The 57,671-nt window shown below is 50.1% G+C and carries 52 protein-coding genes (2 of these 52 only partly in view); 20 read left to right on the top strand and 32 right to left on the bottom strand.

Annotated elements, in window-relative coordinates; genetic code table 11:
• Positions 1-2,303, top strand: partial view of an outer membrane beta-barrel family protein gene (locus GWG06_RS19035; RefSeq protein ID WP_160715177.1) — the 3' portion only. Its footprint begins 139 nt before the window's first position; 2,303 of the gene's 2,442 nt are visible here — the last part of the coding sequence; its start codon lies beyond the left edge, outside the window; it ends in the stop codon at positions 2,301-2,303.
• 57 nt (positions 2,304-2,360) lie between these two features.
• On the opposite strand, the gene GWG06_RS19030 is transcribed toward GWG06_RS19035, so the two are convergent.
• The 6 genes from GWG06_RS19030 to GWG06_RS19005 form a co-directional block, all read right to left on the bottom strand.
• Positions 2,361-3,083, bottom strand: a complete 723-nt coding sequence (locus tag GWG06_RS19030) for an NAD(P)-dependent oxidoreductase (RefSeq protein WP_160715175.1) — start codon at positions 3,081-3,083, stop codon at positions 2,361-2,363.
• Positions 3,084-3,252: 169 nt separating this feature from the next.
• Entirely contained in the window at positions 3,253-4,062 is an 810-nt protein-coding gene (locus GWG06_RS19025; protein ID WP_160715173.1) for a class I SAM-dependent methyltransferase, read from the bottom strand.
• A 156-nt stretch (positions 4,063-4,218) separates the two neighbouring features.
• Entirely contained in the window at positions 4,219-5,538 is a 1,320-nt protein-coding gene (gene argH / locus GWG06_RS19020; protein ID WP_160715171.1) for an argininosuccinate lyase, read from the bottom strand.
• Positions 5,420-5,818, bottom strand: coding sequence for a hypothetical protein (locus tag GWG06_RS19015; RefSeq protein ID WP_160715169.1), 399 nt, complete (start codon positions 5,816-5,818; stop codon positions 5,420-5,422). The genes argH and GWG06_RS19015 overlap by 119 nt, the downstream gene beginning before the upstream one ends.
• Before the next feature lie 178 nt (positions 5,819-5,996).
• Positions 5,997-6,464: a hypothetical protein gene (locus GWG06_RS19010; protein WP_160715167.1), complete on the bottom strand. Its 468-nt coding sequence runs from the start codon at positions 6,462-6,464 to the stop codon at positions 5,997-5,999.
• A gap of 274 nt (positions 6,465-6,738) precedes the next feature.
• Positions 6,739-9,264, bottom strand: a complete 2,526-nt coding sequence (locus GWG06_RS19005) for an Ig-like domain-containing protein (RefSeq protein WP_160715165.1) — start codon at positions 9,262-9,264, stop codon at positions 6,739-6,741.
• 691 nt (positions 9,265-9,955) lie between these two features.
• Between GWG06_RS19005 and GWG06_RS19000 the strand changes: the two genes are divergently transcribed.
• On the top strand, positions 9,956-10,408 hold the full coding sequence (locus GWG06_RS19000; protein WP_160715163.1) for a hypothetical protein: 453 nt from the start codon (positions 9,956-9,958) through the stop codon (positions 10,406-10,408).
• A 36-nt stretch (positions 10,409-10,444) separates the two neighbouring features.
• Here GWG06_RS19000 and GWG06_RS18995 read toward each other — a convergent pair whose 3' ends face one another.
• Together GWG06_RS18995 and GWG06_RS18990 are read right to left on the bottom strand one after the other, a co-directional pair.
• A complete protein-coding gene (locus GWG06_RS18995; RefSeq protein WP_127035493.1) occupies positions 10,445-10,780 on the bottom strand; it encodes a hypothetical protein in 336 nt (111 codons plus the stop codon).
• A gap of 158 nt (positions 10,781-10,938) precedes the next feature.
• Positions 10,939-12,213 (bottom strand): BSAP5b family pore-forming toxin, encoded by a 1,275-nt coding sequence (locus GWG06_RS18990; RefSeq protein ID WP_160715161.1) that lies wholly within the window; start codon positions 12,211-12,213, stop codon positions 10,939-10,941.
• A gap of 620 nt (positions 12,214-12,833) precedes the next feature.
• Between GWG06_RS18990 and GWG06_RS18985 the strand changes: the two genes are divergently transcribed.
• From GWG06_RS18985 to GWG06_RS18965, 5 genes are all read left to right on the top strand, one after another.
• Positions 12,834-13,187, top strand: a complete 354-nt coding sequence (locus GWG06_RS18985; RefSeq protein ID WP_127035497.1) for a helix-turn-helix domain-containing protein — start codon at positions 12,834-12,836, stop codon at positions 13,185-13,187.
• A gap of 90 nt (positions 13,188-13,277) precedes the next feature.
• Positions 13,278-14,033, top strand: coding sequence for an SDR family oxidoreductase (locus GWG06_RS18980; RefSeq protein ID WP_127035499.1), 756 nt, complete (start codon positions 13,278-13,280; stop codon positions 14,031-14,033).
• Positions 14,034-14,297: 264 nt separating this feature from the next.
• The gene (locus GWG06_RS18975) at positions 14,298-15,134 is read left to right on the top strand and encodes a hypothetical protein (RefSeq protein ID WP_160715159.1); all 837 of its coding nucleotides are present in this window, start codon (positions 14,298-14,300) and stop codon (positions 15,132-15,134) included.
• A 73-nt stretch (positions 15,135-15,207) separates the two neighbouring features.
• The gene (locus GWG06_RS18970; protein ID WP_160715157.1) at positions 15,208-16,800 is read left to right on the top strand and encodes a hypothetical protein; all 1,593 of its coding nucleotides are present in this window, start codon (positions 15,208-15,210) and stop codon (positions 16,798-16,800) included.
• Positions 16,801-16,978: 178 nt separating this feature from the next.
• The gene (locus GWG06_RS18965) at positions 16,979-17,938 is read left to right on the top strand and encodes a quinone oxidoreductase family protein (protein WP_160715155.1); all 960 of its coding nucleotides are present in this window, start codon (positions 16,979-16,981) and stop codon (positions 17,936-17,938) included.
• Between the two features lie 86 nt (positions 17,939-18,024).
• On the opposite strand, the gene GWG06_RS18960 is transcribed toward GWG06_RS18965, so the two are convergent.
• From GWG06_RS18960 to GWG06_RS18925, 8 genes are all read right to left on the bottom strand, one after another.
• Positions 18,025-18,528, bottom strand: a complete 504-nt coding sequence (locus GWG06_RS18960) for a sigma factor-like helix-turn-helix DNA-binding protein (RefSeq protein WP_235938418.1) — start codon at positions 18,526-18,528, stop codon at positions 18,025-18,027.
• A gap of 1,041 nt (positions 18,529-19,569) precedes the next feature.
• Complete coding sequence (locus GWG06_RS18955; protein ID WP_160715151.1) at positions 19,570-21,207, bottom strand: FAD-dependent oxidoreductase; 1,638 nt, start codon at positions 21,205-21,207, stop codon at positions 19,570-19,572.
• Complete coding sequence (locus tag GWG06_RS18950; protein ID WP_160715149.1) at positions 21,182-22,687, bottom strand: polyamine aminopropyltransferase; 1,506 nt, start codon at positions 22,685-22,687, stop codon at positions 21,182-21,184. The genes GWG06_RS18955 and GWG06_RS18950 overlap by 26 nt, the downstream gene beginning before the upstream one ends.
• 13 nt (positions 22,688-22,700) lie before the next feature.
• Positions 22,701-22,916 (bottom strand): DUF350 domain-containing protein, encoded by a 216-nt coding sequence (locus GWG06_RS18945; RefSeq protein ID WP_127035511.1) that lies wholly within the window; start codon positions 22,914-22,916, stop codon positions 22,701-22,703.
• A gap of 12 nt (positions 22,917-22,928) precedes the next feature.
• The gene (locus tag GWG06_RS18940; RefSeq protein WP_127035513.1) at positions 22,929-23,135 is read right to left on the bottom strand and encodes a hypothetical protein; all 207 of its coding nucleotides are present in this window, start codon (positions 23,133-23,135) and stop codon (positions 22,929-22,931) included.
• Positions 23,132-24,412: a DUF4178 domain-containing protein gene (locus tag GWG06_RS18935; RefSeq protein WP_160715147.1), complete on the bottom strand. Its 1,281-nt coding sequence runs from the start codon at positions 24,410-24,412 to the stop codon at positions 23,132-23,134. Before GWG06_RS18935 ends, GWG06_RS18940 begins: the two co-directional genes overlap by 4 nt.
• A gap of 11 nt (positions 24,413-24,423) precedes the next feature.
• A complete protein-coding gene (locus GWG06_RS18930; RefSeq protein WP_160715145.1) occupies positions 24,424-24,777 on the bottom strand; it encodes an S-adenosylmethionine decarboxylase family protein in 354 nt (117 codons plus the stop codon).
• Positions 24,778-24,984: 207 nt separating this feature from the next.
• Positions 24,985-25,770, bottom strand: coding sequence for a hypothetical protein (locus GWG06_RS18925; protein WP_160715143.1), 786 nt, complete (start codon positions 25,768-25,770; stop codon positions 24,985-24,987).
• 151 nt (positions 25,771-25,921) lie between these two features.
• On the opposite strand from GWG06_RS18925, the gene GWG06_RS18920 reads away from it, so the two are divergent.
• The 3 genes from GWG06_RS18920 to GWG06_RS18910 all read left to right on the top strand — a co-directional run bounded on the left by GWG06_RS18920 (position 25,922) and on the right by GWG06_RS18910 (position 28,620).
• On the top strand, positions 25,922-26,497 hold the full coding sequence (locus GWG06_RS18920) for a Crp/Fnr family transcriptional regulator (RefSeq protein WP_127035520.1): 576 nt from the start codon (positions 25,922-25,924) through the stop codon (positions 26,495-26,497).
• 79 nt (positions 26,498-26,576) lie between these two features.
• Entirely contained in the window at positions 26,577-27,425 is an 849-nt protein-coding gene (locus GWG06_RS18915) for an ABC transporter six-transmembrane domain-containing protein (protein WP_160715141.1), read from the top strand.
• 19 nt (positions 27,426-27,444) lie between these two features.
• The gene (locus GWG06_RS18910) at positions 27,445-28,620 is read left to right on the top strand and encodes a DUF418 domain-containing protein (protein WP_160715139.1); all 1,176 of its coding nucleotides are present in this window, start codon (positions 27,445-27,447) and stop codon (positions 28,618-28,620) included.
• A 47-nt stretch (positions 28,621-28,667) separates the two neighbouring features.
• On the opposite strand, the gene GWG06_RS18905 is transcribed toward GWG06_RS18910, so the two are convergent.
• The 3 genes from GWG06_RS18905 to GWG06_RS18895 form a co-directional block, all read right to left on the bottom strand.
• Positions 28,668-28,979: a DUF3817 domain-containing protein gene (locus GWG06_RS18905; protein WP_160715137.1), complete on the bottom strand. Its 312-nt coding sequence runs from the start codon at positions 28,977-28,979 to the stop codon at positions 28,668-28,670.
• A 3-nt stretch (positions 28,980-28,982) separates the two neighbouring features.
• The gene (locus tag GWG06_RS18900) at positions 28,983-29,447 is read right to left on the bottom strand and encodes a hypothetical protein (protein WP_127035528.1); all 465 of its coding nucleotides are present in this window, start codon (positions 29,445-29,447) and stop codon (positions 28,983-28,985) included.
• Positions 29,448-29,629: 182 nt separating this feature from the next.
• On the bottom strand, positions 29,630-30,220 hold the full coding sequence (locus GWG06_RS18895; protein WP_160715135.1) for a TetR/AcrR family transcriptional regulator: 591 nt from the start codon (positions 30,218-30,220) through the stop codon (positions 29,630-29,632).
• 159 nt (positions 30,221-30,379) lie between these two features.
• On the opposite strand from GWG06_RS18895, the gene GWG06_RS18890 reads away from it, so the two are divergent.
• A complete protein-coding gene (locus GWG06_RS18890) occupies positions 30,380-31,345 on the top strand; it encodes an esterase-like activity of phytase family protein (protein WP_160715133.1) in 966 nt (321 codons plus the stop codon).
• Here GWG06_RS18890 and GWG06_RS18885 read toward each other — a convergent pair.
• The gene (locus GWG06_RS18885) at positions 31,332-31,613 is read right to left on the bottom strand and encodes a hypothetical protein (protein ID WP_160715132.1); all 282 of its coding nucleotides are present in this window, start codon (positions 31,611-31,613) and stop codon (positions 31,332-31,334) included. The genes GWG06_RS18890 and GWG06_RS18885 overlap by 14 nt on opposite strands.
• 38 nt (positions 31,614-31,651) lie before the next feature.
• Here GWG06_RS18885 and GWG06_RS18880 point away from each other — a divergent pair, with 38 nt between their 5' ends.
• Entirely contained in the window at positions 31,652-32,251 is a 600-nt protein-coding gene (locus GWG06_RS18880) for a TetR/AcrR family transcriptional regulator (RefSeq protein WP_160715131.1), read from the top strand.
• Positions 32,248-32,613 (top strand): GIY-YIG nuclease family protein, encoded by a 366-nt coding sequence (locus GWG06_RS18875; protein ID WP_127035538.1) that lies wholly within the window; start codon positions 32,248-32,250, stop codon positions 32,611-32,613. The genes GWG06_RS18880 and GWG06_RS18875 overlap by 4 nt, the downstream gene beginning before the upstream one ends.
• A gap of 133 nt (positions 32,614-32,746) precedes the next feature.
• On the opposite strand, the gene GWG06_RS18870 is transcribed toward GWG06_RS18875, so the two are convergent.
• Complete coding sequence (locus GWG06_RS18870) at positions 32,747-33,988, bottom strand: amidohydrolase family protein (protein WP_160715130.1); 1,242 nt, start codon at positions 33,986-33,988, stop codon at positions 32,747-32,749.
• A 304-nt stretch (positions 33,989-34,292) separates the two neighbouring features.
• On the opposite strand from GWG06_RS18870, the gene GWG06_RS18865 reads away from it, so the two are divergent.
• The 4 genes from GWG06_RS18865 to GWG06_RS18850 all read left to right on the top strand — a co-directional run bounded on the left by GWG06_RS18865 (position 34,293) and on the right by GWG06_RS18850 (position 37,006).
• A complete protein-coding gene (locus tag GWG06_RS18865; protein WP_127035542.1) occupies positions 34,293-34,613 on the top strand; it encodes an ArsR/SmtB family transcription factor in 321 nt (106 codons plus the stop codon).
• On the top strand, positions 34,610-35,113 hold the full coding sequence (locus GWG06_RS18860; protein WP_160715129.1) for an SRPBCC family protein: 504 nt from the start codon (positions 34,610-34,612) through the stop codon (positions 35,111-35,113). The genes GWG06_RS18865 and GWG06_RS18860 overlap by 4 nt, the downstream gene beginning before the upstream one ends.
• A 94-nt stretch (positions 35,114-35,207) precedes the next feature.
• Positions 35,208-35,588 carry a DoxX family protein gene (locus GWG06_RS18855; protein ID WP_127035546.1) on the top strand — a complete coding sequence of 127 codons (381 nt, stop codon included), beginning with the start codon at positions 35,208-35,210 and terminating at the stop codon, positions 35,586-35,588.
• A 272-nt stretch (positions 35,589-35,860) separates the two neighbouring features.
• Positions 35,861-37,006 carry an epoxide hydrolase family protein gene (locus GWG06_RS18850; RefSeq protein ID WP_160715128.1) on the top strand — a complete coding sequence of 382 codons (1,146 nt, stop codon included), beginning with the start codon at positions 35,861-35,863 and terminating at the stop codon, positions 37,004-37,006.
• 148 nt (positions 37,007-37,154) lie between these two features.
• On the opposite strand, the gene GWG06_RS18845 is transcribed toward GWG06_RS18850, so the two are convergent.
• From GWG06_RS18845 to GWG06_RS18800, 10 genes are all read right to left on the bottom strand, one after another.
• Complete coding sequence (locus tag GWG06_RS18845; RefSeq protein WP_160715127.1) at positions 37,155-37,331, bottom strand: class I lanthipeptide; 177 nt, start codon at positions 37,329-37,331, stop codon at positions 37,155-37,157.
• A 241-nt stretch (positions 37,332-37,572) separates the two neighbouring features.
• Entirely contained in the window at positions 37,573-38,652 is a 1,080-nt protein-coding gene (locus GWG06_RS18840; protein ID WP_160715126.1) for a DUF2652 domain-containing protein, read from the bottom strand.
• A gap of 83 nt (positions 38,653-38,735) precedes the next feature.
• Positions 38,736-39,293 (bottom strand): DUF417 family protein, encoded by a 558-nt coding sequence (locus tag GWG06_RS18835; RefSeq protein WP_160715125.1) that lies wholly within the window; start codon positions 39,291-39,293, stop codon positions 38,736-38,738.
• Between the two features lie 43 nt (positions 39,294-39,336).
• Entirely contained in the window at positions 39,337-40,203 is an 867-nt protein-coding gene (locus GWG06_RS18830) for a helix-turn-helix domain-containing protein (protein ID WP_160715124.1), read from the bottom strand.
• Positions 40,204-40,313: 110 nt separating this feature from the next.
• Positions 40,314-40,745 carry an ester cyclase gene (locus GWG06_RS18825; RefSeq protein ID WP_160715123.1) on the bottom strand — a complete coding sequence of 144 codons (432 nt, stop codon included), beginning with the start codon at positions 40,743-40,745 and terminating at the stop codon, positions 40,314-40,316.
• A 74-nt stretch (positions 40,746-40,819) separates the two neighbouring features.
• A complete protein-coding gene (locus tag GWG06_RS18820; protein ID WP_127035558.1) occupies positions 40,820-41,398 on the bottom strand; it encodes a Crp/Fnr family transcriptional regulator in 579 nt (192 codons plus the stop codon).
• Positions 41,399-41,407: 9 nt separating this feature from the next.
• The gene (locus GWG06_RS18815) at positions 41,408-43,297 is read right to left on the bottom strand and encodes a sensor histidine kinase (protein ID WP_160715122.1); all 1,890 of its coding nucleotides are present in this window, start codon (positions 43,295-43,297) and stop codon (positions 41,408-41,410) included.
• A gap of 1 nt (position 43,298) precedes the next feature.
• On the bottom strand, positions 43,299-45,197 hold the full coding sequence (locus tag GWG06_RS18810; protein ID WP_160715121.1) for a sensor histidine kinase: 1,899 nt from the start codon (positions 45,195-45,197) through the stop codon (positions 43,299-43,301).
• A 269-nt stretch (positions 45,198-45,466) separates the two neighbouring features.
• On the bottom strand, positions 45,467-46,351 hold the full coding sequence (locus tag GWG06_RS18805; RefSeq protein ID WP_160715120.1) for a dihydrodipicolinate synthase family protein: 885 nt from the start codon (positions 46,349-46,351) through the stop codon (positions 45,467-45,469).
• Positions 46,352-46,412: 61 nt separating this feature from the next.
• Entirely contained in the window at positions 46,413-46,868 is a 456-nt protein-coding gene (locus GWG06_RS18800; RefSeq protein WP_127041510.1) for a cupin domain-containing protein, read from the bottom strand.
• Positions 46,869-46,975: 107 nt separating this feature from the next.
• Here GWG06_RS18800 and pdxR point away from each other — a divergent pair, with 107 nt between their 5' ends.
• The 3 genes from pdxR to GWG06_RS18785 all read left to right on the top strand — a co-directional run bounded on the left by pdxR (position 46,976) and on the right by GWG06_RS18785 (position 51,591).
• Complete coding sequence (pdxR, locus tag GWG06_RS18795; protein ID WP_160715119.1) at positions 46,976-48,424, top strand: MocR-like pyridoxine biosynthesis transcription factor PdxR; 1,449 nt, start codon at positions 46,976-46,978, stop codon at positions 48,422-48,424.
• Between the two features lie 58 nt (positions 48,425-48,482).
• Positions 48,483-50,591, top strand: a complete 2,109-nt coding sequence (locus tag GWG06_RS18790; RefSeq protein ID WP_160715118.1) for a CHAT domain-containing protein — start codon at positions 48,483-48,485, stop codon at positions 50,589-50,591.
• A gap of 139 nt (positions 50,592-50,730) precedes the next feature.
• Entirely contained in the window at positions 50,731-51,591 is an 861-nt protein-coding gene (locus tag GWG06_RS18785) for an ester cyclase (RefSeq protein ID WP_160715116.1), read from the top strand.
• 152 nt (positions 51,592-51,743) lie between these two features.
• Here the strand turns inward: GWG06_RS18785 and GWG06_RS18780 are convergent, their stop codons facing one another.
• On the bottom strand, positions 51,744-57,671 hold the 3' portion of the coding sequence (locus GWG06_RS18780) for a T9SS type B sorting domain-containing protein (RefSeq protein ID WP_160715114.1). The gene runs 5,010 nt beyond the window's last position; the window shows 5,928 of its 10,938 coding nt (coding positions 5,011-10,938); its start codon lies beyond the right edge, outside the window; the stop codon is at positions 51,744-51,746.

The following is a 57,671-nucleotide window of genomic DNA, read 5'->3' as shown; positions in this document are numbered from 1 at the left end:
GTGCTACCGTGCTGCTGAAGAAACAACAGGATTCCTCCCTCTATAAAAGCTACATCAGCGACGGTGACGGCATATTCGTTTTCGAGGCAGCCAGCGCCGGCCAATACCAGGTAGAAATAAAAATGATCGGATATGAAACGTTCACCCGGAAAGAGATTACCACTACCGCCCAGGCAGTGACGGAAGTGAAGGACGTACGCCTGCTGCTATCCTCCAGAACGCTGGGCCCCGTTACAGTGAAAGGACAGCTGCCGTTTATCGACAGGCAGATAGACAAGGTAGTGGTGAACCTGGAATCCAGCAATCTCGCCCAGGGCAACTCCGCCATGGAACTGCTGCCCAAACTGCCCGGTATACAGGTAACGCCGGACGATCAGCTGAAACTGAACGGCCGCCCCAACGTAACCATCTACATCGACGGTAAACCTACCTACCTTTCCGGAGATGCGCTGGCGGCACAACTGAAAGGAATGAACGCTGCCAATATCCAGAAGATAGAACTGATAGCACAGCCTGGCGCCAAATACGACGCGGCCGGCAGTGGCGGGATTATCAACATCGTGCGTAAAAAGAACAGGGGAGAAGGCCTCAACGGTACCATCACCGCCGGCGCCGGCATGGGCAACTACGGTAAGTATAACGGAGGCATCGGGCTGAACTACAGGAATCAGAAAGTGAACATCGTCTTCAACAATGATTACATGTTCAACAAATTCTTCAACGATTCCCGCGTCATCTCAGAATTTGGTACCGCCGATAATAAACTGCTGAAACTCTTTAACTCCGATAACCGCACCATCAGCACCAATAAAACCAATACTCCCTCGCTGGCGGTGGACTTCTATCTGTCTAAACGTACTACGCTCTCCGTTTCCGGCGTGGCAGCCACCCGTAACTTCCACCGGGACGGCACCTCCTTTACCACCGAATCAGATAATAAAGGCAGCATTGCAAGCCTGCGGGATTTTGATATCAGCTATTCACAGAAGTACAACAACTACTCCACGAATATGCACCTGGTTCATCAGTTTGACAGCACCGGGAAGGAACTGGTGGTGGACCTGGATTATTTCAACTATGGCAGTACATTTAACCAGTTGTATGCCGATACCATCCTGTCGAAGGAACAACTCTTCCTCAGAAGCGGGCGTACCTGGCTGGATCAGGACAGAAACCTGAAAATCTATTCCGGGAAGGCAGACTATTCCCATGTGTTCAGAAACAAACTGAATATGGACCTGGGATGGAAATCAAGTTACATTGTTTCAGATAACTATGATATGGTTCGCGAAGATTCTGTTCCGGCTCCGGTAAATAATCATTTCCGCTACACCGAAAATATCAACGCCGGATATGTGAACCTGAACAGGAAATTCAGCCAGCTGACCCTGCAGATGGGGCTGCGTGTGGAGCAGACCTATGCGAAAGGAGAACAGCTGCTGCGTAATGTTTCGGTTACACGCAATTATACCAACCTGTTCCCATCCCTGTATGTGGATTATAGCATCAGCAAGGACCACAGCCTGAACCTGCAGCTGAACAGGAAGATAGACCGGCCACCTTATCTGAATATGAACCCGCTGTCATTCAGGATCAATCCTACTACCAACTTCAAAGGAAACCCTGACCTGCTGCCGGTACTGTCATATAATGCCGAGCTGGGATATTCCTTCAGGAATGAATTTTCAGCCGCCTTCCGTTATAGCCGCAATACCCATGATTTTATGACACAGGCTTCTCCTGACAGCAGTCAGGAAGTATCCACCATCATTACTATCAATAACGACTATACGGAGTACCTGAACCTGAGTTTTTCCTACAGCAAGGAGTGGAATTCCTGGTGGCGCACCAACAGTTCCCTGGAGTTTTACAGGCAGTCTTTCAAAGGATTCGTCAACGGTCTGCCGCTGGATATACAAGGATTATATGCCTATAACTTTTATTTATTCAACAGTTTCCGCCTGACATCGAAACTGTCTGCTGAATGCATGTATTATTACAATCACCGCAACCAGGAGAATATCCGGATCACGGAACCCAAGCATGCGCTGAGTTTTGCGGTAAAGCAGCAGCTGTTTGCATCCCGCGGATCACTGACCCTGAACATCCAGGACCCGTTTTTCTTTTACCGGGAACGTTATACAGAAAATTCCATCACGGTAAAACAGCGTTTCGATACGAGGTTTGAAACCAGGGTGGTGAAGCTGAACTTTATGTACCGCTTTGGCCGCAGCAAGATGAAGAAAGCGAATGTGGGTAACAGCGCGGCAGAAGAACAGAAACGTTCCAGGCCGGTGAACTGACCGCTGTGAGATACGTATGAACTATTAAAACCTGCGCTGGCCGCAGGTTTTTTGTTGTCAGGAATTGTAGATGACCGGCATCTGTCCTTTCCATTGATGCCAGAGGGTATCATCTGTTATCAGCCTGCACATACAATGCGCTACGTTTATGCGGCTGGTCTGCCCTGCATTAAACAAGGCACTCCTGACAGGAGAGGCATGTAATGAAAAGGGGGTAACCGCTTCCTGGTTAATTAAGGTATCCGGGCGCAATGCCACCCACTCAATAAACGGATGCTGCTTCCCTGTTTTCACTCTCAGGTAATCTGCAGCCTGCTCGTTATCCGCATGTGGCGGCAGCAGTAAGCGTAACAGCCCGATCACCAGTTTATGTGTGAATGAAACCGGTTCGTTCAGATCCCTGTTACTGTTACCTGCAGTGTTCATAAGCACAACCCTGACCGGCTTCTCCGGAGCATTTTGCGTAATGGCCGCGCAAAGTAGCTGTACTACATGCGTCACCAGCCTGGTAGGTTTTCCGTAAATACCTTTAAAGCTCATTGTATGCCCAAGACACAACGCCACCGCCTGGCATCCGCGGAGATATTCCGCCATCTCCTGCACCGGTATGGCTGTAATATCAGCAGTACGGATAATATTCACCTGTGAATGCTGCTGCCATTCACCAGGGATATTACTTGTCATCCTGACAATTATTTTCACCTGATGACCGGCATTGAGCAACTGTGTTACGAGCAGCCTGCCGGTTGCGCCGGATGCTCCTGCTACAAGAACATTCATGAAATGGGATTTAATTACGAATTACGAATTACGAATTACGAATGTAGAAGCGAAGAACTAAACGAAGATTAAAAGAGAATGTTTAATCGTTATCACCTTTCCGCTTCGTTTAGTTCTTCGCTTCTACATTCGTAATTCGCAATTCGTAATTCGTAATTTAAAATATAATTTATTTCTGTCCAATCCCTGCCCATGCACTCAACTCAAATTCAAATGCGCCTGGGCCGAATTGCTGAATAAGTCTTTGTTCCAGTTGCCGGGCAATGGTGTCAAAAGAAGCGGGGGCTTTTTCTTTTACCTGTCTGCCCAGCGGATGTTGCAGGAAATAGCTGGTCACGAGTTGCTGTGGTGAGGTGGCTTGTCCTTTATATTTCAGGGGTATGATGTGGGTGGTGGTAAACCCGGCCTGCTGCAGATAATGGCCGAGTTGTCCGGGTTCGTGCAGGGCAAAAGGGGTATGAAAGCGGCTGGTATCTTCTCCGGAGAATACTGGGATGATTATTTCATCGATCAGCAGTTTAAACAGGGGCATTGCTGCGGTCTGATCCCAGGTGGTGAATGCAAAATGTCCGCCTGGTTTTAACACACGGAAAGCCTCGTTTACTCCGCCTTGCTTATCCGGCAGGAACATGAGTCCGAACTGGTTTACCACCAGGTCGAAAGAGGCGTCGCTGAAGGGTAATTGCTGTGCGTCGGCCAGCTGAAATATGATGGCGTCATTGTCCGGCAGCTGTTGTGCCAGCTCCAGCATATCCGGATTAATATCGGTAGCGGTCAGCGTGGCCGGCGGAGGGAATGCTTCACGCAGGTGTCTGGTAAGTCTGCCGGAGCCGCAGGCAAGTTCCAGCACAGCGGAGGCCGGAAGCCCTGCAATATGCGGCAGCAGTGCCCTGGCAGAAGGTTCAAATATGAGCGGTCCCAGGTGTTCTTCATAGTTGGCTGCATCGTTGCCGGAAATTTTATAAACTTCTTTTTCCATCGTATTTTAATTTACCGGTGAAATACTGAAATTACATTTAATTATTTTTTTATTTTATTATTTGAGATTTAAAATGCAGCGGAGATCTGAACGCAAATAATAATCGCTCAGGTCTCCGCTGCATTTTAAATCTCAAATAATAAAATAAAAAAATAATTAAATAGTAAGGGGGGCCAGTCGGGCGGCAGCTCCTGACAGCGTGGCTTCGTGAGTGGTGAGCCATTTAAGCTGGGTGGCGAGGGTGGCTTGTCCGTTGCGGAGCATTTGTTGTACGGCGGATGGTGCGGGCATGCCGGTGCCGGTTTTGCGCCGGATGCTTTGCTGTGGGTCCAGTGCTGCTGCCAGTGCGGAGGCAGGGATGATGAGCTGCCGGCCCAGCTTCTTTTCTGTGGCGGCATTAATCATGGCGGGTGTAATGCGGTCGGCGGTGAGCTGATCTGCCAGTGCCTGGTTGATAACAGCCGCGATAATTTCATGTGCCTCCCGGAAGTCCAGTTTACCATATTGCACCAGCAGATCGGCGAGGTCGGTCATGGTGGAATAGTTTTCCTTTGCATACTTTAACATGACTGCTTTACGGATCTGCAGGGTTTTAATCACGCCGGTCATAGTATGGGTGGCTGCCAGTACAGCATCCAGGCTTTTGGGTTCCATCATTAGTCTGACGCCGCTGTGCTGGTATTCGATGCCGTTGAGGGAGGTGAGGATGGCGGAGAGCTGGCCGGTGACCAGTGCCGCCGCTTTTCTTGTTCTTTCAAGGGCATCCGGATTTTTTTTCTGTGGCATCATGCTGCTGATGCCGGCAAAGGAGTTATCCAGCTCCGCCACATTGTATTCGTCGGTACTCCACAGCTGTACTTCGGATGCCAGCCTGCTCAGGTCACTCATATAGATACTGTTGTCTGCCGCAAATTCAGCGATATGATCCCAGCCAGCCACGCCTTCGATGGTATTGGTGACGAGGCCGCTGAATCCCAGCAGGGTAGCCAGCCGCTCACGGTTCAGTGGCCATGCGGTGCCACCGCTGGCGCCTGATCCGAGCGGACATTGGTCTATGCGTGCGTATAATTCGATGTAGCGGTCCAGGCATTTGGACAAACTTTCGTCTATGCCTGTCAGGTAGTGCGCCAGCGTAACGGGCTGTGCTTCTTTCCGGTGTGTATATACTACCATGACGGTTTCCAGGTGTTCGCCGGCTTTTTCCATCAGGGCTGCACGCAGGCCGGTAACCGCCCTGATGATCTGTAGCAGCTGATCGCGGAGGTACATGCGGTGTGTGGTATTGTCCATATCGTTGCGGCTTCTGCCGGTATGCATTTTCCCGCCTACGCTGCCGGCAGCTTTAATAACAGCTGCCTCATAAGGGAGATACAGGCGCAGGGAGGGATCTGCTGCCGCCTGCCGGTCGGCTATTGCCAGCCCGCCGAAAATAGCTTTCGCTTCCTGCTGCGTGATGATGTGCTGTTCTGCGAGCATCAGCACAATATGCTTTATGTAACAGGCGCTGATAGGGGAATATTTCATCAGTAAGATTTTTATGGCTGGTTTCATAATCATACAGCTCCTGGAAGGCGGCTGCCTTGGCGCCGGAGGTGCGGCCCATACGGCTGGCATCCTGCAGCCGGCTGCTGTCCGCTGTTTTCAGCGTGCCCGTATTCTCATTACCTGCGCTGATGAATTGCGCTTTCACCTCTCCGGTGATGGTCATTGCAGCGGCCAATGCCACCAGACCCACATAGTTTCCGATTGATCTCATAGTCTGCTATTATACAACAAAGATAATAATAAATGCAACGTAGTTGCATTTGTAAAATCTATCGCTCAGCATGCTGTTATCGGGATCATTGATAGCGAAAGGGGGAGGGGACACTTTTTTTCAGCATATATTTTACAGCTATCCGGTTTACCCGCATAGCTGTAAAAGAGGAAACATGCTATTCTTCAAGTATGAAACAGGCAATCGCCAATGCCGGTGAGGTGGTGGTAACGGTGTTATGTGACCAGTCTATTTCATAATACCTGCTGTAGGTATAAACAGCAGTGCCGGTAGGATGTACGCGCTTATTCAGGAATTCCGTTCTGCAGGCATCAGAGGTAAAAACCAGCCATCCGCGGTAGGTAGCCGGATTGGTGAGGGCTGTCAGCGTATAGTTGGCATAGGAAACAGGTATCTGATCGGTTAACCAGTTGTGTTCTGTTACAATCATAAACGGAGGATTAGATGGCTTCCATCTGAGCAGGTGATAGGTGTTATTCAACGGTGGCTTTCCGGCAGACACACGGCGCTCACTTTTCCGCAAGCCGTTATCATTTCCGGCAAATCCGGTAAAACTTACTGCGGTAACAGCTACTACAGCCATGCCCATGCAAAGGTTTTTCAGGGGGAAGATTTTCTTTTTCATGTAAAAAGGGTTTTTGTGAAGATGTAGAACCGGGTTATCCGATCTTGCCTGAAACCTATATGAATTGCGGAGGGTATACAAAAAAAGTTGAGGAAAGGTGGGGTTTTGTTTAGAAGCGGAAGGTAGATAATTACGAATTACGAATTACGAATTGCGAATGTAGAAGCGAAGAACTAAACGTAGATTAAAGAGGATAACCATTAAAGGTCCCTTTTAATCTACGTTTAGTTCTTCGCTTCTACATTCGTAATTCGCAATTCGTAATTCGCAATTCTTACAACTTAATGATCTTCAAACTTCCCTTCTTCCCGCTCTGCTGATTGCTGGTTCTGATAATCCAGCTGCCGGCGGGTACTTTGCTGACATCCAGTTTTACGCCCTGGCTGCCTTTGGCGCCCAGTACCTGTGTCTGGCGGGAGAGCGGCTGGCTGCCGTTCAGGCTCCAGATTTCAATGAGTACGTTGTCGCCGGGTTTGCCGGAAATCTGTACCTGTACTGCGTCTCCGGTTACCGGGTTCGGATATACGGAGATTTTTTCCTGGTGCGCGTCAGCATCTCTGCTGATGGTTTGTGCTGCGCTGCTGCCGGAGCATGGGCCTATCAGCGTCCACCACCACCATGCGCTGCCGGGGGTAATGTTATAGATACCGTCTGACTGGCATTCGTACAGGTTATTGTTGTAAACGGCGCGTTCTCCTTTTGAATAGATCTTCGGATAAGGCTGATAAGCCGGTACGCCTGCACAGTTGCCGCCGCCGGAAGTCACTTTGATATTGACAGCTGCGGAGGTGGCGGTAGCGCCCAGGTTATCGGTGGCTTTGGCGGTAATCACGTAATCGCCGGCGGTAACGTTAGACCAGGTGTAGGAGAAAGGAGGTGTGTTTACTACAGCCAGGCTGCTGCCGCCATTGAAGAATTCCACGCTGGCGATGCTGCCGTCGCTGTCTGTTGCGGTAGCCTGAATGGCAACGCTGGCAGGCGCGGTGAAGGAAGCATTGTTAGCCGGGGAGGTAATACTTACTGACGGCGGCTGATTGCCGGTGGTGTTAACGCTGATGCTTACCGGGGAAGAAGTGGTGCTGGCGCCTTTATCATCGGTGGCTACTGCTGTAATGGTGTAGCTGCCGGTGCCTACGTTGTTCCAGGTGTAGGTATACGGCGCTGCATTGATGACAGCCAGACTGGTGCTGCCATTGAAGAATTCAACGCGGGACACGGTGCCGTCTGCATCGCTGGCGGTAGCCTGGATGTTAACAGTGGCGGGCGCTGTATAGGAAGTGCCGGAAGCGGGAGCGGTAATGCTGACAGATGGCGGCTGATTCACTGAACCTCTCGGTATGGTGCCGGAGATGGTATATACGCCCAGGGAGCCATAGTTGCTGTATCCGTCTGTGGAAGGATTGCCTGCGCCGGTACCGGTAACGGATACAAAGTAACTGCCTGCAGCCAGGTTGGTGCTGATGCTGGCCGGCAGCCCTGCGGGGTTGGCGGTTGTTACCACGCCGCCGGTGCTGTTGTAAAGCGTTGCCAGGATGTCCAGGTCCGGATGTCTGGCAGCAGGGTTGAAGTTAAGTGAAATATTTCCGCCGGAGGTGGTGAAGGAAAATACGTCTATATCAGCCGTACGTTCTATCAGGCCGGAGGTTTTTACGTTGCCGGCAGCGTCAAATGCCAGCGGGCTGGCTGTAGCCGTGGTGTTGCCGTAATCGTCTGTACGGTAGCCGAAGCCATAGGTGGCGCTGCTAATGATGGCCAGGTCATTTTCAGTATTATTGGCATTGGCATATTCGCCCTTGCTCCAATGTCCGATGGGTTTGGTATACGCTACGCCCATAATGGGAGCCCAGCTGCCATGTCCGGCAAAGTAGGCTTCAGACGGACTGGTTCTGCCATCATGGTTCAGCCCAACGGTATGGCCTGCTTCGTGGGTACCTGCTTCACCGGCTCCTTTCACGCCGTTGTTGAAAACCCAGCAGGGGGTATCATCATTCCAGCTGAAAGATCCGAGGTAGGCTACGCCGCCCGCGCCTGGCGCAGCGGTATTGGTAGGCGTAAATATCACGCGCATACGCCTGTTTTTGGCGTAGGTATTAAAAACAGTTTCGTTGGTGGTAATATTTACGTGAAACGGCTGATAGTCTTCGCTGATCAGCTCCCATACTTCCTGTATCTGTGCATCGGTCAGTGTGGACGGCTGCGCATTGATAGGATTACCATTGTTCCACTGGGTGCCGGAAACGTATTGTCCGTCAAAGTCCAGCAGAATACATCCTTTGGCGCCGGGATAGCTTTCCAGTTTCAGCAGGTTGGGGTCAATGGCCAGCGGAGTCTGCGCGCGGGCGCTGACCGGGGCGGATGCTCCCTCCGGGCCGGTGGTGTAGTCTATGCAGACAATCTTATTGATATCGGTTTCCTTCACATAGGCATTACCGTTATCATCAGAATAGTACTGATAGGCTTTTTTGGTATTATACAGGATGATATTACCTGTCAGCGTTTTGCCGGAAACATTGATGAAGAAAGAAGAGCGCGGCGTGCCGGCTATTTCGCCGATGATACGCTCACCGCCATTTTCCGCTTTCCGGAAATTTACTCTTCCCAGAAATGTTTCTGCAGCAGATACTTTTAACGGTACGCCTGTAACAGGCTGCTGCCTTACCATTTTGGATACAGGTTGCTGTAAGCTCTGTAACAGCTGCTGCGTGGTGCCAAGTGATAAGGGCTTTTGCTGCCCGTACATGTTTATACCCGCCAGCAGCAGAAGCGCCAGCATTACTAAACGGATTAACCGTGTTTTCATATTTGAAAGGTTTATAAAATTGTCATGAAATATTTGGTTGTTGCTGTTGATTCGACCAGGTATTGAGCGCTTTGGTGACATCCGGGTTTACTTTCGGGAAATGGCATGCCCAGGAAAGCACAGGATACCGGCTTTCAGTTCACAGGTTACTGAATAGTGGATAATTATCTCGTAAGGGACGCCTGCATGGCAACATGCAGGTACGGTAAGTAAGGGTCTAATTTCTCATAGTACCAGATTATTTTGATGAGTGAAATGATTCCGCTGGAAGGCATGCGCTGGCATTCAGGACAGCTGACTGATTTTGTTGCTTTGCTATTAGTACAGTTCTTCAAACGTTGGTATTCCCCCCGGGATACCGGTTAACAATACATTTCCATGAGCTGATGGTTGATGCAAGCCTTTAGCGTAAATATATGTGCTAGAATAAATAACCACTATAATGCTTCTCTGAGATAATGCTCTCTTTCCCGTAAGATATTTTCAAAAATAATAGTAATGGGTGCAAAGTGAACGCGGCGGGCAGCAGAACACTATAAATTCCTACTTAAATTATAGACTTTCTGATTTTTGCGTCGGAATAGTACCGGGAAGGGGTTTGTTTGGTTGTCTGCGGTAGATTTATCTGCCGGATCACAGCAATACCTGCCTCCGTGGTCTGATGTTTGTTGCCACTATAAAAACAGGTTTTATGAAAAATAGACAACAACAGATACAGCAATTCTTCGCGGACTATGAACAGCGTTTCCGCGAGGTACTGGAGGGTAAACCTGCTGATGTGGACGCTACTGCGGCAGCCTTCGCTGACTACTTTGTACAGTCTGTGCCAGGCGGCGTGACGGGAGGGAAGAACGATGAGAAATTTAAGGAACAGATACCGGCGGGAAACGATTTCTATAAAAGCATCGGCACCCAATCCATGAAAATCGGCAGCCTCCATGTTACACCGCTGGATGAGCTGCATGCTATCGCAAAGGTACACTGGCTATCTACCTATAAAGGAGATATCAACATCGGGTTTGATGTGTTCTATATTCTGACCTTTGCCAGCGGGCAACCTAAGATTTTTGCATTCATCACCGGCGATGAACAGAAGGTGCTGCGGGAAAAAGGATTGCTGCCGCAAGAACCGGCAGCCTCCTGACAAAGGCAGTAGCGCCGACAAATACCTGCGCTGCTGTTATTTTTTGATAATCACCTCATCCTGGTACAACATTTTTTCCTCTCCCTGCTCCAGGGAAACAAATCGTGCATTCACAAAATTCAGGATGTTATTGATTTCATACCACCTGCTGTTGAAATGAGTTTCCTTATAGTAGAGCTTCTCGTGCAATACTTTTTGTTCGTCATAAAAAAAACTCTCCTTGTAGGGCTTTCCGAATTTTCGAACCACTTCTTCTTTAGTGATGCCGGGTTTCAGGCTTTCAGCGGTAAACTTGCTGGTCCGCCGGGCAGCAGCGCAACTCAGGAGGAACAGAAAGGCTGTCAGGAAAAACATCATCCTGTACGCAGACATAACAAACCGGTTATTTTTCATAAGCTGGCAAAAAAATTAATTATGCTGTTATTTTTTATTTGAGATTTTCTTTCTCCTCAAGGTATCTTCAAATCACTAAGAATGAGATAAGGATGAGAAAAAAAATCTCAAATAAAAAAATAACAAAATAAACAAGATTAGTCAAATTTAAACGGAGTGGTAGGTATTTTTTTCAGGATAACTGTTTTCACAGGGCCTCTGCCGGTCAGCGGGCGTTCTGTTACAGTTACCTTTACGTCAATACAGTCTACACCAGACCATACACCGCGGACTTTAATCATCTTGTTGGTTCTTACACCTCTCATGGTAGCGATGTATTTAACATCCATATTGTACCTGCCTACAGTAGCAGTGGCCGTTACAGCGGTTTTAGGCGCAATCCTGATCGGGAAGTTGTAGCTCTGCTGATCTTCCTGTGATTCGGATTTGCCGTAGGCAAAGGAAGTACTGGTTTGTAAAGTGGTGTTGATCTTGCCTTCTGCCAGGAACGGCACCTTCACCTTGACTTCCGTGGAAATGGACAGGGAGATGTTGGTAGTTCTGTTAAAGGTGGATGTTTTGGTAGCCTTCTGGCTGAAAGCGGTAGTCATACTCTGTTCCAGCGAGGTGCCGTTGCTGTAGTTCCAGTTTACCACGAAGTCAGGCATCTGTGTTAACCTCGCTGTCTCATCATTGATGTATTCAATGCTTTCCAGCCGGAAATCATCTACAGGTCTAACCTCAAATTCCTGTTTACCCTGATTCCGGTATTTGTCAAAGTAAATATCGCTGGCATTTTCACTGCCGATTACTTTACGATAAACGCTCCACGGATTGTTGGGATCGTCGGTACCCAGCACATCTTCATTCTGCAGGATATGTGCATCGCCGTTGATACCGCCTTTCAGAAAGGTCCATGCAGCGCCGGTCAGACTGGTACCGTCTTTCACATACAATACGGTTTTGTTGGGATTGTTGGTGTAGGCGCCGGCAGATACGAGTTTCTTCTGACCGTTGACATTACTCTGGATGTACAGCAGGCCTGTTAAGGGCATACGGTAGAGATAAAATTTCTGGCTTTCTGCATCATTCTGTTTCTGTGTGAGCAGCAGAACTTTGTTAAGCCCCTGCGATGTCAGATAGGTGTTGCCGTTCTGGTTCTCCTTTACCACAATGTTCACCGGAAAATCCAGGATGTCGTAGAATGATTCATTGTCATCCGTAGGGGCATCAAACAACTGCGTGTTTAAGAAACGTTTGAGCGGGGACTCGGCCAGCTCGGAGATGTCTCCGCTTCCTGTGGAGTCCGCCAGTACATTGATACTGGTTTTACTGTCAGTGGCTGTTGTCGCTGCCGGCATGTCGTTAATAAGATCTTTGCGGCAGGAAAACAAAGCCAGGGTTAATGCAAAAGCAATAAGGCTTTTTTTCATAGTGTTTATTTTATGTGATGGGTTAAGATGCTCATAGATACAGACAGGGATAGCTGCAGATGCGGGTGCTGCATCCGGGATATCATGCTGTGACGGCATGGTAAACAGATATATACGGGTAATTACCTCATTACCGGGTAGGGAGCGCTGCTCCTGTTTAACGTGGATATAACATTGTTACGCTGATTTACTTGCTGCGGGCTGGAATCTTATTGCTTCCCGATATAGGCGCATGTGCATGTACAGGGAACTCAGGATCCGGTAGCTGCGGTGGTGTCAGGATAATGGGTTAATGAGAAATTATCTGACCCCGGTAGCAATCCTCACAGTTTATTTTGAGTTAAAAAAATTGAATTATTACAAAGATAGAGATAATGGTGTTTGGTGTGTGAAAAAAAGAAAGCTAGACAAATTGAGGTCAATTACGAATTACGAATTACGAATGTTGAGCGAAGACATAAGCGGATTTTTCGTGGCACCCTTCTTGTTGCTATGCAAAATTACGAATCACAGGTTACAGATTTTGAGCGAAGACATAAGCGGATGATAGATTTATCCGCTTATGTCTTCGCTCAACATTCGTAATTCGCCATTCGTAATTCGTAATTAAAAAGAAAATTATGTCTGCAACATCCGATAACATTACCCAGGCTTATTTCGCTTTTCTCGATAAACATATCAGGGATGTGATTAATGGAGATGCCCCACAGTTTATGGAGCTGAACCAGATTGCTTCCGCATTGTTTGTATCTCACGCGCATCTCACCGCTACCATCCGGCAAACGATGGGAAATCACCCCTGTCATTTTTATGACCTGAAAATAATTGATGCCGCCAAAAAAATGCTGGCCACCACCGATAAGCCTGTTGCGGAAATTGCCAATATACTTACCTACGATCCTTCCAATTTTTCAAAGTTCTTTAAGAAACTGACCGGACAAACACCTGGTCACTACAGAGAGACGAACAGGTAACCCGTACTAAAAATCCTTAAAGTTCACCATAGCAGCAACAGTAATTTCAGGAGCTTTAACCCATTGTTAAACGAAATAAAACTGTTCTATATGGCACGTAATGATTTAAAGGGAAAAGTAGTGCTTATCGCCGGCGGCGCCAAAAATCTGGGCGGCCTGCTCAGCCGCAGCCTGGCCGGAAAAGGAGCAAAAGTAGCCATTCATTATAACAGCGCAGCTACCAGGGCAGACGCAGAAAAAACACTGGCAGATATCAGCAGTACCGGTGGCGAAGCATTCCTTTACCAGGCGGATCTTACAAAGGTGGACAATATCAAAAAACTCTTTGAAGCCACGAAAGAAAAATGGGGACAGGTGGATATCGCCATCAACACTGTAGGGAAAGTGCTGAAGAAACCATTCTCCGATACCACGGAAGCAGAGTACGATTCCATGTTCGACATCAATTCAAAGGTAGCTTACTTCTTTATACAGGAAGCCGGCCGCCAGCTGAATGATAATGGTAAAATATGTACCATCGTGACCTCGCTGCTGGCGGCATATACCGGACTGTACTCCACTTATGCCGGAGGAAAGGCCCCCGTAGAACACTACACACGCGCAGCCTCCAAGGAATTAGGCAGCCGCGGTATTTCAGTGACAGCTGTAGCGCCAGGCCCTATGGACACACCATTCTTTTACGGACAGGAAACTGCAGATGCCGTAGCATATCATACATCCGCTTCCGCACTCGGCGGCCTGACCAACATCCGTGATATTGCGCCACTGGTGGAATTCCTGGTTACCGACGGCTGGTGGATCACCGGGCAGACCATCTTCGCCAATGGCGGATATACTACCCGCTGATATCGGCTTAGAATAACTTTAAACGCATGCAGCACAGGTTACCGCGCTGCATGCGTTTATGCATGCACGTATTTTTCAGACACAGAAAGCCTGCGCTTACTTTTTTATTTTCAATGATTTACCCTTAGTTTTGCGGGATGTTTTACCATAGAAGGTGAATACAGCATATGATAAAACAGCTTACAGGAAATCATCTTATCTGCTGTATCATCTGGTATCGGAGGATACCACCGGATTTACATATTTCAAAAACATCTTGCGCAAATGCCGTTGACAAAAGTTTTGATCACTGTTAAAAGTTACCCTACCATATCTTCCCATTATGATGAACAGGTCAGCATCGCTGGCTTCAGAGAAGATGGCGTGTTTATCAGGATATACCCTATTCCTTTTTCAAAAAAAACTTACGACGAACAATACCAGTTGTATGACTGGGTGGAAATGGATCTGGCGCGGAATACCCGCGATTTCAGACTGGAGAGCTTCCGGCCTGTAACACCGGACGCGCCGGTAAAGAAAACAGGACATCTCGCTGCCGGCGACGACTGGAGCGAACGTAAGTCCATCGTGCTGCGTACGGTATACCGAGATCTGTCTACCCTTATCGTAGAAGCTAAACACGAAGCGTTTTACACATCGCTCGCCGTATTTAAACCCACCCGCATACTGGATTTTATAGCAGAAGAAACCACGCGGGAATGGGACAGCGCGCGGCTGGAAAAACTGCAGGAAGAAAAGAACAGCGGCCGCGTATTCGAACAGCCGGAAGATCCGTTTGCTGTGATGAAGAAACTGCCCTATCAGTTTTCTTTCCGTTTTACAGATAAGGATAATAAGGAAATCACCCTGCCGGTGGAAGACTGGCAGCTGGCATCCTTTTACTGGAAATGTCTGAAGAAGCACAGCGGGCCCGAAAAGGAACAGAAGGCCATCAGGGATGTACGGAAGAAGTACCTGATGGAATATGCCAGGAGTACGGACCTGCATTTCTTCCTCGGCACCGCACAGGCGGTACATGCCACTTCCCGGCAACCGTTCACCATCGTCGGGTTGTTTCATCCTCCCGTACTCCCGTCAGCCATCCAGGGCAGCCTTTTTTAATCGTCATGCTAAAGTATTGTACGCCTGTCTTATCTTACGGGCCCGTTATCTTTTGAATTAATTGCAGATACCTATGAAGAACATATTCCGGAAAGGCAGGTTATGGCTGCCGCTGTGTGTCATCCCTGCCATCATGCTGGCCTGCCACGGAGATGGTAAAAAAAACGGTAACAACAAAAATGGTAAGGATTCAGGTCAGGTTACAACCACAGTTGATGTACCGGCTTTATCCACCGAAGCCTATGTAGCCGGCATTATCAGCAGAAGAGCCGACATTGCCAGGCAGCTGCCTGGCATCAAAGCTGCTGCTGCGGCAGATCTGTACCATGCACTGGCACTGTATACAGATACTGCGCTGGCAGCCATTTCCGGCAATGAAACTAGCTGGCTGGATGAATATGCCAACTATTACTCGGACGAGCAAAAGGCAGTAGTGCCGCCGGCTAAAGCTGCACTGCGTATCAAGCTGCTGGCTACCGCAGGTATTGAACCCTGGAATATCGGGGAAGGTTATACGGAGTTACGCACGGAGCCTGCCTTCTATACTGGTTTATTCAAATCTTCCCTGCCAGCCGATTATAACAGCTTCCTGCAACTGCAGGCAGATGAAGATACCGTATTGTACAGCGCAGATGCGGGACTGGTCATATCTTTCAACCAGGTAGGCAAGAGAGTGCTTAACTGGGAAAAGTTTCTGGATACCTATCCCGGCAGCATTTTTACGGCAGCCGCCAGGGAGCTGTATGCAGGCTACACGCTCGATTATCTGTTCGGAGAAGATAATACCCCTGCCTTTGACCGCCACGAGGACCTGAGTTCTTTATATCCGGAGAATAAACAGGAATACCTCTCCTTTGTACAGCAACACGGAGATACCAGAACAGGGACGGTAGTAAAAAGATTTCTGCAGCAGGTCTCCACCGGAATTACTTACGGCGAACTGCGTCATGATATACAGAATACCATAGGGATACTCTGTGCCGGAGAAGTGAGTCTGGCGCCGGTACAGCCGGATTTCCATGCAGCAGCAATTGAAAAGCTGACGGCGCCCGTATATGACACGGTGCCATCCACGATAGATATAGCCGAAGGCGCCTCAGAGAAAATCAACCGTAAGCTGGATTCCATCATGTACTTTCAGCAGGATGGCCAGCTATACTGCGTAGCGATATTTACCAACAGCGGGAGCAGCGGCGGCGCACCTGTTTCAGGCTGGGTGGATGTATGGGCTTTCAGAAAAACAGCAGACCGCTGGCAGACCGCCAGCTATCTGCTCAACGCCGGCGGCGGAGGTATGTATGGCAATTCCGGTTACTTTCATAAGCTGGTGAACATGGGGGCGCATACTACCGGTATAGTGATCTCCGGCGGTATCACCCACATGGGCAGCAGTGTTTCCTGGGATGATATGATTGCCTTTACGGGTGAAGAACTCCGGCCGGTGATGAATATCGTTACGGATGATAGCTATGATGGCGGCACCGGTAATTCGAAATGCCGCAACTGTAAATGGCTGTTGCAGCCGGCCGCCGGCCGTGAAAACTATGACCTGGTGATAATTTCAGGTAGCTGTCTGCGTGGAAATACGCCATTGAAAAGGATACTCGTGCCTTATAGCAAGAGCGGGTATCAGGTACCGGAAGAATTCATGGACAAGGGTATCTGAGTAGCAGTCATAAAAAATTATAAGCCATCAGTTCCGCGCTGATGGCTTTTTTTATTCCTGTCAGCATATTTGTGCGGATTTGTACAATTATCGCATCCTGCGCTACCCTAAATTTGTCTGAAGATTTTCCGGAATACCCTTCCGGTAGCTGGTAATGTCAACCATAAAAATACCCATCATGAAAGCATTAACCTTATCTGCATTCGGCAGCTCTGATGTACTGGAATACAAAGAAGTCAACGCTCCGCAACTGAAAGCCGGAGAGGTCCTGGTAGAAATGAAAGCGATAGGACTGAATTTCGCGGACCTGATGCGCAGGAGCGGAACCTATCCGATGAGAGGCAGTGCGCCTTATATCAATGGCTTTGAAGGCGCAGGCATAGTAAAAGACAGTAATCACCATCCCCGCCTGAAAGCGGGCGACCGCATTGCTTTTGCAGATGTGCCCTTCGCCAATGCAGAACTGGTGGCAGTACCCTTTGAAAATGCTGTTCCCCTTCCGGATGCTGTCAGCTTTGAAATGGCGGCATCTGTCATGTTGCAGGGACTGACCGTTCAGTACCTGACAACCGACAGTCATGCTGTCAGGCCCGGAGAAACCGTGCTGGTACATGCTGCCGCGGGTGGCGTAGGGCAGCTGCTCACGCAGGTATGCAAGCTGTCAGGGGCCAGGGTCATCGGCCTGGTATCTGCCGCAGACAAAAAAGATATTGTGCAGTCCCTGGGCGCTGATGCGGTTTTTCTGTACAGCGGCGACTGGAAAAGCCAGGTGCTGGAATTATGCCCGCAGGGTGTAGACGTTGTGTACGAGAGCGTGGGAACAACCATGGAAACCAGTATCGCCGTCACTGGAACATTAGGCCACATAGTCCTCTTCGGCCTGGCCGGCGGAAAGCTGTTGCTGGGCAATCCCCTGGAAATAATAGCGAAGTCCATCACCATTACCGGTGGCGACCTGTGGAACTATCTTGTTTCTGAAGATGAACGGTTAAGAAGATCAGTGCAGTTATTCGGATGGCTGACCTCCGGGAAGGTGAAAGTGGCTGCTCCAACGGTTTTCAGGTTGTCAGAAGGTAAGCAGGCACATGATTTTATGGAGGGCAGAAAGAGTACGGGGAAGATTTTAATGGTACCGTAGGGACTATGTAAAAACTCAGCGCTGATAGCGCTGAGTTTTTACATAGTCATCATTTTAGAATTGTTCTCATATAGGGCCTGCTTGTATTAAAAAAGAGAAATGCCTTTAAGTATGATCTCAGCCAGGTGATATTGCCTGGTTACTTCTGGCAGGGACAGACCAAGTGAGGTTGCTATTCTATTGAATGACATGCCAGATGCCAGCTGTCTGACAATTAATGCCTGATCCGGTCCCAGGCAATTATAATATTCAGCCATCCTGATCCTGGTTTTTTGTTCACGGAGTGCTGTTATTGCCAGTAAACTGCCTGCGAATATTCTTAACTCTTTCCTGGCAGATGTTAGTGCTTGTCTGACATCCTGATAAGTACATTGTACCGCTGCAGCAATTTCCCGCTTGCTTTTCCCTTCGAGGTAGTGATAGAGAATTTCCTGTTTGTCAGGGATAAGATAAGGTAAAGCCTGTTCAATCAGTTTTTCCATCTTCGCTTCATAGCAGGCAGGGTCATTTCCGATCCTGTTTTTATCTACTGCGGATCTGTAATAATGCAGGCAATCCCATGAAGCCTGTAGGCAGCGTTTTTTTTTCACATCATTCATGTTTTTCATTATGCCACGTAGTTTCCATATCAGCAAAAAGGCATCCTGTGAGATGTGGTGTGCCTCATATTCATCCCTGATAATCTTTGCTGTAAAATTGATCAGGGAAATGTAAAGGTGCTGGTATGGGAATACCATCCCCTTTTCATCGCCCCGATTGTATAGAAAAGAACAGCGGTACAACTTGTTTGCTGAATTGACTGATCCAGGAGAAAAGGTCATGTGTTTTAGGTTTTTGATTTAAATTTTTTCGTCAGGAAGATTTTGAGGCAAAAGCGTACTTATCTCACCGGAATGAGAATAATGAATTTTAGTGTACGGGTTTATCTGTCAGATTATACTACAGGCAGGATTGCATCCATTGTTTCGGAAGCCTCACCGTAATGGGATAAGTTAGTTTTCATGATATACAGATTGTTTATGCTGGTTAATACATGAACACAGCTGTTTTTTAATGTTACCTCAGTGGAAATAGTTTCCTGCACTACCTGACATATAAGGGCAGACAGTCCTTAAAAGGAATCATTGCAGATAAAAATGTATATCCGTTATAGCTGCCTTTGGGTTGATATGGGCAATTGGGTATAAGGCCATAACCAAGGGTATAACGAATACTGTGTCAAAAAGCAGTGCTGCTTTAGTCGCATAGTAGGTTGTGTTTTAATGGTAATCTGTTTTATCCGTATCTATGATACGGATTATATATAAAACGATTTATGAAGAAGATAGACTAAAACTTCCGGGATTATTTTGAAATAAATTTTATCTTATTCATTTATGTATGAACGATGTAAAAGACTGAAGGTACCACCGTGGCTGCCGGATATTTTGTTATTCGCTAGTTAATAGTATAACGTAGAAGATTATACGGAGAATATATATGAGATAAGATTGGCAGATCCTGCTACCATGCATGCTTTCACGGAATTGTCCCTACACCGCTTTCCCAGGATGGTCTGCCGGTGGTATTTATCTGAATTAATACCTGGTGTAGCGTTAGCGCCGCCGGTATACAAACGGCTTTAATTGTTGTCAGCTACGGCTTATTACCTGCGTTGCTGCTTTGTTGCCCTGAAAGAAAGCCTCCTCAAAAATGGAAATGCCACTAAGGTCAGAATGCGCAAGAAAGATGTTATCATATCCGCTATTCTGCGCCTGCTTCAGTGCCACTCCGGTAATGAAACCAGGTTGCGGGCGTATCATACCGTGCCCCCATACCTGCACCTCTATGTTGCGTATGAGCCGGTGAATATCTTTATGTGCCAGCTCCAGGTCATCCGTGATAAGTTTCACCCAATGTGTATGGTCGAGCGACAGGGCATATCTGCGGGAATCGGTGGGGGGCAGGTGGTCCAGCGGCAGATACCAGCTGATAACCTGCTTTTCAGGCTTAGTCTGTAGCAGTGTCTGCTGCTGGGAGTTTACATAGCCAAGTGATCTTCCCTTATACACCACATTATCCCAGCTGAGCGGATACCCGCTGGAAGCAGGAATATGATCCAGGGTGATGTTTGCTACTAACCATGGTGAATATACGAAACCTTTTGCCGGTTGCAGTGCAGGTAACAGGCGGCAGCTGACAAAGTGAGGTGTTGCCAGTATACAGTGGTCAGCGATGATACGACAGGTAGTTTGCCGGATTACATCAAAATAATCTACATGGACTTTATCGCCCGCCGGCGTTACCTGATAAACAAGACTGTTAGTCAGCAGTGCATCCTGGCTGAATTGCAGGAGATGTTGTATCAGTCGCCCGTTGCCTTGTGGCCATGTCAGTACCTGAGATGGTCCGGCATTGGCAGCTTTGCCTTTGCGGCCGGCGAAATAGTGAATACCGGCCCATGCGCTGACAGTGGATGTATCTGCGCCGTAGTCGTCCCGGCAGCAATAATCCAGGTACCATTGCAGTTCTTCGGAATGGTATCCTTCCTGCTGCAGCCATGTTTTCATACTGATATCATCCAGCTGTGTAAACTGAGGGTCTGCAGAGCTGCAGGCAACCGGAATGTCGAATGCGTATCGCAGATCAGATCCTTTTACCCACCTGAAATGATCCATGGCAGCCAGGAAACGTTGTATGGTGGACAGCGAATCCGCTTCTACTCCCCATTGGGGAACCAGTCCTTCCTGCCATCTGCCCCGGATGAATAAACGTTCTTCAGGATCGAAGCAAAGGTCTGTTTCGTTGTAGATGGGTAGCCCGGCAGTATCATAGCCGGTAAGTATGCCTGCTTCCCGGAGCAGCTCCAGCAGATCGCCGTTCTGCAGGTTAGGTAATGGCAGGTAATGTGCGCCCAGCGGGTAGGAAGACCAGGCATTTTCTCCGGAGGCAGCATTGCCACCGGGACGGGGTTCAAGGTCCAGTATTTTAAAGGGGATGCCCTGCAGGCGTAGCTTTCGGCCTGCTGCAAGCCCTGCGGCGCCACTGCCGGCAATGACAGTATGCATATGTGTTGTTTCTTCCGGCGGCGGAAATCCGCCTTCGCGCAAACGATGACCGGTAGCAGCTGATGCACCATTTATCCGGCCGGTGATGTGTGCATATTTATCTTTTTTACTACTGCATGCAATATACTGGCCTGCAGTAATGGTTCCTCCTGCAATCAACGCCATATAGCGGAGAAAGTCTTTTCTGCTGAGTGGTTTACTCCTGGTATTTTCCCCATTCATCTTCAAAATATTGTACCAATACCTGGTTGTTTAACTGATTAGGAGATACGGGCCTGTCTGCCATATCTGCGGCAAATAAACGCATCTGTGGAAACACTGACGCCGAAAAATACCGGAGCCCCTCCGGCAGCTGTTCCTGTTGCTGACGAAGCGGCTGTGTGCCCGGAGACGCCATTACATATCCCCATTCCCCGAAGGAGGGTACATAGGTATGATACGGGATAGTCTGGTAACCGCAGGTCCGCAGGGTGGTATTGACACACCAGAATGCTTTGGGCGCGACAAAAGGAGAGGTGGACTGAACTACCATCACGCTGCTGTCATGCAGACAATGACGTAACTGCCTGTAAAAAGCCGTCGTGTAAAGCTTGCCTACGGCGTAACTCCCCGGATCCGGAAAATCAATGATCACAATATCATACGGTGTCTTGTGCTGTTTGATCCACTGAAATGCGTCGGCATTAATGACTGTCACCCTGGATGATTGCAGGGAATGATGATTCAGCCTGGTCAGCAGGGTGTTTTCTCTGAACAGCCGCGTCATGGATGGGTCCAGATCTACCAGTGTGATATGTTCCACATCCGGATAACGTAACAGTTCCCGGGCCGCCATACCGTCGCCGCCACCCAGAATAAGTACCTGCCTGTGCTGCTGGCTGTACACCATAACGGGATGCACCAGCGCTTCGTGGTAACGGTATTCATCTGCGGAGCTGAACTGCAGGTTCCCATTGAGATACAGCCGCAGATCTGATTTGTTTCTGGTTAAAACAATACGCTGATAGGGGGAAGAATGGGTGAAGATAACAGGATCCCTGAAAGCCATACCTTCTGAAAAAGTCATAATATCATTCGCCCAGAAGAATATACCGCCCAGGAAGATGATAACGGCTATCGCTTTTGCCTTAAGATAAGAAGCCCATTTGATTTCTGTCCTGAATTTTACCAGCACAATGATGGCTACCGCTACATTGAGAATGCCAAAGAAACAGGAGGTGCGTATCAATCCCAGGTAAGGCACCAGCAATAACGGAAACACAATAGAAGCCAGTAATGCCCCGATGTAATCAAAGGTAAACACCCGGGATACCAGGTCGCGGAATGCGTAGCGGTTTTTGAGGATGTTCATCAGTAATGGCAGTTCCAGACCGACCAGTATGCCGGTAAGACCTACCAGCAGATACAGTATCAACCGGAAAGACAGGGCGTGCTCAAACAGCAGGAACAGGAGGGCGGAACTGATGCCGCCGATAAATCCTACAAGAATTTCCAGCTGGATAAACCAGCTCAGTAAATCCCTTTTGAAGAACCGTGATAACCAGGCGCCGATACCCATCGCGAACAGATAAGCCCCGATGATGGTGGAAAACTGTGTGACTGAATCGCCCAACAGATAACTCGCCAGCGTGCCTGCAACTAATTCATAAATCAGCCCGCAGGTGGCAATCACAAACACAGAAAAAAACAACAGTATTTCCACGCACTCAAATAATTTAACTGTGAATCGCTGAGCTGATGATCATGCCGATGGCGATAATAAAGCCGGCAACTACAATCGCCAGCGCAATATTTTTGTTCTGTACGATTTCTTTCCACGTGTTTTCCGGCGTGAGGCGGTCCACCAGCCAGAAGGTCAGCACCAGGATAACTACTCCCAGCAGGGAATAAACGATAGAGGCAAGAATATACTTGAATTGTAATGCTTCCATATTGCTATTGGTTTATTTATGATAAAAGTGATTAACTCCCCTGCGTGTGCTGCTGTTACGGCTGCCGCCAGGCTCCCATTTTTCGGTACTGGCACAGTTGCATATCCTGTAACCGTAATGGTTACTCAGCAGAAATGCAGTCATCAATACCACAAAGACGCAGATGAAGAATTTATCTTTCTGCCATATGCCGGTTACTATATGATATACTGTTTTCATTTATATAGATAAGGGTCTACATTACTGCTATGCCAGCGGCGGAGTTCAAAGAAATAATCTGCTGCCCGGATGATTAATGCGATGATGCCCATCGTCATCGCTATAAAACCGGCATTCCACCAGCTGGGCATATCCCACCAGGCGGTCAGTGTAAGGCTCACCGGCCGGCCATTGGTTTCTTTGCTGAAGATGGTGACAAAATGATAGCTGCCAGGCGCTACACTGCAGATAAATTCTTCCTGCCAGCGGGAACCTTCATTCCAGGCTTCGCCCTCAGATATGCCGTTGTAATATTCTGCCCCCAGCACAAAAGCAGTTTCCTTGCCTGTCTGCTCATTGACCAGGGTTACCTCCGCCTCGCACCAGCTGTTATCCAGATCCGTTTCCAGTAAAGTTGTCAGATTGGAATTTTTTCCGCTCACTTTGAATGATGGCGAAATAATCGGTTTACCGGTATTGGAAGTATCTGCTACTATGTATTCCTTCAATACCTGCAGCGACTGGCTGCGATGGCTGTAAAACTGCTGAATCAGGAAGATAAGGAAGCAGAAAATAATTCCGCCAACGAAAAACCTCGAGAGATCAATACTGAATGGTTGTGCGGGTGCTATACCATTACGCACGGGCATACGGGCGCCTTTAAAGAATGCCTTGCTGACCTCCCGCGGATAAATATATTCCCCTCCGAAAACATCCCAGTCTTCGGGATTACCTTTGTCATATTCCACCGCTATCAGTTTCGGCGGACAGATATATTCCAGGCAGTGAGTGCCTTTACGCAGGTTGTCTGTCCAATAAAATTCCCCGCTGGCATAATGATATCGCGCCTGGTATCTGCTGAAACGTTTCAATGTCTGGCCATCCCAGGTAACGGAAGGCTGGCTGACCTGCCAGCGCAGTGTTTGTGCAGGCGTGCCGGTCAGCGGTTTCAACAGGTTCCAGTGCCCTTCGTAAAAAGACAGATAAGCCAGTTCATGGTTATCGTCCAGGAGGGTATATTCAAACCAGTAGTAGGGAATGGCGCCTGTTTCAAACCTCTCCGTTACCGCAATAACAGTACAGCGCCGGCCTTTCAGTATCCCCTGTGTGCCTGGCGTCAGCAGCGGTTTCCCTTTAGGTGCATTCAGTGCGTAGGCAGTATGAAGGATACCCGGGCCGGTATGAAGGACGCTATGACAATTGCCGCAGACATACATTTCCGTACGGGCAATGTCGGATAGGTGATGTACCTGCCGGCAGGACGGACAGGTCAGTTCAGATGAGGTGGCTGATTGCATGAATACTGAATCTATCTTCTTATACAATGAGACGCTTCGGGGGTAGCTTCAAAAAACTGCTGTATCTGTTCCATAATAGCGGTTGTAATCGCATCATTGTTTTTACTGAAATTGGACAGAAATATATCACAGGTGCATAGATTAAACTCCGGCCAGGTATGAATGGAAATATGTGATTCTGTCAGGCAGTGCACCCCGGTAAACCCTCCGCCGGGAAAATCATGTACACAATGGCCTACTGCAGTCAGTTGATGAGAAGTGATCTGAGCCTGAATAAATGTGTTCCAGAAGCTGCTCTCCTGCAATAAGTCTGTTCTTTGGGTATACAATGTTGCCAACAGGTGTAATCCCGGCTTATATTCCATAGGTAAAATTTCAGCAGCAAAATAGTACTATTAATCGGATTCTGCAGAAAAACAGGGGTGCGTTTTTTCGCAGGGATACCTGAAAACATAACGCAGTCTTATGTTTTGCAGATGATATGCTGAGAGAAAACAGGTTAATCATCTTCCCTGTAAACAACAAAGGCAGGCTCTCCAAAGAACCTGCCTCCTGTAAAATATATGGACTGTTTAGAATTTAATCTGCAGCTTTTCAGCCACCAGCTTATTATCCCTGTAGTATTCAAACTGCCATTCTCCGTTCACTTTCAGCACAATGCCATGTGCTGCGCCGTTATTGGCAATGAAATAATCCTGTGCGGATGTTTTGAACAGGGTTAAAACAATTTTGGGAGAAGTATCTATCAGCTGGTAGCCATTGGCGGTTGCCTGCGCGTACAGGGTGCCTGCTGCCTGCTTCGTATCGGTAACGGCTGCGGGTACTGTAACCGGATATACCGGTGTAACGGTAGTGACGGTCACCGGTGTTGCAGCAGCCGTTGTGATAGCAGCCGGAGTGCTGTCTACAGAAGCCGTTGCCTGAACTGGTCCGGTATAGGAATAGGGTACATCATTCAGTGAGGTGAAGGCATCTCTTAAAGCAAGATTATAGGAGGCCGCAAATTCTTTCTCCCTGCTCTTGCCTTCCTTACTTTTGAAAACAATGTTACCCTGGCAATCTTTTAATATCAGTGTGAGATTCGTCACGAACAGATTTTTTTTCTGTGTAACCTCAGCTACCAGCGCATTACACCTGTTGTCGGCTATTTCTTTCGGGATAGCTGTTTTGTCAGAATAGACAGAAAACCCCTTTTCTTCCAGCAGGGATTGTGCGACAGAATTAAGATTATACTGATTATCTTCTTTGGAGAAACTGAATCTCTCCGGCACCATCACATATTTGTAGTTGTTGATGGTCTGCTGCGCATACGCAGAAAATGAAACAAAGAAAAGTAGTAATAAAGCGTATCCTTTCATATGGTGCTGTCTTATGTATAGTGACGAATATATAGAAAATGCCGGTGAAAATGAGTAGAAACTTGCAGATACAGTACCGTGGCTGCCGGAAGAGCAGCGGCGGAGGTATGTTTTCCGTTGTAATTCGCCGCCGTTGGCGTAATTTGGAGGTATGAAACAACAGGAAGGAGAAATAGCACGCCTGCTGGCAGCAGCATTTCAGGATGAAGCCTTGTACAACGCCTACTACCAGGTGGCGGAAGAAAGAGTTTTCCGCAGGGGAGAAGTGCTGCTGGAACAGGGAAAGGTATGCCGCCACTGTTACAATATTATCTCCGGCCTGGTACGGGTATTTTATCTGAAAGATGGAAAGGATATTACGACTGCCTTCTGCTTTGCAGATGATACGGTATTTTCCATTGAAAGCGCTACGCGGCAGACACCCTGCCCTGAAACTTATGAAGTGCTGGAAGACAGCGTTATTGAGGTGATTGCATTTGAAGACCTCAACCGCCTGCGTCAGGAATTTCCGGTACTGGAGAAAGTCTGGACCCTCAGCATGGAAGCCTACGCCATCTGGCTGGAGGAGCGGGTTTACAGTATGCAGTTCTGCTCCGCGCGGGAAAGATATCAGCAGCTGTTGCAAAAATACCCGGAAATTATCCTGCAGGCCCGCCTCACCCATATCGCCTCTTACCTGGGCATTACCCTGGAAACTCTCAGCCGTATCCGGGCACAGGCAGGCTGACTGAATTTTATTTGACATTTATCAAATTCCTGCTGTTCGCCTTCGCGCACCTTTGCTGCATGAACAAACATGTAGCCAGATGCAGCTGTTTTCATTTTTTCCGGCAGGATTCAGACAGGTACTACCGGCACACCGCGGCCGGCTGATTTTCGTATATGCGTTATTGATAGCCGAAAATATTCTCAACCTCATCATGGGATGGGTAATGGGTTACACCATCAATGCCCTGGCCGCCGGAAACATTGCGGCCATCTGGCTCATTATAGCGCAGCTGCTGGGGTACCTGGTTACCGGAACGCTGCGCAGGTATGCGGATACCCGCGTGTATTCCGCCATCTATACGGACTTCGTGAATCATACCATTGCGGAGCAGCTGAAACGACATACGCCGGTATCGCTGATCAGCGCCAGGGTACACCTGTCGCGGGAGTATATTGAGCTCCTGGAAAAAGACATGGCATCGCTGGCAGGAATGTTTTTCAATGTGGCCGGTGCGGCGGTGATGCTGCTGGGTTATTCATTCCGCCTGTTTGCGGTCAGCCTGCTGGTGCTGGGCTTATGCCTGCTGATACTCCGGCGCTATGGCCGCGTAATCGGGAAGCCGAATAACAGCTATAACAACCTCCAGGAGCAGCAGGTGGATGTACTGATAGCAGGGAAGATGACGGCTGTAAAAAGATTGTTCCGCCTGATGCGCCTGCACCAGATCCGTATTTCAGATGCGGGTGCAGCGGCCTTCCTGGCCATGGAAATATTTCTCTTCGGCCTCATCGCCTATGCGGTATGGCTGGCTACGGGCGGTATGCCGGCCGGCGATGTATTCGGTATGCTGAACTACATCCTTTCCTTTGTTACCGGGATATACAGCCTGCCGCTCTTTGCTGAACGGATCAGCAGACTGAAAGATATCCGCGCCCGTCTCGATTAATGTAAAAACCTGTTATCATATGCAATCAGATCAACGCATCCGCGACCTGGATGCTGTAAGGGGAGTGGCACTCTGCGGGATACTGCTGGTGAATGCAGGCCTGTTTGCGTTCCCGGCGCTCTACCTGAATCCAATGGATTACTGGACCGATCCGGTGAACCGGTCGGTTATCTTCCTGACCAACTTTATCGGGGAAGGAAAATTTATCGCGATGTTCTCTTTTTTATTCGGACTGGGCTTTACCATTTTTCTGCAGGGTGCAGTGAAGAAGGGGCTGCATCCGGTGCGGCTGTTCCTGCGCCGTCTGGCAGTATTGCTGGGCATCGGCATCATGCACGCATATTTTATCTGGTTCGGAGATGTATTATGTCTGTATAGTGTGCTGGGTGTTGCATTGCTGTTCTTCCGCAACTGCCGGCCCCAAACGCTGCTGATATGGGCTTTTTGTCTGTTGACTGTTCCGGTGGTAATTTTTGTGGGCGGCGGGATGTTGACGGGCCCCGGTATATTTGCCGATCCGTCCGCAGCTGTCACTACTGCCCTCGGGAAGGGCGCACTGCATATCTACAGAACTGGTTCCTGGTTGGATATCTGGCGGCAAAACAGTACAGATGTGGTATCTACCCGCATCGGTTACCTGCTTGTCAGCCCGGTAATCTTCGCCATGTTTCTGCTGGGAGCTTATGCGGGAAAGAAAAATATTTTCAGGGATATAGCGGGGAATATGCCGTTAATCCGCCAGGTGCAGCTGTGGGGCGCTGTCACCGGATGGCCGCTGGCATTGCTGTCAGCCTGTTGTATGAATGCTGCGCCCGATTCGCTGGTATACAATTATACGCAGGTAATGGGCAGTTACCTGGGCGGACCGGCCATCGCTTTATTTTATATGGCCACGGTGGTGCGTTTTCTCCGCCATCCTGCCGGAAGGCGTATCCTGCAGCCGTTTGAGGCTGCCGGCCGGATGGCGGCCACCAATTACCTGATGCAGTCTGTAGGGTGCGTGCTTGTTTACTACAGCTTCGGGCTGGGCTGGTACGGCCGTAGTCCGCTGACGGGCTGGCTGGTATGGATATGTGTTTTCAGTCTGCAACTGTTACTAAGCAGCTGGTGGATGCGCAGGTTCCGCTCCGGACCTGTGGAGTGGCTCTGGCGCAGACTAACCTATGGCCGTCTGGCGCCGGAATATGCGAAGTAGAAGGGCTGCGATAGCAAGGCTGGTACACGTTGGTACCAGCCTTTTTTTCAGCTTTGCTGTAACGGCTTCAGTATTTTATAATCGATATAAAAAGTACCGAAGGGAATGAAACAGGCTACAATTACCTTCCAGGTGATCTGTGAAAATTTCCATCGCTGTTCAATACCGGCCTGCAGTGCGTTGAAGACAAACAACAGGAAAAGTACGCCGTGCACGGGGCCTATTGCCCTTACCCAGTCCGGGTTGCCTGCAAAATGTTTGGCCGGTACCGCAATGAATACCAATACTAATAAGGAGATGCCTTCCAGTAAGGCGAGGAGCCGTAAGCGTCCGATGGTGGTGGTGAAATATTTGAACATACATTAGAAGTTTCTGAAGTAAGGCCTGCCGGATAATGGTGAAAATGGCCAGGGAACTGCGAGGAATATTATCAGCAGGGCTAGGGAAAACCAGCAGAGCATGGCCCGGAATTTTTCCTGGTCTTCCGTTTTCCGCTTTGTCAGCGCCGACCCTGTCGTCAGTATAACAATGGCTGCCAGCATTAAGCCGGCATGTGTCAGCGCGTAAAAATTGATCTCCCGTATGGAGAAGGCCGTCTGCCTGTTTTTCCAGAAGTACTGTACAACCGGACTTTTTATATACAGCAGCATGCCGATCATCAGTTGTATATGCGCCGTGGTGGCCGTCCAATGCCGCAGGGCATTGTCCGTTCGCGTAAAGGCCCGCCGTTGCCGTAATCCCGTGAAGGCGCGGTATACGGACAGGCATATGCATAGCAGCACTATCCATCGCATGATGGAATGGGCGGGGAGTAAATATGGGTACATGATTTGTCTGGTTAGGAATTACGAATTACGAATTGCGAATTACGAATGAGAGCGAAGATGAAAGCGAATATCCGCTTACATCTTCGCTCTCATTCGTAATTCGCAATTCGTAATTCGTAATTCATGAAAGGCAAATGTATGCCAAAAAACATACTAATCAGTATGTTTTTGATTAAAAAAAATCACGTCAGACTGTGCAGGTAGTTTTTCAGCTCTTTCAGATAGGGGAGATAAACGGATCTGCTGTTTTCCAGCTTACCGAAATTGCGGATGCCCCAATAGCCGGAGATAATAAATAGTGTTACCTGGCGGGCATTGACATCTTTCCGGATGTATTTGTTTTTCTTTCCTCTCTCGATGGTCTGTATCATCACTTTTTCCCATTGCCGGGCGAGTTCGTCCAGCACTTGCGTGAAATCACTGTTCCAGGGCGTCATCTCGTAGGTGAAGTTGGCAGCGGGGCAGCCATATGCTACTTTCAGGAATTCGTTTTTCATCAGCAGGTGATGTATCAGCTGCCAGATGGCTTCTACGGGGTTTTCCTGCTGCTGTAACGGTACTATGAAGCTGTTTATCAGCGATGGCTTCATGATTTCATTGATGATAGCGATACCCATTTCGTCCTTGTTTTTGAAATGGTAATAGAAAGCGCCCTTTGTTACCTGCGTGGTAGCCAGAATATCATCCACGCTGGTGGTCTGATAACCTTTTACGTATATCAGTTCAAATGCCTTTTGCAGGATGTGCAGCCGGGTAGCTTCCGCTTTCTTCATAAAAAATACCGGTTAGTATTATCTGCAAAGGAACGAAATCCTGCTGGTTTCTGCAAATACCGTAAAGGATGTACCATATACTACATGTAAGGAGAAACCTTATATTTATATAAACTATGTTTTTTTAACCCGATTCCAAATCCCCTAAACAACCCTTTAATGAAAAGAAAAACCATTTTTCCCGCCATCGGATTACTGTTACTGGCAGCATCCTGTACCAAGCAACCGGCTGAAATGAATACCGGTACCACTACTAACCGTAACGTACATACGGAGTCTGTCAGCCTCGGCGCTCCGGTTGCAGAAGCCAAACTGTACAAGCTGCTGCCCGGCTATAAGAAATCCGATAAATTCGAGGCCAGCGGTGTGTATTATCTGAACGGATACTTTTACATTCCCTGTGATAACCGTTTTAAAATTGCCCGTATCAAAAGTTCATTACCGCTGAACAGCAGTCAGAATACCCTGCTGGGATCAGGATCCGGCGATTCTGATTTTGAAGGTATCACCTACAGTAACATTAGCCCGTCCCGTTTTTATGTGGTGGAAGAAGCTGTGGAAAATGGCAGCAGCTGGCAGCCCAGAATCAGGGAGTATGACAGCTCCATGAATTACCTGAGCAGCAAATGGGCAGGCTATAATTTTTCTGAAGATGAAAGCAACAAAGGATTTGAAGGCATTGCGCATGTATACCGTAACGGAGAAAGCTACCTGCTGGGGCTGGTAGAAGGCACCGGCAAAATTCCGGTATTAAGAAAAACAGCCTCGAAGTGGGAGAAGATAGCAGAAATTACACTGCCTGCCGGCGCCGACTTCGGCGACTATTCAGACATAGCGGTGTACGGCAGCAAGGTCGCCATTACTTCACAGGAAGATGCGCTGTTATGGATCGGTACCCTGAGCGATACATCCTGGAGTATCAGCGGGGGCACTACCTACAGCTTCCCGACCGGCAATGACCAGGGTGTTGTAGGCCCTGGCGGCAAAGTGCTGTACGGCAATGTGGAAGGTGTATCGTTTATCAGCGCTACACAGATTGTAGTGGTGTCTGATAAGGTCAAATCTGATCAGCCGGATTACCAGTCTTACAAGGATCAGTCTGTACATGTGTTTAATTTACCATAGTGCCTGATTCCTTTATCTGCTCAGCCTCCGGGAACCATAAGCCCGGAGGCTGTTTCATGTATGCTGCCTGTGTGTGGTTATGCAGGTCCGGCATTGTAAAGCAATGTCCTTTTATGATCTCTGTTTCTTTCCGGGCATCTACCTGTAAAATACCTCCGGCAGTCTGGTCAGGAAGTATGAAGGCGGGCTGCCGGTCACTACCCTGCGGCCATGGGTACAGGCGCTGGAATGAGCTGCTGCCCCCGTTTTGCTGTAAAATATTTAACATTATTTCAAAAATTGAACAGTGTTAAATATATTTGTATCATGTTAAGTAAAAAAGAACTGCAGGAACAGCGGGTGAGGGGATATTTTATAGACGCTACCAAAGAGCTGCTGAAAAGCGAAGGACTGAAAAGCGTCAGCGTCCGTAATATTGCTGACAAAGCCGGCTATTCCTTCGCTACCCTGTACAATTATTTTAAAGATGTGAAAGACCTGGTCTTCCTCTGTGTGAAGGACTTCCGGGCTGAGTGCATGCTGTCGGTACAGGCAGCAACGAGCCGCATGTCACCTGGCAGCAAACGGCTCAAAGCCGTGGTACTCGCCTACATACAGTATTTTATTCAGTACCCCGGCATCTATGACCTGTTCTTCAATGAAAAATTATCTGAGATAGATCGTACCGGCCATACGGCAGATCTTGTCAGCTCCCTGCTGCCGGAGCTGTGTGCTGCCGACTGGGAAGCGCTCCGCAAAGAAAACAGTGTAGCCCCGCGGGAAATAACCGCCAGGAACGCCGCCCTGCTTTACTGCACCACCGGCCTGCTGGCGCTGTATCTCAACAGGCGGCACCCGGATAACTATGAGGCATTTGTGAAACAGGCAGGTCAGGTAATTGATCTGCATTTAAAAATAACAGTATGAGTTCGAGAAAAGAATTGAAAGAGGCCTACAGGGCCATGCAGTTCAGGAAAGGTGTGTACCAGCTGCGTAACCAGCGTAACAATAAATTATTTATCGGCAGCAGCATGGATGTAGACAGAGCCTGGAACTCCCTGCGGATACAGCTGATGAGCGGATCTTTTGCTAACGAGGCATTGCAGCGCGACTGGAACGAACAGCAGGGCCAGGACTTCCACTACGAAATTGTAGAAGTGCTGCAGGAAAAGGAAACAGATGACCCCGGCACCGATTACAAAGAAGGCATTAAAACCCTGGAAAAGCTGGTGATGATGGAGCTGGAACCGTATGGGGAGAAGGGGTATCATCAGAGAAAGGAGAAGTGATTTTGGGATTTACGGATTTACGGATTTTGGAATTTTGAGATTTAAAATGCAGCAAAGATCTTCGCGGAAAACATTTGCTGCATTTTAAATCTCAAAATTCCAAAATTCCCAAATCCGTAAATCACTCCTCAAATTACCTGTCTTTCCGGTAGTCATAAATTATCTCTCCGTTCCGGATCGTATAAGCTACTTCCGAAAAATGGCGGATATCGGTATGGGGGTCTGCTTTCAGTAGAACGATGTCTGCGTCCATGCCTTTGGCAATGCGGCCGCTGCTGGCTTCCTTGCCAAAACGTTTAGCCGGCGCCGTAGTCAGGGCAGCGAGTATCTGATCAAAGTTCAGTCCGGCCTGGGAGAGGAACAGGAATTCTTCCGTTGTACTGTAGTCGGTAACATACCCTACGTCGGTGCCGAACAGTATTTCTCCGCCGGCTTTTGCCAGGGCGCCCAGTTGCTGCAGCGCTGTTGTCATCAGCGGGTTGTTCATGTCGGTGACGCCATTTCTTTCCAGTTCCCATTTATATAATTTCAGGGTAGGTATCACCGCCATGTGGTGTTGCTGTATCAGGGTTATTTCTTCCGGCGTCCAGCTACGGTAGCCGTCAGGGGATACATGTGCCAGTACGTCTACGCCGCCGGCTATGGCGATGGATAATCCTGTGTCTGCCGTAGGGTGGGCAAACACTGGTTTATGTAACCGGTGTGCGGCGCCGGCAGCGGCTTTTACAATCTCCAGCGGCATGGGTACTATGCCATGTCCGTCCGGGGAGGCGGACCACAGCTTGATGCCATCAGCGCCGTCTGCCAGCTGCCGGGCAGCATAGGCGGCTGCTTCTTCCGGAACGCCTATTTCCCGCAGTTTGAGCGGTCTGATATAAAAGGGGCTGCCGTTGGGCGGAGCAAAGGGTACGCCGGCAGTAAGTATGGCTGGCCCTTTCACTTCGCCGGATTGTACCCTGGCTTTTAATGCCAGCAGGTTCGGGAAATCGAGGCAGGCAAGGTCAAAGGCATGTGTGAACCCGTAACCGGTGAGCATACGTTGCATCTGCCGGGTAAGCGTTGCTGCCGGCTGCGTAGCGGCATTGAACCATGCCGGCTCCATAAAATGCACATGACTGTTCCAGAAGCCGGCCATGAGCACCAGCCCTTTACAGTCCAGCACTTTCATGCCTGCAGGAATCTTTATCTGCCCGGAAGTGCCTGCAGCGGTGATTTTCCCGCCCCGGGTGATAACGATGCCGTTTTCAACCGGCGGCTTGCCGGGAGCAGTGTATATGCGCGCACCGGTGAGCGCCAGCCTTTCAGGGGCGGCAGACTGTGCATAGAAAATACGCGGAAGCAATAGTAGTAATGCCAGCAATAATGTTTTCATCATTTGGATCATTGAATATGTAAAGGAGATTTTTTGTCTTCATAAAAAATGGTAACGATATCGTTTTTCATCAGGTATCACCGGCAGCATGGTTATCAAGCGCCTCTTCCGGCCTCTGCATTTTTCTGATGGTAAATATAGGCAGGAATGTATCAGGCAGTATGATATGAGGGATGATGCAGGATTACTTTGTGGTGAAACCGGTGATTGATGTGATGAAATCCTGCTGACCCGCAAAAAATAATTTGCGCAACCGATTAGTTGCTTATATTTGCAACTGACTGGTTGCATGTAAATCACCGATACCATGAGAAGAGATGTATTTCAGGCCATAGCCGACCCTACGCGGCGCGCCATCATATTACTGATTGCCATAAAAGCAATGACGCCCAACGCTATTGCTACGCACTTCGACATTACCCGGCAGGCAGTTTCCAAACACCTGCGCATTTTAACAGAATGTGAGCTGGTGAAAACAGAACAGTCGGGCAGAGAAATATTCTATGAGCTGAATGGGACAAAGATGCTGGAAGTAGACAAATGGCTGGCAGCATTCCGGAAGCTATGGGAGAGTCGCTTTAATGAACTTGACCAGGTATTATTAACCATGAAAAAAAATAAGCAATGAGTAACAAGTTAGCATTTGATTTTACGGTTGACAAGGAAAACAAAACCATTGTCATTAAACGGGAATTTGATGCAGCGCTCCCGCTTGTCTGGGATGCCTACACCAAAAGTGAAATACTGGATCGCTGGTGGGGACCTAAACCCTGGAAAGCCCGGACCCGCTCGCAGGACTTCCGCGAAGGCGGCAGCTGGCATTATTCCATGATAGGCCCGGAAGGCGAAGAACACTGGGCGGTACTGAACTATATCACCATTGAAAACCAGAAAAAATTTATCTGCGAGGATGCTTTTGCAGACGCTGCAGGTAATGTCAGTACTGATCTGCCCCAGGCCAGATGGGTCGTTACCTTTACTGATAAAGGACCGGTTACCCTGGTAGAATCGCTCATCAGTTTTGATGATCTGGCACAGCTGGAAAAAGTAATAGAGATGGGTATGGGCGACGGACTTACCATGGCCATGCAGAACCTGGACGAATTGCTGCCCCTCCTGAAAAAATAAAACTTCCTGCTGAAAGCATCAACTGCCTGATAAAATTATCATGCTATTGTATAATCAAAATACCGAATGTATCTTTATTTGAAATTAAACAACTATGAAAAGCAAAATTCTATTTGTTGTCAGCCTGCTCTTCGGGCTGATGTTCATCAACGCCGGTCTTAACAAGTTTTTAAATTACATGCCGCCACCACAGGATTTACCTGAAAACCTGGCCCGCATGATGAAGGCGTCTATGGACATCACCTGGTTAATGCCACTGGTGGGCATTGCTGAAATAGTAGGTGGCATCCTGTTTATCACCAACCGGTTCAGGGCACTCGGAGCGCTCATCATTTTTCCGGTAATGGTAGGCGTTTTATTAACCAACATCACCGCTGCCCCATCCGGATTATCGATCGCTCTGCCGCTGTTTGCCATCCTCATCTGGGCTATCATCGACAACAAAGAGAAATTCATGCCGCTGATCAGAAAATAGATCGTCACTGATTATTTGAGATTTGGTCAATTTATTTATCCCTTTGGTCATTTGAGACATTTTATTATGTAGTTATTTGAGATTTTGCAGCTCATCAGGATTTTCCTTTACACCTGTACATGCAGAAGGAAATTCTGATGAGCTGCAAAATCTCAAATAGCTACATAATAAAATGTCTCAAGTGGCAAAAGGGAAAATTTTTTTGAAGGCAGCTGACAGACTGTTGTCACCATGAGGTATTTACTTTGTATCCATAATAAAAAGCCATCGCTATGAAACAAGTACAACCTTTCAGCATCAACATTCCACAGAACATCCTGGATGAATTACAGGTCAGATTAAAACATACCCGCCTGCCCGATGAGAAGGAAGGCAGTGGGTGGGAGTATGGCGCCAATCTGGCCTATATGAAAGACCTGATGCATTACTGGGAACATTCCTACAACTGGCGGGAGCAGGAAGCCGCCATGAATAAGTTCAGCCACTTTACCGCGGATGTGAAGGGTACCCAGGTACATTTCATCCATGAAAAAGGAAAAGGTCCTAATCCGATTCCGCTGATCCTTACCCACGGCTGGCCGGATTCTTTCTATCGTTTCCTGAAAATAATTCCGATGCTCACCGATCCCGAAAAATACGGCGGCCGCGCGGAAGATTCCTTTGATGTCATTATTCCTTCTGTACCTGGTTTCGGATTCTCTGAAAAAATAGCCTTATCTCAGGGCCCCGTTGCGGATCTCTGGGCTTCCCTGATGACAGAAACACTGGGATACGACCGCTTCATGGCAGCTGGCGGAGATCTCGGTACCGGCGTAGTGAAAGAACTGGCTAATAGATACCCGCAACATGTAACGGCTATCCACTTAACGGATGTGGGCTATCCTACCGGTACGGAGAACTGGGCGGAAATGTCTCCGGCAGAACAGCAGTTCGGTCAGTATATCCAGCACTGGTGGATGACAGAAGGCGCCTATAACATGATACAGTCTACCAAACCGCAGACAATCGCCTATGCGCTCACCGATTCCCCGTCAGGACTCGCTGCCTGGTTTATTGAAAAATTCTACACCTGGAGTGCCTGCAAGGATAACCTGGATAGCCACTTCAGTAAAGATGAACTGCTCACCAATATCATGATCTACTGGGTAACCGGTACTGCCGGCAGCGCCGCACGCATGTACCTGGAAGTTGCCAGAAGCGTTTATATGAACCCGGCGGCGCAACCCGCTAAAAGGGTAGAAGTGCCAACTGCTTTCGCTTCCTTCCCCGGAGATGCCCCCGTGCCACGTGAATGGGCCGAACGCCAGGTGAACCTGCAACGCCATACCATTATGCCGGAAGGCGGCCACTTCAGCGCCTGGGAAAAACCTACACTATACGCCAACGACATACGTGCTTTTGCACAGTCATTCCGTTAATCAATGTTCAGTATGCAGCCTTATTAAAACGGACATAATTTTTATGTCCGTTTTTTATTACAGCCAAAAAAGCCGGCGACAGTTTACACTGCCGCCGGCAAAAATACTTCCCGGCTGATATCCCATCAGCCGTTTACTACTGTTGAAATCAAGGACACTGGTAGCATACTGGTCTACCGGTAATAGGACGTGTTTCACAGTCACTGGTGCGGGTAAGCGCCGCAAAACCACCACCAAGTAATGCCTGCTGATACGGGGTCAGTGTAGTCAGTGTGTCTTTTTTCAGGACAAGTTTCTTCTTCAGGTTAATGTTTTTCTTTTTCATAACAAGTATTAAAATTAATTACAGCCTCCCCTGTCTTTTACATAGCTGTAGCGCCATGGGGCGGATATTCAGCGCCTTAAAATCTGTGATGGAAAAAATGGTGGTCAGGTTAATGGTGAGTGCAACGGGTTAATTATTTTGACACACTTCAAATTAAGGAAAGTTTCCTGAAATAACACAAAAAAATTTTGCTGCAGCACCTGTGAAGATACTGCAGCAAAACTGCGGTAATGATAAACGGTCAGAATTCAAGCGGCAGCTGCATATTCACCGCCAGCGGTTCCAGATTTTCCAGGGATTTCTGCAGACGCATCTGGAGTTCTTTTTTTTCTTTCAGATGAAATAATAACAACCGCACGGGATTCTTTGGCAGATAAACATCTATCGTCAGCCTGCTTTTACGATCACCCGTTTTTTCCACGGTATAGAAGTTGACCCGTTTCTGCTTCTCGGCCGTTTCACTGAAAACTACACGCTGCTCCGGATTGTAGGAAAAGCTGCTGGTAAACATCAGCACCGTTTCCCCGTTATCCATCACATGCAGATGACGGCTGCCCACACCCGGCAGAAAATGTTCCACCTCTGTAACGCCCTGTACGCCTTCCTGCCACTGATGCCGGAACTCAAAATGCACCACCGTAAAACACAGCGTTTTAATATCGGTATCATATTCCCGTGTCAGCGAAAGTACTTTCACCTTATCCGTCATCACCGGGTATTGCTCCGGCTCCGGCGGAATCATATTTTTAAGTTCACTCAGCTGGGTGTAATGAAACGGTATGCTGCCTGTCTCCGTCTGTTTGATACTGGCGTCCCATTTCATCCATTGCGCCAGATCAGGCGGAGGACCGCTCAGCAGGTTGTCTGTTATCAGCCAGTACTCATGCTGTGCGATATCATTCTTCAGCAGCTGATGTGCTACTATCACATCCTTACCGATGAGCTTACTGAAATTTTTTACCTGATATGTGGTAAACTCCCCGTAATGCGTGATTATCTTCAGCGTCAGATCCACCGCCGATACACAGGCTTTGCACTGGCATATCTTACGGTGATCGTATGCGTTGAGGTGACGGTGAAATTCACAGAACATTTTTTCTACCTGCCTGTATAATGCAGGTAAATCCAGCGGATCGCCGAATTTGTAAAACAGGATAGCATCGCCTTCTATTTCGGATATCTCAAGGCCGGTATCGTTGGCGTTGATCAATACTTCCAGCAGTTGCTGAATGATATGCCGGCTATGCCCGATCTCGATTTCATTCACAAAACGCGTAAAGCCACTTATGTCCGGAATGAAAAGCAGCCCTTTATTTTCCATCTTTTTTTCTTTGAATAAAGATAGTAAAAAGACAGGTTAACTGCTGCTTTTCACGGTATACCAATGCATTTCAGCCTGCAAGGTTACACAGCTTTCCTGCGCAGTATACGGGCTGCACTGTCCGATGCAATTATCAATCCGCCTGCCAGCATGATCACATCTTTCAGTACCAGCCTGCCAGGTCCCGCCAGATAAGGAAATCCATGTGCAGGGCCGCCCAGATCCGGCACATACGCTTCCGGTGTGGTCACCAGAAAGGATAAGGTCACCAGCGACATACCGGCTGTGAGCAGGCCGCCCCACAGCCCGGTCTGCGGATAATAAATACCTGACAGCACCAGCAGACTGATAACAATGATGACCGCCCCCAATGCCCATGAAAAAATATAGGTGCCGTTTTCCCGGTGCCATTGTATATTTTCCATCACCACTTTCCCTTCAGGATTTTTATGCGCTTTGTATTCGGCATAGGGCCGCTGGTAAAAGAAACGCATGAACGGACTGTTAGCAACAAACGGCACAATGCCGTCTGCCTCGTACTGACACGCTTTCAGCGCGCCTATCCAGGCCATCACCAGAAAAATAGCGATGCGCAGGAAATGAATAAACCGGGATTGTAAGGAGGCCAGTAATGTCAGCATAATTATCTTTTTAGGTACTGCAAAACTATACCGGCACCGCGGGTCAGCCCATAGACGAATAGGGATTTCCGATGGATAAATGTGCAACCGGTGAAATACCTACGCTTTCCCGGAAGGCGGTAGGGGCAATACCTGTATGCTTTTTGAAATACCTGCTGAAATAATGCTCGTCATCGAAATGCAGTATCGCTGCTATCTCCTTGATACTTCTGAAAGAAAGATGAATCAGTTTTTTTGCTTCCAGTATAACCCGCTCCTGTATCAGGTCTGACGGAGATTTCAGAAAATACGCGCGGCAGTTTTTGGAGAAGGTATTGGGCGACATGCCCAGTTGCGCTGCATAGAATGCCGGCCCTCTTTCCCTGATAAAATGCTGCTCCAGCAGTTCTTTGAACTGCGCCACAGGATGATGTATTTTCTGCTCCGCAGCTGCCGGCGCAGCATTTACTTTCGTCTTGCTGCTGATGGCGAGAATCAGCTGCAGGTAGGTACGCGCTATTGCCCGCGAATAGGGATCATGGTATGGCAGCTCCTGTTCCAGTTGCGCTGTCAGCTCTTTCAGCCGCATAAACATCTCCGGGTCAACACTGATGAAAGGCTGTGCATAAATATTGTTAAACAGCAGGCCGTTACAGGCTACTTCTTCCTTATGATACGCGATACAGTAATAATCACTGTGAAACCATAGTACCCTGACCGGTTGCGCCGTATCGAAATGTACCAGTTGCCAGGGCGTGGTAAACAACACGGTATAACGGGTATAGCTGTATTGGGTAACATCGGCGGTAAGCCGGCCCTCTTCCTCCAGGAAGAAAATACCATATAAAGGTCTGGCCCCTTGTTGGTTAAAGGTTTCGGCGCTTGCTTCTTCAATGAGGCAGTGGTAGTTATCCGGTGTCGGCTTCTCCATGTATGACGGTATAAAAATCAAAGGTAGGGAGCCTGCGGCGGATTTAAATGCGCAAGCGTCCTGCTGCATTTAAATTCTCCCTTCTCAGCATCTCCCTCATCCGGAAATTTTTACTCCGCTATTTTACATCCGTGTTCCTGACCGGTGAGTGCCTGTTCCAGCGCGTTACCGTCTATCATCGCCCAGTGTTCAATAATGCGGCTTGCTGATAGCCTGAACTGCCGGTAACCCACCACGCTCACGGTTTTACCGGTAGGAGCTATATTCCGCCATTCGCCGGTATGCAATAAAGTCATTTTGATTTTGATGATGACCTTATCTTCTTCAGCTACGGCATCGGTGATAAGGGTATGCGATTCAAAAGAGGCATTGTTGATGTGTACCCATTGCCGGAGCCCTGCTGCATCGGCGGATAGGGGCGCAGGCAGCGAATGGTCGGTAAAGTCGGGATGCAGGAACATTTCCAGGTTACCGGTGTTGGATTCATTCCATACTTCATGGATAAATCTCCGGATCAGTGCTTTGTTTTCAGTGATGTTCATGGTAATATTTTTTTGTTGTAACAAAAGTATTACCGTAACAGCAGGTACACCTGCGTCAAACGTCACAAAGTTGGTCAGCTGGTTCTTTTTCTGATACGGCTCAGCGTTTCGCGCGAGATACCGATATAGGAGCTGAGCTGGGTAAGGGAAACTCTTTGCAGCAGTGTGGGGCGGTCGGTTAATACCGACTGGTAGCGTTCTTCCGGCGTGTTCACCTTGAGCCAGTCGTTATGTGTTTCCTGTTCTATCAGCATTTTTTCCAGCCATAGCTTCCCAAAGGCAACAATGTCGGGCGATTGCTGATAGATGCGGTAAAGATCATCTTCCTGCCATCTCCATAAAATGCTGTCTTCATAGGTTTGTATAGTATATACCGATGGCTGCTGCGCGCGCAGGCTCGCCAGGTTGGTGAAGAACGTATTTTCAAAGTAGAAACTGGTGTTGATTTCTTTTCCGGCTTTAGTATGAAAGGTACGGCAGGCGCCATTTTCAATATACCAGATATGGCGGCAGCGGCTTCCTTCTGCCAGCAGTACGGTCCCCTTTTTTACGGCGGCTACCTGTGCTGCACCGGTAAATAATTCCAGGGCCGGCGCCGGCAGGGGGGCTACGGTAGCAATATGACTGATAAGCAATCCGGGTACTTTTTCCATCAGATAAAGCTACTGTTTTTTGCTGACGGGTAACAGGTAGCTGAAAGAAAGGGTGTCCTGTGCTGTGGAGAAGATATGCAGGCTACCCTGCATCTGCTGAAGGAAGTCGCGGCACGTGGCCATTATCAGGTTGTCCGGATGATCCGCTGCCTGTAATGCTGCCGGTGTTGTATGCACCGGAAATCCGCAGCAGATCACACGGATCTGTTGCGACTGCCGTAATATGCTGATGCGGAGAATACCGTTTTCGCCGCTGAGATGTATAAGCTGCCGCAGCAGCGTACGGTTTACCGATTGCAGCATATCATGGTGTGCCGCTGCGATGTAGCCGGCAGGGATATCCGTGACTACCTGCAGGTGCTGCTGTCTGATTTCTTCCTGCAGGTGGGTAATGGCGGCGTTAATCAGCGCGCCGGTATCACAGGGGGCGGGCGTAAAGGCAAAGCCGTTCAGTTGCAGTTTCACCCAGCGCAGGATGTTATCGAAGGTATCGAGTACGCGGCGTGCATTCATGGCTACACCCTGCAGGCCGCCAATCATGGCGGGCAGCTCCGGGGTGCCCTGCTGCCAGCGGATGGCGTTGTGCTGAATTTCTTTCAGCGGCGTCCGGAAATCGTGGGCAATGAGAGAGAGCAGCCTGTTTTTGAATACATCATTCTGTTGTAATCGTATATTCTTCTCCGTTATATCTGCATGAAGGACGGCCAGCCGGCGTATATGCCGGCGGGAGTGATAGTAGGACCAGCAGTAGATGGCGGCGAGTAACAGCAGCAGCAGGAGCAGGGCGCCCAGGAACCGGAGCAGCATCCAGTGGCTGGCTTCCTGCAGGCGGCTCTTTTCAATGATGTGTTGCTGTAGCGCATTGTTACTGTGCAATTCCTGTACCTGCTGCTCTTTCAGAAAATAGCTGAAGTAATCTACGGCAGGCAGACTGCCGGACTCCGTTATGTCTGAAAGGGAGAGGCGTCTGATGGCATCGCCGTAAAGCGCCAGCTGTGGCCAGTTGTGGTGTGTAGTGGCATGCGGGTATGCTACCTTCAGTGCATCCAGCATCCAGGAGTAGTTGCCTGCCTGCCGGGCCAGCCGGAAAATGCGGGTGGCATATTTCACTGAGTCTACAGGATAGCCCAACGGCAGGATGTCATTTATCAGGTGAAAGTATCCATATACAGCCACATCCGGCATACCACGCCGGATACCGGCTGCAGCCAGCTGGTTGATGCGCTGCTCTGCCTGTATAAAGGAAGTGGTTTTAAGTTGTTCCATCGCTTCATACATGCGGGCCTCATACCATTCCATGCTGTAGGGCGTCTTGTCGGTAAGGGCGTACAATTCCTGCAATACCCATCGTACGGAATCTCTTTTGGCGGGTACTTTCCAGTAGTATTCCAGGTAATTCAGCAGATCAATGTTGTAGTCTGCCTTGTCTGCAAAACGTTTGCTCATCTGCAAAGAGAGCTGTTCGTAGTACTGTGCTTTACCCAGGTTTTCATCTGCCCGGTAGCCCAGCGCCAGGTTACTGTAGTCTATGCAGATGCCGGCGGTATCTTTCAGGGCCTCATCCAGTTGCAGGGCTTTATAGTTGTAGATGTTGCCCAGTTTGTAATTCCTCTTGCGGGTATGAAAGAGGGCAAAATTCGTATAGGCGTAGGATTTACCCCGCATATCATTCCGGCGGGCAGCAATGGTAAAGGCTTTGCTGGCATACCACAGGCAGCTGTCCAGCTGCGTGCGGTGGTGCAAAAAGGCAATGTTGTTCAGCGCTTTGACATAGGCCACGCTGTCTGCGGCACTACGCAGCACTTTATGCAGCTGCTGTAATTCGGTTGTCTGGGCCTGCAGTGGCCGGACTGTGGCTGGCAGCAGGAAACAAAGCAATATGGTGTAGCGGAGTAACATGTCAGGAGGGGTTATGGTTTAAAGGAAGAGTGTACGAGAATATGGCGCCGCCGTCGGGTTTGTTGGCGGCATGAAGACTGCCTCCCATTTTTTCTATAAAATCATGGCAGATGATGAGTGCGAGTCCTGCGCCCTGTTGTTTTCCGCGGAAAGACTTCATGCCGGTGAAGAGGTGAGGCAGCAATGTCTGCGGAATACCGGGGCCTTCATCTGAGAAGGAAACGGTAACCGTATGCGCTTGCTGTGTAGCGGTAATAAGCAGCCGGCCCTGTATGGGGGAGAACCTGACGGCATTATGCAGGAGGTTACGGTGAATAAACTGCAGCATCTCCGGATCGGCGCTGACAGCCAGTTGCGCTGGCACCTGCAGTTGTACCTGCACCTGCCGGGCGGCGATCATATTGCCGGCATAGCGGATGGCGTCAGGAAGCAGTGCGGCAGGCCGGCAGGGGCGGGGATGCCAGGTGAATCCGCTGATCTGGGAATGTACCCAGGCCAGAATATTATCGAAGGTGCTGAGGGTATGATGTGTTTTCCGCTCTATATCGGCCATCCATTCAACGGCTTCTTCGGGGGTGAGTACTTCCTGTTTCAGGAAGGCTGATATTTCAATGATGTTGCCCAGCGGCGCCCGGAAATCATGTGCAATAACGGATACCAGCTTGTTCTTGAAATCATCCTGGCTGAGCAGCAGCTTATTTTTTTCGTTGATCTCCCGGTTCATGGCACATAGCTGTGCGGCATTCTTCCTGGCCCTGAACCGGGCCCGGAAAAAATAGATGCCTGCAAAGATGGTGACCAGCAATAGCAGGGCGATAATGATGCCCAGGTATACCCGGTTGCGCGACTGCTGCTGCTGTTTTCCGATAACAGCCTGCTGCAGCGCATCCTGGAGCTGCAGCTGACGGAGGTTGTGCTGTTGGGTGTAATAGCCCAGGTAATCCATTTCGCCGTTGGATTTGGCAGCTTCTTTCTTCTGCAGTATGTCGAAGAGCAGATGGCTGTACTGTGCCGCAGTATCCGGATGACCGTGTTGCGTGTACCAGTCATACATCCGGATGGCATAAGGCTGTATCAGTTCTGTATAGCTGCCGGCCTGTGCCAGCTGTATCATGCGGGCATAGCAGGATACGGCATCCGCTGGGTGTATATCCGCCATCAGCTGATACCCTTTGATAGCGGGGTAGTTATATCCCTGCCCGGCAGCTGTTTGTATAAAGGCTGGCAGGCGGGACAGGGCTCCGGCAGTATCCCGCTGTTGCAGGCGGAGCTGAATGCCGAGCAGTGACAGCTGCAACAGACGGGGCGTATCCCGGCTGTGTGAAAGCAGGCTGCGGGCGGTTTCCAGCGCCCACTTTACAGAGTCCGGTCGGGCGGAATGGTGCAGCAGTACGGTGGCATAATCCATCAGGATCACTGCCTGCAGGGTATCGGGCAGGCCCCGGGCAGCCGTTGTCATGGCTTTATGCAGGTAATGGCCGGCGGCCGCAGGCCGTTGCTGCCGGCTGTAGTAAACGGCCAGATGCCCGTACAGCTCCCCGGCTGTGGCAGTCAGCCCCTTTTTCTCGCAGAGCTGTAAAGCATCCAGGTAATACCGGAAAGCTACGTAGTTGTTATGGCACAATTCGTAGTAATAACCCAGTGCATACCAGGCTGCCGCTTTACCAGGCGCCCAGCTCAGCCGGTCAGACAGCTCCCTGGCGCGCAACGCATACTGTTTGGATGAATCCGCATGCTTCCAGCTATAGTAAAATGCCTGCCGGCAGAGATATTGCGCATGGAGGGTACTGTCAGCCTTCCCCTGCAGCGCTGCTGATCCTGTGGCAGGACACGCCAGACTTACAAGCAGCAAAAGAAGCCGGATAAAGAGGTAATTGCTGGTCAGGTACCTTGATCGCATATACATTAGATAGCCCAGAAAAACTGTCTGCAGCAGTTTAACACTGCCTGAACCGGGTTAACCGGCTGTTTGATCAGCCATCTGTATTTTTTATCTTTAATAACGTTTGGGAAATGGATCGGTACTACGTCCTTCGGGCAGAGAAATATTAAAAATTGCGAATTACGAATTGCGAATTACGAATGCAGCGCGAAGACATAAGCGGATAATGAACTTTATCCGCTTATGTCTTCGCGCTGCATTCGTAATTCGCAATTCGTAATTCGTAATTATCCCAGTCCTTCCATCAGCCTCTCCAGCTCCCTCATATCTTTATCATCGAGTGGTTGCAGCGGGCTTCTCAGGAAGCCGCCGTCGGTGCCGCGGAGTTGTAGTCCTGCCTGGATGGCGCGTGGAAGCCCTTTGGCAACGATAAATTGCAGGAGGGGCTGTTGCTGGTAAAAGAGGTGCTGCGCTTTGGGCAGGTCGCTGTTCCGGATGGCATGGTATAGCTGTGTATTCAATGCGGGGATAAGGTTGGGGGCAGCGGTGCACCAGCCTTTCGCTCCTGCTGCGAAGGCGGCCAGGGCGAGGGGATTGGAACCATTGTAAAAGGCGACATCAGCTCCCAGTTCCCTGCGCAGGTAATGCATGCGTTGTACGTCGCCGGTGCTTTCCTTGATCATGGTGACATTGGGAATCTGCAGTAACCGTTTCAGCAGGGTGGGCGACATATCCACGCCGCCGGTAGCAGGATTGTTGTAGGCCATGATGGGAATGGAAATATGACGCGCTACGGTGTCGTAATGCTGAAAAATTTCATCATCCGTCAGTTTCCAGTAGCTCATCGGGATAATCATGACTGCGGCGGCGCCGGCCTTTTCCGCGAATTTGGCATGGTATACCGTACGTTCGGTAGTCAGGTTGGAAACACCTGCCAGTACCGGGAGGCGGCCGGCGGCCTGTTGCAGGGCGGCGGTAATGACGGCTTCTTTTTCTCCATCATTGAGATACGGTAATACGCCGGTACTGCCCAGCGGGGCAAGTGCATGTACGCCTGATTGTATCAGGCGCTCCGTGAGCGATGTAAACAGCGGGATGTTCACCTGCTGCGCAGCATCGAACGGCGTGATGGGGTAGGCGATGATGCCTTCAAAAGTAGTGGCAGACTGCATAGTACAATAATTTCAGAAAGATGAATAAAGCGGCTGGCTGATACAGCCAGCCTGGTTAATATCAGAGGTCGCGGCCTTCTTCTTCGCGGAGGGCAACGCCCAGGTTCTGCAGCTGCGGCGCATTTTCACAGGCAATATATCTTGCCGGTGCTATATCACTGAGGTTCTGGTGACGGTGCCACGCCCATCCCGGAATGTATACGGCGTCGCCGGCTTCCCACTCCACGCGTTCGTCTTCTACTTCAGTGTACCCTTTCCCTTCCAGTACATACAACACGGTTTCATAGGTGTGCCGGTGCCGGTTGGTGAGCTGCCCTGGCAGCAGTCCGCCGATGGTCATGCTGACATTTTTGGTGGGCAGGTCCACAAAAAATACAGGGTGTTTGCGCTCTGCAGAGAATTGCTGATGCTCTCCCGCCTGCTCCACATTCTTGTGCAGCAGCTTCGCCGGCTTTACATATACCGGGCGGGCATAGGTCTGATGAAAATCCTTTGATGAAAATTGTTTCTTTTCCATAATCTGATATTTGATGTGTGAAGAATAATACTATGATGAACGCCACAAAATTTGCGTATTTTTGGATGACGTAAATCATCCAGATTTATATAAAACTGATGGGCCAGATGTTAAGACCTTGGAAAACAATGCTGCAGATCAATCTTGAGGATGATGTAGCCGTATATCAGCAGATTGCCGACGGCATCATAGCGGAGATAAAGAAAGGCCGGCTGAAACCCGGTACGGCCCTGCCGGGCAGCCGTATCCTCGCTGCTGATATCGGCGTGAACAGGAAAACGGTAGTACTGGCCTATGAGGCGCTGACAGCCGCCGGGTGGCTGGAATCCGCTCATAAGAAAGGTACCTTTGTGGCAGCAGAGCTGCCGGAAGTAAAGCAACGCACCGCTACTGCCACCGTAAACTTCGAGTTCCATGCGCACGACGGATTCTTTGCAGCGGCACCCGCCGCTAAAAGAAAACTCATCACCTTCAACGACGGACTGCCGGATGTACGCCTCGCGCCTCTCGATGAACTGGCCCGTTCCTACCGCCGCATCTTCCAGCAGAAAGCACGCTGGCGCATGATGGGTTACGGCCACGTACAGGGCGAAGAACGCCTGCGCATCGCTATTGCGGATATGCTGGCGCATAAACGCGGCATGAATATCCAGCCCGGACAACTCTGCATTACCCGCGGCAGCCAGATGGCGCTGTACCTGACAGCCCGCACCATTATTCGTACAGGCGATACCGTAGTCATGGAATGCCCCGGCTATTTCCCCGCCTGGCAAACATTCCGCGACGCCGGCGCTGACATGCTTCCCCTCGGCGTGGATGAAAAAGGACTAAAGGTGGATGAACTGGAAAGCCTCTGCCGCCGCCGCCGCATCAAAGCGGTATATGTGACGCCGCATCACCAGTTCCCTACCGCCGTAACCATGAAAATGGACCGCAGACTGCAACTGCTCGCGCTTTCCAATAAATACGGCTTCGCAGTTATTGAAGATGATTACGATCATGAATATCACTTCGAATCCAAAAGTCTCCTGCCCCTGGCCAGCCATGAACATGCTGCCAACGTTATCTACATCAGCTCCCTGAGCAAGCTGGTAGCCCCCGCCGTGCGCGTAGGCTACGTGGCCGGCCCGCCGGCCTTCATTGAAGCACTGTCGAAACTCCGGGCCATCATCGACCGGCAGGGCGATACCATCATGGAACAGGCCATCGCAGAACTGATGGAAGACGGCGCCATTGCCCGCCATGCCCGCAGGGCCGCCGCTGTTTACCGGGAACGGCATGCACTCATGAACCAGTACCTGCAGCAGTACCTCGCCGGGAAAGCCGATTGGCGCATACCGGAAGGAGGACTGGCCTACTGGGTAACCTTCCTGCGTAAAATCAATACGGAAAAAATTGCGCGGCAACTGCTGGACAAAGGCGTGGCTGTTATCCCTACAGAACCCTTCGCATTTGACGGTAAACCACTGCACGCCCTGCGCCTCGGCTTCGCCTCCCTCACCCCCAGGGAACTGAAGGAAGGGCTCCGCATCATCGGCAGCGTAATACCCTCCTGAGTCCCGCTTCGTACAGTGTTTTTTTTGTAACTTAGGGATACCTCAAAACCGTAACCCCATGTCAGATTCCGATTTCAAGTCATTGCTGTCCCGCGATTTCAGGCTGATTGACGGAAATGCCAGCGCTGCCAATATCAAAACACGGATCACAGCAGCACCTGCCGCCTACAGTATTGTAGAAGATAAAAGAAGAAAAAATTACTATGTCTACGAGACAGCAGAGCTGATTACCCGGCTGAATCTGACCAACGGCCGCACCAAACTCATAAATGTTGTACAGCGGGATAACAGGCAACCCGTTGCCGTCATCGGTCTGAACGACAGGCTGAAACCCGCTGCAGACAAATACATCGTCAGGAACAGCGATAAAAAAGTGGTGGGCGTAGTACGTACTGAAAAAATAATCCCGCAGCAGCGTACCCGGCTGTCAGAAATGCTTTCCGAGAAATTAATACAGCAGCTGGAAAATAAAAGGCTCGTGGTAAAAGGAGGTAAACCATTGATAGATCTGCGTAAGGCAGCCGGACTGAAAGCCTATTACCAGAAGAAGACAGACTGGGGAGAAGTTTTCGGTGGCCACAAGAACCTGGTGCTCCCCGATACCGGCAGCACAGGTACGCCCGCAGGTGGTAAACAGGAAGTGCCCGGCCCTCCCGGAAAAGGTACGCCCGTGGGCCCTGCTGAAGGTAAAACTCCGCCTGAACAGGCCGGCATCAGCTGGTTCCTGAATGCAGACTATGAACACGCCGCCGTTGTGGAAGAACCTTTCCCGCTGCATCTTTCCATAGATGCTGTCACGAAAGGAAAGAAGAACAAGACGCTGAACGTGAAGGAAGGAACGGAAGTACTGATCGCCGTTTCCTGCGAGAAAGGATTCCGGGTAAATGGCGAATATACCAGCGATACCATTATTGTAGGAAGCAAAAAGAAAATAACTTTCTCCCTGATACCTTTAACAGCAGGAGAGGGCCAGGTTTTCGTATATGCGTACACGAAAGGCCGGCCGCTGGCCACACTGGAACTAAACCTACCTGTCACCGCCGGCACGAAACAGACAAGTAAGCCGCTGCCGGTATCTGCCAGGGTAATCCCTGTTATCCCCGGTCATGCGGCGGATCTCAGCCTGCTGATCAGCAAGACGTACCTGCCATCCGGTGAAAAGGCGCTGGGCTTCCTGGTACTGCACGCCCCCGTGCTGGAAGACAACGATAAAAAGGAATTTGTATCGGAGCCCATTGAGCTGAACCCGCAGGAATATATGCAGAACTTCTTCCGGGATATTGAGAAGCTGAACACAGATACGCCGAAGGAAATGAAAAGCGCTGTCAGAACCCTTCGCAATAAAGGTGCAGAGCTGACCAGACGGCTGCTGCCACCGGAGCTGGCGGACCTCCTCTGGAATAACCGCGATAAAATACAGACCATCAGTATCATCTCACAGGAACCCTGGATACCCTGGGAGTTGTGTTGTTTTTCACCCATCGTCGAAGGGCGTGTAACAGACGGGCCATATTTCTGCGAGCAATTCCAGGTAACCCGCTGGCTGGCCGGTCCCTGGTCTCCTGCGGAATTCATCAGCTTTTCCAATGCCGGCTTCATCATCCCCCAGCATGATAATCTGAAACATACGGAACTGGAACGGGATGAAATCCGCGCTATGCTGAAAGAAAAAAATTACCTGGTAGAAGATATTCCCGCCAATATAGAAACACTGGAAAGTAAATTCTCCGAAGGCACTTATTCCCTCCTGCATTTCAGTGGCCATGGCGTTACCGCCAATAATAAAATAGCGATGATGCTGGAAGACAATGAAGAATTTACCCCGGAATATATCAATGGGAAACTGAGTAATGTAGGCATCAGACAACCATTTGTGTTCTTCAACGCCTGCCAGATAGGCCGTCCTGTTATGGGTATTACCGGCATCGGCGGATGGGCCAGCCGCTTTATAGAAGTAGGCGCGTCGGTATTTATCGGCGCCTACTGGAATGTGCTGGATGAACGCGCCCATGTTTTTGCCGCTGCCCTGTATAAAGAACTGCTGCAGGGCGCTACCATCGGGAAAGCGGTGCAGACCGCCCGCCTGGCTACCAATAACAACGGTGATCCTGCCTGGCTGGCATATACCGTTTACGCCGATCCGAATGCCGTCCTGAAAGCGGTATAACTCCTGATGTATTTTATCTTCCCGCCTGTCATCTCCGGTCATGCTTCCCCGGATCATCTATCTCATGCTCCTGCCAGATCAATGATTTTTTACAATTTCCTGCGTCCCCGCCGCTATAATTTTGTTGAAAATTAAACGCATGAAACCAATACAAACCATACTGGTACTAACCCTGAGCATGACGGCATCTCACCATGCAACCGCTCAGACAAGAACATCTTCTCAACCTAAAAATGAAATGAACATGCATATGACCACCGCCAGACAACATAAACAGATTATAGCTGCACTCTACGAAAAAGTATTAAACGGCAAGGATTTCAGCCTGCTGCCCGCTTTCATCAGTCCTGACTATACCGGGGAAAACGGCAGCCAGGGCCCTGCGGCCTTCGGGGAACCACTGCAGGCATTAATAAAGGCGCTGCCGGATATCCATTACCATATCACAGAAATGATTGCAGAAGATGATAAGGTATTGGTGAGATGGAAACTGCAGGGAACACACCTGGGGCCGTTCCGGCAATATCCGCCTTCCGGCAGAACCATCACCAACGAAGGCATGGCTACGTATCAGCTGAAAGACGGAAAAATTACCGCCCGCCACCTCCAGACAGACCGCCTCGGCTTCCTGCAATCCCTGGAAGTTTTACCTGCCGGTTTCCCGCAGCTGCCAGCTAAACAGACTTCCACCCACGGTATCCACTTCATTGATAAATTCCTGGTTCCCGTCGCCGCTAAAGAGGCATTCCTGGAACGCGTCCGCATCAACCGGGAAATGATCCGGCGCCTTCCCGGCTTCATCGAAGATGCTGCCTACGCCGGCACCGACGCAGACAATAACCTCATTTTCCTGACCATCGCCCGCTGGGAAAACAAAGAAGCCCTGGCCGCCGCCAAAGCAGCCGTACAGGCAACTTATCAGCAGGAAGGATTTGATATGAATGCCATGATGATAAAATGGGGGGTGAAGATGGAGAGAGAAACTTATGAAAGGATTTAATTACGAATTACGAATTGCGAATTACGAATGTAGAAGCGAAGATTAAAACGAAGATTTAAGGAGATAACTATTAGATATCTCTTTTAATCTTCGTTTTAATCTTCGCTTCTACATTCGTAATTCGCAATTCGTAATTCGCAATTAACCCCGCCTTATCTTACCAGCAAAATCCACCCCTTATATTCCCTTTCTCCGCCGGCCGGTATTTTCAGTTTCAGGATATAGAAATAGGTGCCTTCATTTAATCCTGTGCCCTGCCATTTGTTGTCGTAGTCTTTGGTCTGGTATACCTGGTTGCCCCATCTGTTGTAGATGTAGAGGGAGGAGCCGGGATATTTTTCCAGTCCGGTGATGCGGAAGTTATCATTCTTGCCGTCACCGTTGGGGGTGATGACGTTGGGAATGAAGATGTCGTCTCCGCTGACAGGCACCGGTACGATGGTGAAGGTGTTGTCGGAAAGATCGATATCTGTTTCATTACCGGCGATGGTGGCGGTGTTGGGTACGCTGCTGCCGCTGAGGAGGCGGACGGTAAAGGTCAGCTTCCTGCTCGCGCCCGGAGGCATGGAGGGCAGTGACCAGCTGATGGTGCTGCTACCGGCATTATATGTGCCGCCGTCACTGATGGTGATGGGCTGGCCGAGAACAGTGGCCAGCACATCTTTTACGATGACGCCGGTGGCGGTATCCGGACCATTATTGGCTGCAGTAATGCTGAAGGTGAGCACCTGCCCGGTTACGAGCGGGGGCACGGTTTCCAGTGCTTTGGTCACTTTCAGGTTCGCATATCTGCCGGTAGTGATGGTGATGGCGGAAGTATCCGGTATCGCCACATCCGGTGGCCCGGTAACGATGGCAATGTTGCGCATGGAGCCGGCACCGCGGATGGCGAGGCGGTAACTCCAGGTCAGCGTCTCACCGGGTTTGAGTTCGGTAGCATTCCAGGTAAGCAGGCGTTGTCCGGCGTTATATGTTGCCGTTCCGCGTGGCGGCGACTGGTAGTCGGGGTCGCCGGCCAGTGCTGCCGGCGGCAGTGTATCCGTTACCGTTACCGGGTTTACGCCGGCGGCTCCCTGGTTGCTGATGCGGAGTGTATACGTTACCGTTTGTCCGATCTCATAGATGCCGCTTGCCGGGGAAACTGATTTGGTGACGTCCAGCGGTACTTTGGGCTGTACCTGGGTGCTGACGGTGCTGCGGTTATTGCTGCTGTCAGGATCGGTGATACCGGCCGGAGGTACGATACCCGCCGTATTCCGGAGTGTGCCCGCTTCCCCGGCAGTGCCGGTGATGGTGAGCACAGCAGCGGCGCCTGATGGGAACTGACCGATCGTTGCCTGTATGTTACCGTTGATGGTATTGAACTGAATGTTGCCGGCGCCGCCGCTCATGGAAGATACGGCCGTATTTATCTGCGACAGGCCTGCCGGGATACTGTCGGTGACAATAGTGCCCGGAGCGTCGGAAGGCCCGTTGTTAGCCACTTCCAGCTGGTAGGTAATTTTGTTTCCGGTGAATACGGAGGCAGGTCCTGTTTTCCGGATGCTGACATCTGCAGATGATCCTATTCTGCTGACCACCGGCAGCGAGGTGGCAGTAGTGCCGTCGGGCTGCCGTACAGTAGCGGTATTGGTAACCGTGCCTGCCGGGGCATCTTTTTTTACCACGCCTTCAATGAGCAGCTGCACGCCGCTGTTATCTGCTGCCGGCAGGTTGGCGCTGACAGATACATTATTGCCGGTACCACTGGTGTTGCCATTGATGGTGGCGTTGCGGAACGGTTGTACATTCCAGGATACATCTGTGAGCACGGCCGGAACCAGGTCCGTAATAACGGCATTGATGGCATCGGAGGGGCCCACGTTGGTGGCTATCACCACATAGGTCACCCTTGCGCCGCGGACCATCAGCTGAGGTCCGGTTTTACTGATGGTAATATCAGCCACCTGGCGGATGACGGTTGTTCTGCTGGATGACTGCCGCAGGGTGCTGTCTTCCGAAGGCACCACTTCAGCGGTATTCACCAGCCTGCCGGATGCACCTGCCGGTATGGTGCCGGTAACGGTAATGGTTATATTATTTCCGCTGCCGGCGGCAATATCGCCGGTAACAGCAATGTTGTTACCACTGCCGCCCGCTCCGCCGGTGATGTGTGCAGTGCCGGTAGCAACGGCTTCCCAGGTCACCTGCTGTATGGTGGAAGGCACGGCATCGGTTATACGTAGTTGCGATGCATCGCTTGGCCCGTTGTTGGTGACGGTAATCACATACCGGATGCTTTGTCCGGCGTTGACGGTATCCGGTCCGCTCTTCAGTATCTGCACCACCGGCCTGGCTTTGACATGTGCCGCTATGCCGGCGGTATCTGTTTCTCCTGTTTCCGCGGCGGTAACGGTGGCGATGTTACGCAGGCTGTCGCGGTACCGCGGACTTAACACCCCGCTAACGGTAATGACTACACTATGTGCATCTCCCGGAGGTATATCTGCCATCAGCTGCACCTGATTACCGGTGCCGGTGCCGCCGGAGGTTACCTGTGCCTGCCCGGTGGTAATACTGGACCAGCGTACCTGTGTAAGGCCTGGCGCTACCGGGTCAGCAATAACCGCTCTGCGGGCGGCGCTGGGCCCGTTGTTCTTCACAGTAATGGTATAGGTCACCGTCTGTCCGGCGATAACAGTATCTGCGCCTGCTTTGGTGATCTGCAGCGATGGCTCGGCAAGTACGTCTGTCTCCACTTCCGCAGTATCCGGCAGGTTACCCGGTTCGGAAGGCGTCGCTATCAGCGTGTTAATCAGCTTCCTGGTGAAGGTGGAATCTACTTTACCGCTGACAGCCACTATGATGGCTGCGTGTGGTGGCAAGCTGGCGTTTATCTGCAGACTGTTACCGGCGCCGTTGCCGCCGGAAAGTATAACTGCGCCGCCGCTGGTGCTTTGTACGGCCCACTGTACGCCGCTGACAGCCGCAGGTATCTGGTCGGTGATAACGGCATTGCGGGCGGTACTCAGTCCGTTGTTCATCACCTGTAAGACATAGCTGATATTTTCGCCGGCTGCTATTGCTGACGGACCGTTCTTTACTACCGCCAGTTGCGGATGCTGTTCTATATTGGTGATCACCGGCGGCGTCACTACAGGTACCGTCAGCGAATCCGGTGAATCTGCAGTAGCCGTGTTACGCAGGCTGCCGGTAGCGCTGTCTGGTACTATGCCGCTGATATTGATGGTAATAACGGCGTTGTTACCTGCGGGTATGTCTGCATTAACAGCCAGCAGATTGCCCGTGCCGGTGCTGCCACTGTTGATGACTGCACCATTGACGCCGGTGGCGGTCCAGGTGACCTGTTTTATCCGGCTGTCCAGTGTATCCTTCACCGTTACTCCCTTCGCCAGTGATGGTCCGCTGTTGGAAGCGGTGATAACATAGGAGATGTTGTCGCCGGCAGTTACAGTGGCCGCGCCGGTTTTATTGATGTTCAGTGCGGACTGCGGTACTACCCGCGTATGCACGGTATCAGTAACGGTGTTCAGTCCGGTGCCGCCGGCAGTACCGATGTTGGTGATGTTACCGCTGAAGCCGGGCGCCACGGTGCCGGTGATGGTAACAATCACGCTGTTGCCCTTGCCGGCCGGAATATCGGCTGTTGTCTGCATATTGTTGCCGGTACCGTTGAAAGGCCCGGTAACAGCCGCCGCGCCGGTCACCGTTACTGCCCAGCGGGTATTGGTAATGGCTGCAGGCACCAGATCGCTGATGTTGATACCGGTGGCATCTGAAGGCCCCTGGTTCGTGATGACCAGTCCGTAAGTGATCCTGTTGCCAGCCAGCGTTTGTACAGGACCTCCCTTGCGGATAAGCAGCCCAACATCCCTGCCGATGACGGTCGTGATACTGCTGGTATTGTTGGCCGGATTATAATCGGTTGTACCGACAGCGGTAACTGTAGCGGTGTTGGTGATGCTGCCGGCAGGGGTGGAGCCGCTGACGGTGCCGATGACGCTGATGGTAATGTAATTACCTGCGCCTGCCGCCAGCCTGGCGGTGAGATGAATGTTATTGCCGGCGCTGTCTATCCGCATACTGTCCAGTACACTGCCATTGCCGGTCACCTGCGCTCTCCAGCTCACATTGACGATTTCTGCCGGTATGATATCCGTAATCACCAGGCTGTCGGCATTCGTCGGCCCGTTGTTGAATATCTGCATGGAGTAGGCGATCTGTTGCCCGGCCAGCAATTGCTGCGGCCCGCTCTTCACAATGCCGGCATCCAGGGAACGGTTTACGGTTGTGGTAACCGAGCTGGTCTTATTGGCGCCAGCCGTTACCGTAGCCGTATTGGTAACACTTGTACCTGCGGAGTTATTGACAATACCATCTATCAGGATGATAATTTTATTGTTGCCTACCGGGATATCCGCAGTAGTGGAAACAGTATTGGTAGTGCCGCTGGCTGCGCCTGTTACCGTTGCGGTACCGGTGGCGGTAGCCGTCCATCTGCCTACGGTGATACCGGCGGGTACATTGTCGGTAATCAGGGCATTGGTGATATTACCGCTGCCGCCATTGGTGATTTCTATACGGTAGTGGATAGAGTCGAGTATGTTCACGGTAGCAGGGCCTGTTTTGGCGATGCGTACTACCGGATCATTATCTGTCACGGTGCTGACAGTGCTGGTATTATCTGCCGGATTGGGATCCGTGGCTGTACTGCCTGCTGGCAGCGCTACCGTGGCGGTATTGATAATCGTAGTGCCGTTGACGGTAGCCGGGCTGATAACGCCATTCACCACAATATCGAGTATGCCGCCGGCATTCATATCGGCTGTCAGCGACAGGTTATTACCTGTTCCTGCAGCAGGCGTCACATTACTCACACCGGAAACCGGCGTGGCTGTCCAGCTCACATTCAGTATGCTGGCAGGCAGCACATCGGTGATGGTGGCAGTACGTACATTGGAGGGGCCATCGTTCTGCACGCGGAGTACATATTGTATTGTTTCTCCCGCAGCGCCGTTGGCAGGCCCGCTCTTGACAATGCGGAGGTTGGCCAGCCGTTGTACGACAGATGTTACTGCAGAGGTGTCATTCAGTGCGCCCGGTATGGAAGGGTCATTGATGACGATAGCCTGATTGGTCAGCGATGGATCGCGGTAGTCGGGATCCAGCGTGCCGGTGATCTGTACCAGTATCTTCGCTTCCGGCGTGGCCGGGATATTACCGGCAACGGATAATGCCGCGCCGCTGCCTGTAGCAGGGGAGGTAATGGTAGCTCCGTTCAGCGCCAGCGCTCCCCAGGTGGGCGACAGGATAGCCGCCGGTATATTATCCGTGATGCGGATATTATTGGCATTGCTGGGGCCTGCATTGGTAACCTCCATCGTGTAGGAAACGGTGTTACCCGGGGTCATGGTAGCCGGACCGGCTTTGCTGATCTGCAGTACAGCCGATCTGTCCACCTTAGTGACAGCGTCGTCTTTCACCTGTGCAATGCCCGGTTCTGCCGGCGATGCGGTGGCCGTATTCACCAGCTGACCGCTGAAGTCACCCCTTACAGTACCCGTTACCGTTATAGTCAGTTCATTTTCCTGACCCGGCGGCATATCTGCCACAAGGTTTACGGTATTGCCCGTACCGGTACTGCCGCTGCTGATGACGCTGCTGCCGGCGGCATTGGCCGTCCAGGTAACATTTTCCACCGCCGCAGGTACCACATCGCTGATAACGGTGCCCCTGGCAAGGCTGGGGCCGAAGTTAGTGACCCTGATGATATAATGTATTACTTCACCGGCATGCAGTGCAGCCGGTCCGGTTTTTACAATGACTACATTCGGCTTGTGGTTGATTTTAGTGCGTACCATCCCGGAAATCACCGGTGGTAATCCCGGCGCGCCACCGGTGGTCATTGCCTGATTAAGTACCGAATCGAGTTGCGTATTATACGGTACTCTTGCAGCAACCGAGACGAAAATTTTTCCGGAATCTGCACCTACATTACCCACCACTCTCACCAGGGATTTGTTGCCGTCACCGCCGGATTCAATGGTAGATCCGTTGAATGCCCTGGCTTCCCAGTCCGG

Source organism: Chitinophaga solisilvae, from assembly GCF_009928525.1.
Lineage (GTDB): Bacteria > Bacteroidota > Bacteroidia > Chitinophagales > Chitinophagaceae > Chitinophaga > Chitinophaga solisilvae.
The sequence above is the reverse complement of the archived record's forward strand: the minus strand, read 5'-3'. Positions and strand labels throughout refer to the sequence as shown.

Bases quoted from the DNA above. Each gene is read 5' to 3' on its own strand.
- GWG06_RS19030 (WP_160715175.1), bottom strand. From the start codon at position 3,083: ATGAATGTTCTTGTAGCAGGAGCATCCGGCGCAACCGGCAGGCTGCTC.
- GWG06_RS19025 (WP_160715173.1), bottom strand. From the start codon at position 4,062: ATGGAAAAAGAAGTTTATAAAATTTCCGGCAACGATGCAGCCAACTAT.
- argH (WP_160715171.1), bottom strand. From the start codon at position 5,538: ATGCTCGCAGAACAGCACATCATCACGCAGCAGGAAGCGAAAGCTATT.
- GWG06_RS19015 (WP_160715169.1), bottom strand. From the start codon at position 5,818: ATGAGATCAATCGGAAACTATGTGGGTCTGGTGGCATTGGCCGCTGCA.
- GWG06_RS19010 (WP_160715167.1), bottom strand. From the start codon at position 6,464: ATGAAAAAGAAAATCTTCCCCCTGAAAAACCTTTGCATGGGCATGGCT.
- GWG06_RS19005 (WP_160715165.1), bottom strand. From the start codon at position 9,264: ATGAAAACACGGTTAATCCGTTTAGTAATGCTGGCGCTTCTGCTGCTG.
- GWG06_RS19000 (WP_160715163.1), top strand. From the start codon at position 9,956: ATGAAAAATAGACAACAACAGATACAGCAATTCTTCGCGGACTATGAA.
- GWG06_RS18995 (WP_127035493.1), bottom strand. From the start codon at position 10,780: ATGTCTGCGTACAGGATGATGTTTTTCCTGACAGCCTTTCTGTTCCTC.
- GWG06_RS18990 (WP_160715161.1), bottom strand. From the start codon at position 12,213: ATGAAAAAAAGCCTTATTGCTTTTGCATTAACCCTGGCTTTGTTTTCC.
- GWG06_RS18985 (WP_127035497.1), top strand. From the start codon at position 12,834: ATGTCTGCAACATCCGATAACATTACCCAGGCTTATTTCGCTTTTCTC.
- GWG06_RS18980 (WP_127035499.1), top strand. From the start codon at position 13,278: ATGGCACGTAATGATTTAAAGGGAAAAGTAGTGCTTATCGCCGGCGGC.
- GWG06_RS18975 (WP_160715159.1), top strand. From the start codon at position 14,298: ATGCCGTTGACAAAAGTTTTGATCACTGTTAAAAGTTACCCTACCATA.
- GWG06_RS18970 (WP_160715157.1), top strand. From the start codon at position 15,208: ATGAAGAACATATTCCGGAAAGGCAGGTTATGGCTGCCGCTGTGTGTC.
- GWG06_RS18965 (WP_160715155.1), top strand. From the start codon at position 16,979: ATGAAAGCATTAACCTTATCTGCATTCGGCAGCTCTGATGTACTGGAA.
- GWG06_RS18955 (WP_160715151.1), bottom strand. From the start codon at position 21,207: ATGAATGGGGAAAATACCAGGAGTAAACCACTCAGCAGAAAAGACTTT.
- GWG06_RS18945 (WP_127035511.1), bottom strand. From the start codon at position 22,916: ATGGAAGCATTACAATTCAAGTATATTCTTGCCTCTATCGTTTATTCC.
- GWG06_RS18940 (WP_127035513.1), bottom strand. From the start codon at position 23,135: ATGAAAACAGTATATCATATAGTAACCGGCATATGGCAGAAAGATAAA.
- GWG06_RS18935 (WP_160715147.1), bottom strand. From the start codon at position 24,412: ATGCAATCAGCCACCTCATCTGAACTGACCTGTCCGTCCTGCCGGCAG.
- GWG06_RS18930 (WP_160715145.1), bottom strand. From the start codon at position 24,777: ATGGAATATAAGCCGGGATTACACCTGTTGGCAACATTGTATACCCAA.
- GWG06_RS18925 (WP_160715143.1), bottom strand. From the start codon at position 25,770: ATGAAAGGATACGCTTTATTACTACTTTTCTTTGTTTCATTTTCTGCG.
- GWG06_RS18920 (WP_127035520.1), top strand. From the start codon at position 25,922: ATGAAACAACAGGAAGGAGAAATAGCACGCCTGCTGGCAGCAGCATTT.
- GWG06_RS18915 (WP_160715141.1), top strand. From the start codon at position 26,577: ATGCAGCTGTTTTCATTTTTTCCGGCAGGATTCAGACAGGTACTACCG.
- GWG06_RS18910 (WP_160715139.1), top strand. From the start codon at position 27,445: ATGCAATCAGATCAACGCATCCGCGACCTGGATGCTGTAAGGGGAGTG.
- GWG06_RS18905 (WP_160715137.1), bottom strand. From the start codon at position 28,979: ATGTTCAAATATTTCACCACCACCATCGGACGCTTACGGCTCCTCGCC.
- GWG06_RS18900 (WP_127035528.1), bottom strand. From the start codon at position 29,447: ATGTACCCATATTTACTCCCCGCCCATTCCATCATGCGATGGATAGTG.
- GWG06_RS18895 (WP_160715135.1), bottom strand. From the start codon at position 30,220: ATGAAGAAAGCGGAAGCTACCCGGCTGCACATCCTGCAAAAGGCATTT.
- GWG06_RS18890 (WP_160715133.1), top strand. From the start codon at position 30,380: ATGAAAAGAAAAACCATTTTTCCCGCCATCGGATTACTGTTACTGGCA.
- GWG06_RS18885 (WP_160715132.1), bottom strand. From the start codon at position 31,613: ATGTTAAATATTTTACAGCAAAACGGGGGCAGCAGCTCATTCCAGCGC.
- GWG06_RS18880 (WP_160715131.1), top strand. From the start codon at position 31,652: ATGTTAAGTAAAAAAGAACTGCAGGAACAGCGGGTGAGGGGATATTTT.
- GWG06_RS18875 (WP_127035538.1), top strand. From the start codon at position 32,248: ATGAGTTCGAGAAAAGAATTGAAAGAGGCCTACAGGGCCATGCAGTTC.
- GWG06_RS18870 (WP_160715130.1), bottom strand. From the start codon at position 33,988: ATGATGAAAACATTATTGCTGGCATTACTACTATTGCTTCCGCGTATT.
- GWG06_RS18865 (WP_127035542.1), top strand. From the start codon at position 34,293: ATGAGAAGAGATGTATTTCAGGCCATAGCCGACCCTACGCGGCGCGCC.
- GWG06_RS18860 (WP_160715129.1), top strand. From the start codon at position 34,610: ATGAGTAACAAGTTAGCATTTGATTTTACGGTTGACAAGGAAAACAAA.
- GWG06_RS18855 (WP_127035546.1), top strand. From the start codon at position 35,208: ATGAAAAGCAAAATTCTATTTGTTGTCAGCCTGCTCTTCGGGCTGATG.
- GWG06_RS18850 (WP_160715128.1), top strand. From the start codon at position 35,861: ATGAAACAAGTACAACCTTTCAGCATCAACATTCCACAGAACATCCTG.
- GWG06_RS18845 (WP_160715127.1), bottom strand. From the start codon at position 37,331: ATGAAAAAGAAAAACATTAACCTGAAGAAGAAACTTGTCCTGAAAAAA.
- GWG06_RS18840 (WP_160715126.1), bottom strand. From the start codon at position 38,652: ATGGAAAATAAAGGGCTGCTTTTCATTCCGGACATAAGTGGCTTTACG.
- GWG06_RS18835 (WP_160715125.1), bottom strand. From the start codon at position 39,293: ATGCTGACATTACTGGCCTCCTTACAATCCCGGTTTATTCATTTCCTG.
- GWG06_RS18830 (WP_160715124.1), bottom strand. From the start codon at position 40,203: ATGGAGAAGCCGACACCGGATAACTACCACTGCCTCATTGAAGAAGCA.
- GWG06_RS18825 (WP_160715123.1), bottom strand. From the start codon at position 40,745: ATGAACATCACTGAAAACAAAGCACTGATCCGGAGATTTATCCATGAA.
- GWG06_RS18820 (WP_127035558.1), bottom strand. From the start codon at position 41,398: ATGGAAAAAGTACCCGGATTGCTTATCAGTCATATTGCTACCGTAGCC.
- GWG06_RS18815 (WP_160715122.1), bottom strand. From the start codon at position 43,297: ATGTTACTCCGCTACACCATATTGCTTTGTTTCCTGCTGCCAGCCACA.
- GWG06_RS18810 (WP_160715121.1), bottom strand. From the start codon at position 45,197: ATGCGATCAAGGTACCTGACCAGCAATTACCTCTTTATCCGGCTTCTT.
- GWG06_RS18805 (WP_160715120.1), bottom strand. From the start codon at position 46,351: ATGCAGTCTGCCACTACTTTTGAAGGCATCATCGCCTACCCCATCACG.
- GWG06_RS18800 (WP_127041510.1), bottom strand. From the start codon at position 46,868: ATGGAAAAGAAACAATTTTCATCAAAGGATTTTCATCAGACCTATGCC.
- pdxR (WP_160715119.1), top strand. From the start codon at position 46,976: ATGTTAAGACCTTGGAAAACAATGCTGCAGATCAATCTTGAGGATGAT.
- GWG06_RS18790 (WP_160715118.1), top strand. From the start codon at position 48,483: ATGTCAGATTCCGATTTCAAGTCATTGCTGTCCCGCGATTTCAGGCTG.
- GWG06_RS18785 (WP_160715116.1), top strand. From the start codon at position 50,731: ATGAAACCAATACAAACCATACTGGTACTAACCCTGAGCATGACGGCA.